Source organism: Luteibacter sp. SG786 (assembly GCF_011759605.1).
Lineage (GTDB): Bacteria > Pseudomonadota > Gammaproteobacteria > Xanthomonadales > Rhodanobacteraceae > Luteibacter.
Genome location: NZ_JAAOYX010000003.1, coordinates 743979 through 797051, shown reverse-complemented (window position 1 = coordinate 797051; position 53073 = coordinate 743979). Strand labels below are relative to the sequence as shown.

At 67.6% G+C, this 53073-nt stretch carries 45 protein-coding genes and 1 riboswitch (1 of these 46 cut by a window edge); of the genes, 22 read left to right on the top strand and 23 right to left on the bottom strand.

Features of this window, described 5'->3' with window-relative positions:
* Window positions 1-351: 351 nt before the first annotated feature.
* The 3 genes from FHS47_RS19500 to FHS47_RS19490 all read left to right on the top strand — a co-directional run bounded on the left by FHS47_RS19500 (window position 352) and on the right by FHS47_RS19490 (window position 3225).
* Entirely contained in the window at window positions 352-738 is a 387-nt protein-coding gene (locus FHS47_RS19500; RefSeq protein ID WP_167032243.1) for a BlaI/MecI/CopY family transcriptional regulator, read from the top strand.
* A gap of 1 nt (window position 739) precedes the next feature.
* Entirely contained in the window at window positions 740-2473 is a 1734-nt protein-coding gene (locus FHS47_RS19495; protein ID WP_167032240.1) for a M56 family metallopeptidase, read from the top strand.
* An 86-nt stretch (window positions 2474-2559) separates the two neighbouring features.
* A complete protein-coding gene (locus FHS47_RS19490) occupies window positions 2560-3225 on the top strand; it encodes an HAD-IA family hydrolase (protein WP_167032237.1) in 666 nt (221 codons plus the stop codon).
* Window positions 3226-3241: 16 nt separating this feature from the next.
* Here FHS47_RS19490 and FHS47_RS19485 read toward each other — a convergent pair whose 3' ends face one another.
* From FHS47_RS19485 to FHS47_RS19470, 5 genes are all read right to left on the bottom strand, one after another.
* Window positions 3242-4588, bottom strand: a complete 1347-nt coding sequence (locus FHS47_RS19485; protein ID WP_208382159.1) for a sulfite reductase subunit alpha — start codon at window positions 4586-4588, stop codon at window positions 3242-3244.
* Window positions 4585-5556, bottom strand: a complete 972-nt coding sequence (locus FHS47_RS19635) for an FAD:protein FMN transferase (RefSeq protein WP_208382158.1) — start codon at window positions 5554-5556, stop codon at window positions 4585-4587. Before FHS47_RS19635 ends, FHS47_RS19485 begins: the two co-directional genes overlap by 4 nt.
* A 170-nt stretch (window positions 5557-5726) precedes the next feature.
* Complete coding sequence (locus FHS47_RS19480) at window positions 5727-6536, bottom strand: DUF4198 domain-containing protein (RefSeq protein ID WP_167032234.1); 810 nt, start codon at window positions 6534-6536, stop codon at window positions 5727-5729.
* 14 nt (window positions 6537-6550) lie between these two features.
* On the bottom strand, window positions 6551-7063 hold the full coding sequence (locus tag FHS47_RS19475) for a DUF2271 domain-containing protein (RefSeq protein ID WP_167032231.1): 513 nt from the start codon (window positions 7061-7063) through the stop codon (window positions 6551-6553).
* 10 nt (window positions 7064-7073) lie between these two features.
* Entirely contained in the window at window positions 7074-7697 is a 624-nt protein-coding gene (locus FHS47_RS19470; protein ID WP_208382157.1) for a PepSY-associated TM helix domain-containing protein, read from the bottom strand.
* Between the two features lie 160 nt (window positions 7698-7857).
* On the opposite strand from FHS47_RS19470, the gene FHS47_RS19465 reads away from it, so the two are divergent.
* The 3 genes from FHS47_RS19465 to FHS47_RS19455 all read left to right on the top strand — a co-directional run bounded on the left by FHS47_RS19465 (window position 7858) and on the right by FHS47_RS19455 (window position 10916).
* Window positions 7858-8532, top strand: coding sequence for a response regulator transcription factor (locus tag FHS47_RS19465; RefSeq protein WP_167032395.1), 675 nt, complete (start codon window positions 7858-7860; stop codon window positions 8530-8532).
* On the top strand, window positions 8525-9949 hold the full coding sequence (locus FHS47_RS19460) for a sensor histidine kinase (protein WP_167032225.1): 1425 nt from the start codon (window positions 8525-8527) through the stop codon (window positions 9947-9949). Before FHS47_RS19465 ends, FHS47_RS19460 begins: the two co-directional genes overlap by 8 nt.
* Window positions 9950-10064: 115 nt before the next feature.
* Window positions 10065-10916: an alpha/beta fold hydrolase gene (locus tag FHS47_RS19455; protein WP_208382155.1), complete on the top strand. Its 852-nt coding sequence runs from the start codon at window positions 10065-10067 to the stop codon at window positions 10914-10916.
* Window positions 10917-10982: 66 nt separating this feature from the next.
* On the opposite strand, the gene tsaB is transcribed toward FHS47_RS19455, so the two are convergent.
* On the bottom strand, window positions 10983-11672 hold the full coding sequence (tsaB, locus tag FHS47_RS19450; protein ID WP_167032221.1) for a tRNA (adenosine(37)-N6)-threonylcarbamoyltransferase complex dimerization subunit type 1 TsaB: 690 nt from the start codon (window positions 11670-11672) through the stop codon (window positions 10983-10985).
* Complete coding sequence (gene creD / locus FHS47_RS19445) at window positions 11669-12991, bottom strand: cell envelope integrity protein CreD (RefSeq protein WP_208382154.1); 1323 nt, start codon at window positions 12989-12991, stop codon at window positions 11669-11671. The genes tsaB and creD overlap by 4 nt, the downstream gene beginning before the upstream one ends.
* 210 nt (window positions 12992-13201) lie before the next feature.
* On the opposite strand from creD, the gene FHS47_RS19440 reads away from it, so the two are divergent.
* Entirely contained in the window at window positions 13202-13426 is a 225-nt protein-coding gene (locus FHS47_RS19440) for a hypothetical protein (protein WP_167032215.1), read from the top strand.
* Here the strand turns inward: FHS47_RS19440 and FHS47_RS19435 are convergent.
* Entirely contained in the window at window positions 13412-15328 is a 1917-nt protein-coding gene (locus FHS47_RS19435; protein WP_167032212.1) for an ATP-dependent DNA helicase, read from the bottom strand. The two genes, FHS47_RS19440 and FHS47_RS19435, sit on opposite strands and share 15 nt — an antisense overlap.
* Window positions 15329-15375: 47 nt before the next feature.
* Here FHS47_RS19435 and FHS47_RS19430 point away from each other — a divergent pair, with 47 nt between their 5' ends.
* A complete protein-coding gene (locus FHS47_RS19430; protein ID WP_167032209.1) occupies window positions 15376-18186 on the top strand; it encodes a valine--tRNA ligase in 2811 nt (936 codons plus the stop codon).
* A 118-nt stretch (window positions 18187-18304) separates the two neighbouring features.
* Here FHS47_RS19430 and FHS47_RS19425 read toward each other — a convergent pair whose 3' ends face one another.
* On the bottom strand, window positions 18305-18727 hold the full coding sequence (locus FHS47_RS19425) for a DNA polymerase III subunit chi (protein ID WP_167032206.1): 423 nt from the start codon (window positions 18725-18727) through the stop codon (window positions 18305-18307).
* Between the two features lie 10 nt (window positions 18728-18737).
* Window positions 18738-20231 carry a leucyl aminopeptidase gene (locus FHS47_RS19420; RefSeq protein ID WP_167032203.1) on the bottom strand — a complete coding sequence of 498 codons (1494 nt, stop codon included), beginning with the start codon at window positions 20229-20231 and terminating at the stop codon, window positions 18738-18740.
* A 97-nt stretch (window positions 20232-20328) separates the two neighbouring features.
* On the opposite strand from FHS47_RS19420, the gene lptF reads away from it, so the two are divergent.
* Window positions 20329-21432: an LPS export ABC transporter permease LptF gene (gene lptF, locus FHS47_RS19415; RefSeq protein WP_167032200.1), complete on the top strand. Its 1104-nt coding sequence runs from the start codon at window positions 20329-20331 to the stop codon at window positions 21430-21432.
* Window positions 21432-22529 (top strand): LPS export ABC transporter permease LptG, encoded by a 1098-nt coding sequence (gene lptG / locus FHS47_RS19410; protein WP_167032197.1) that lies wholly within the window; start codon window positions 21432-21434, stop codon window positions 22527-22529. Before lptF ends, lptG begins: the two co-directional genes overlap by 1 nt.
* A 2-nt stretch (window positions 22530-22531) precedes the next feature.
* Here lptG and FHS47_RS19405 read toward each other — a convergent pair whose 3' ends face one another.
* Window positions 22532-26029, bottom strand: a complete 3498-nt coding sequence (locus FHS47_RS19405) for an ATP-binding protein (RefSeq protein ID WP_167032194.1) — start codon at window positions 26027-26029, stop codon at window positions 22532-22534.
* Between the two features lie 122 nt (window positions 26030-26151).
* Between FHS47_RS19405 and FHS47_RS19400 the strand changes: the two genes are divergently transcribed.
* The 5 genes from FHS47_RS19400 to FHS47_RS19380 all read left to right on the top strand — a co-directional run bounded on the left by FHS47_RS19400 (window position 26152) and on the right by FHS47_RS19380 (window position 30822).
* Window positions 26152-27603 (top strand): GTPase, encoded by a 1452-nt coding sequence (locus FHS47_RS19400; RefSeq protein ID WP_167032191.1) that lies wholly within the window; start codon window positions 26152-26154, stop codon window positions 27601-27603.
* Between the two features lie 104 nt (window positions 27604-27707).
* Window positions 27708-28334, top strand: a complete 627-nt coding sequence (locus tag FHS47_RS19395; protein WP_167032188.1) for a YceI family protein — start codon at window positions 27708-27710, stop codon at window positions 28332-28334.
* Window positions 28318-28902 carry a cytochrome b gene (locus FHS47_RS19390; RefSeq protein WP_167032185.1) on the top strand — a complete coding sequence of 195 codons (585 nt, stop codon included), beginning with the start codon at window positions 28318-28320 and terminating at the stop codon, window positions 28900-28902. The genes FHS47_RS19395 and FHS47_RS19390 overlap by 17 nt, the downstream gene beginning before the upstream one ends.
* On the top strand, window positions 28899-29459 hold the full coding sequence (locus tag FHS47_RS19385; RefSeq protein WP_208382153.1) for a YceI family protein: 561 nt from the start codon (window positions 28899-28901) through the stop codon (window positions 29457-29459). Before FHS47_RS19390 ends, FHS47_RS19385 begins: the two co-directional genes overlap by 4 nt.
* A gap of 70 nt (window positions 29460-29529) precedes the next feature.
* On the top strand, window positions 29530-30822 hold the full coding sequence (locus FHS47_RS19380) for a GTP-binding protein (RefSeq protein ID WP_343203535.1): 1293 nt from the start codon (window positions 29530-29532) through the stop codon (window positions 30820-30822).
* Between the two features lie 9 nt (window positions 30823-30831).
* Here the strand turns inward: FHS47_RS19380 and FHS47_RS19375 are convergent, their stop codons facing one another.
* Window positions 30832-31056, bottom strand: a complete 225-nt coding sequence (locus FHS47_RS19375) for a glutaredoxin family protein (protein ID WP_167032182.1) — start codon at window positions 31054-31056, stop codon at window positions 30832-30834.
* A 78-nt stretch (window positions 31057-31134) separates the two neighbouring features.
* Between FHS47_RS19375 and FHS47_RS19370 the strand changes: the two genes are divergently transcribed.
* Window positions 31135-32517: an L-serine ammonia-lyase gene (locus FHS47_RS19370; RefSeq protein WP_167032179.1), complete on the top strand. Its 1383-nt coding sequence runs from the start codon at window positions 31135-31137 to the stop codon at window positions 32515-32517.
* A 3-nt stretch (window positions 32518-32520) separates the two neighbouring features.
* Here FHS47_RS19370 and FHS47_RS19365 read toward each other — a convergent pair whose 3' ends face one another.
* On the bottom strand, window positions 32521-32901 hold the full coding sequence (locus FHS47_RS19365; protein WP_167032175.1) for a hypothetical protein: 381 nt from the start codon (window positions 32899-32901) through the stop codon (window positions 32521-32523).
* A 160-nt stretch (window positions 32902-33061) separates the two neighbouring features.
* Between FHS47_RS19365 and FHS47_RS19360 the strand changes: the two genes are divergently transcribed.
* Window positions 33062-34732 carry an APC family permease gene (locus tag FHS47_RS19360; RefSeq protein ID WP_167032172.1) on the top strand — a complete coding sequence of 557 codons (1671 nt, stop codon included), beginning with the start codon at window positions 33062-33064 and terminating at the stop codon, window positions 34730-34732.
* Window positions 34733-34882: 150 nt separating this feature from the next.
* Here the strand turns inward: FHS47_RS19360 and FHS47_RS19355 are convergent, their stop codons facing one another.
* The 3 genes from FHS47_RS19355 to FHS47_RS19345 are packed head-to-tail and all read right to left on the bottom strand — an operon-like array spanning window position 34883 to window position 38181.
* Entirely contained in the window at window positions 34883-35947 is a 1065-nt protein-coding gene (locus FHS47_RS19355) for a homoserine dehydrogenase (RefSeq protein ID WP_167032169.1), read from the bottom strand.
* Window positions 35944-37140, bottom strand: coding sequence for a cystathionine gamma-synthase (metB, locus tag FHS47_RS19350; RefSeq protein ID WP_167032166.1), 1197 nt, complete (start codon window positions 37138-37140; stop codon window positions 35944-35946). Before metB ends, FHS47_RS19355 begins: the two co-directional genes overlap by 4 nt.
* 3 nt (window positions 37141-37143) lie before the next feature.
* Window positions 37144-38181 carry a homoserine O-succinyltransferase gene (locus FHS47_RS19345; RefSeq protein WP_167032164.1) on the bottom strand — a complete coding sequence of 346 codons (1038 nt, stop codon included), beginning with the start codon at window positions 38179-38181 and terminating at the stop codon, window positions 37144-37146.
* A gap of 87 nt (window positions 38182-38268) precedes the next feature.
* Window positions 38269-38381, bottom strand: a riboswitch (SAM riboswitch).
* 277 nt (window positions 38382-38658) lie between these two features.
* Here FHS47_RS19345 and FHS47_RS19340 point away from each other — a divergent pair.
* Window positions 38659-40260: a peptide chain release factor 3 gene (locus FHS47_RS19340; protein WP_167032161.1), complete on the top strand. Its 1602-nt coding sequence runs from the start codon at window positions 38659-38661 to the stop codon at window positions 40258-40260.
* A gap of 13 nt (window positions 40261-40273) precedes the next feature.
* Here FHS47_RS19340 and FHS47_RS19335 read toward each other — a convergent pair whose 3' ends face one another.
* On the bottom strand, window positions 40274-41932 hold the full coding sequence (locus tag FHS47_RS19335; RefSeq protein ID WP_167032158.1) for an FAD-dependent oxidoreductase: 1659 nt from the start codon (window positions 41930-41932) through the stop codon (window positions 40274-40276).
* 126 nt (window positions 41933-42058) lie between these two features.
* Between FHS47_RS19335 and FHS47_RS19330 the strand changes: the two genes are divergently transcribed.
* From FHS47_RS19330 to FHS47_RS19320, 3 genes are all read left to right on the top strand, one after another.
* Entirely contained in the window at window positions 42059-42976 is a 918-nt protein-coding gene (locus FHS47_RS19330) for a CPBP family intramembrane glutamic endopeptidase (RefSeq protein WP_167032155.1), read from the top strand.
* Window positions 42977-43076: 100 nt separating this feature from the next.
* Complete coding sequence (locus FHS47_RS19325; RefSeq protein ID WP_167032152.1) at window positions 43077-46604, top strand: response regulator; 3528 nt, start codon at window positions 43077-43079, stop codon at window positions 46602-46604.
* 30 nt (window positions 46605-46634) lie between these two features.
* Window positions 46635-47621, top strand: coding sequence for a diguanylate cyclase (locus tag FHS47_RS19320; RefSeq protein ID WP_208382151.1), 987 nt, complete (start codon window positions 46635-46637; stop codon window positions 47619-47621).
* Between the two features lie 14 nt (window positions 47622-47635).
* Here the strand turns inward: FHS47_RS19320 and FHS47_RS19315 are convergent, their stop codons facing one another.
* Complete coding sequence (locus FHS47_RS19315) at window positions 47636-48511, bottom strand: LysR substrate-binding domain-containing protein (protein WP_167032149.1); 876 nt, start codon at window positions 48509-48511, stop codon at window positions 47636-47638.
* A gap of 47 nt (window positions 48512-48558) precedes the next feature.
* Between FHS47_RS19315 and FHS47_RS19310 the strand changes: the two genes are divergently transcribed.
* Complete coding sequence (locus FHS47_RS19310; RefSeq protein ID WP_167032146.1) at window positions 48559-49617, top strand: putative sulfate exporter family transporter; 1059 nt, start codon at window positions 48559-48561, stop codon at window positions 49615-49617.
* A 13-nt stretch (window positions 49618-49630) separates the two neighbouring features.
* Here FHS47_RS19310 and FHS47_RS19305 read toward each other — a convergent pair whose 3' ends face one another.
* From FHS47_RS19305 to sufD, 5 genes are all read right to left on the bottom strand, one after another.
* The gene (locus FHS47_RS19305) at window positions 49631-50410 is read right to left on the bottom strand and encodes a type II CAAX endopeptidase family protein (RefSeq protein ID WP_167032143.1); all 780 of its coding nucleotides are present in this window, start codon (window positions 50408-50410) and stop codon (window positions 49631-49633) included.
* Window positions 50411-50503: 93 nt separating this feature from the next.
* Complete coding sequence (locus FHS47_RS19300; RefSeq protein WP_167032140.1) at window positions 50504-50818, bottom strand: non-heme iron oxygenase ferredoxin subunit; 315 nt, start codon at window positions 50816-50818, stop codon at window positions 50504-50506.
* A complete protein-coding gene (locus tag FHS47_RS19295) occupies window positions 50815-51348 on the bottom strand; it encodes a GNAT family N-acetyltransferase (RefSeq protein WP_167032138.1) in 534 nt (177 codons plus the stop codon). Before FHS47_RS19295 ends, FHS47_RS19300 begins: the two co-directional genes overlap by 4 nt.
* Window positions 51349-51455: 107 nt before the next feature.
* Entirely contained in the window at window positions 51456-52703 is a 1248-nt protein-coding gene (locus tag FHS47_RS19290) for a cysteine desulfurase (protein WP_167032135.1), read from the bottom strand.
* A 19-nt stretch (window positions 52704-52722) separates the two neighbouring features.
* Window positions 52723-53073: the 3' end of a Fe-S cluster assembly protein SufD gene (sufD, locus tag FHS47_RS19285; protein ID WP_167032131.1), read on the bottom strand. It continues 969 nt past the right edge of the window; only the last 351 of its 1320 coding nucleotides appear in the window; its start codon lies off the right edge, out of view; the stop codon is at window positions 52723-52725.

Genomic DNA, 53073 nt, shown 5'->3' with positions numbered 1-53073 from the left:
GGCGGGCCAGGACGGCCCGCCGTCTTCGCCGAGGCAGGAAGCCGAGTCGAAGACCCCCGCCCGGACGCCCGGGTCCGCCGCGGCGAAGCCATAAGTCACGAGCCGCGCAGCGGCTCTCCTTTCGCAAGGAACGACGTAAGTCTTCGCGGCGAGGGAAACGGGTACTGGCTCTCAAGCCACGGCACAGGCGCCGCGAGCGAGGCCGTAAGGCGAGCCACACCTACGAAGCGAACCCCACACTGACTCCGCGCCAGCCATCCCAGAGTGCACGAAGAAATCTTTTGCGGGGCCACACTTGACTACACCTGTCGTCAGGCGCATGCTGCCTACACTTGTAGTCAGGAGGGTGGCATGAGCAAGAAGACGATCGGCGACCAGGAACTCGCGCTCCTGCAGTACATCGAGGAGGCGCCGAAGAGTTCGGTGGCGGAGGTATGCGCGGGCTATGGCGAAGCGCGCGGCCTCGCACGGTCCACAGTGCTCACCATGATGGAGCGGCTCCGCGCGAAGGGTTACCTCACCCGCCGCAGGATCGACGGCAGCTTCCGCTACAGCGCCACCAACGGCGCCGCCGAGGTCATGACCGGCGCGGTGGCCCGCTTCGTGGAAAAGACACTGCAAGGTTCGGTGTCGCCTTTCGTCGCCTGGATGTCCGAACGCGGACAGGTCAGCGACGCCGAGCTGGCCGAACTCGAGGCGCTGGTCGGCACGCTGCAATCGCGGCGCAAGGGGCGCTGACATGGACACCTTCGTCGATACCCTGCTTTCCCGCCTGGCCTACGCGTCGGTGCAGGCGGTCCTCCTGGCCGCGCTCGTCTATGCTGTATGTCGCCTGATGCCGTCGTTATCGGCCGCCGCGCGCACCGCGCTATGGTGGCTGCTCGGTGCACAGCTGGTGCTGGGGCTTGCCTGGCCCACACCGATCGCCCTTCCGTTGCTGCCGGCACCGGCCGTGCAGACGGGCGTTTCCACCGGCACATTCGACGCCACGCCGGTGCAGACGACAACGATCGCCCCGCAACCTGGGTTCACGATGTCCTGGACCACGGTGCTGCTCGCCGTCTGGGCGGTGGCGATCCTGATCCAGCTGGTCGTGGCAGGTGTGCGGGCATACCGCCTTTCCGGCGTGGTTCGCCGTGCGATGCCGCACGACGACGTACGAGTCGACACACTGTGCGCGCGCAGGGCGCGCGAACTCGGGCTGCGCCGGTCGCCACGCCTTGCGGTATCCGCCGAGGTGGATTCGCCGCAGGTGGTCGGTCTGTGGCGTCCGACCATCCTCCTGCCACGGGAAGACAGGCTCGACGATGAGGAACTGGACATGGCGCTGATGCACGAGCTCGCCCACGTGCGCCGCGGCGACCTCGTGTTCGGCTGGGTGCCGGTACTCGCGCGCACGCTGTTCTTCTTCCACCCCCTCGTCCACATGGCCATGCGCGAGTACGCGCTGTGCCGTGAGGCCGCCTGCGACGCCTTGGTGGTGTCGCGCGGGCGCCAGGCCCCACGGACGTATGGACGTCTGTTGCTGCGCCTCGGCGTGGCTCCCCACCCGCACCATGCGCTCCCCGGGGCATCGCCCACCTTCCGCACATTGAAAAGGAGAATCGACATGCTCGGTCAGGCTACCGACGCGCCGCCGCGCGTGCTCACGCTCTGCCTCGTTGCCGTGATCGCGGCCATCGGCGTCACACCCTGGCGCGTCGTCGCCGCCGATGGCGCGGAAGCGATGCCTGCGCAGGCCGTCGCTACCGCGCCGGCTACGACGCCAGTGACCCCCGTGACCCCGATAACGCCGACGACGCCCAGGACACCGACCACACCTACGACCGTTCCCCGGCTGTCGCCCCCGCCCGTGCCTGCCGCACCGCCCGCGCCCAGGGCGCCCCCCGCCCCGCCTTCGCCGGTCTCCGGCCCTTCGGATCAGACGTTCATCTTCTTAAGCGGCCAGATCACGCGCATATCGAACGGCACCGATGAAGACATCCAGCGTGCGCGGGCGGAACGGCAAGGCCCGGGCGACTACGCCTGGTATCGCAACGGTGCGCAGGCGTGGGTATTGCGCGATCCGGCGTACGTGAAACGTATCCGCGAGGCTTACGAGCGCGCCCGGGTTCCGGCCGAGGATGCCATGCGCAGCGCGGAGAAGCAGGCCGAGATCGACCGCAGGCAAGCCATGCTGAATGGACAGCTGGCACAGCTGTCGGCGAAACAGGCGGAACTGATGGCGAAGCAATCCGACCCGAGCGCACCGCGCGACCCGGCCGCCTATGCCGCGGGTAATGCCGCCATCGGACGCGAGCAGGCGGATATCGCGAAGGAAATCGCCGATCTAGACAAGCGCCGCGCCGCCATCGGCCAGGAACACGTGGCGCAATCCCGGCGTGAGGCCGACGCCGATCGCAGGGCGAACGACGAGGTGCGTGCGATCATGGACGAGGCCATGCATAACCACGTGGCGGAACGCTCGCGCTGACGGCAAAGCCATTACATATCGGCGGCAACCGGGTATCGTGGGGGGCTTCGCGCTTGCGCGGCGCTCTTCACGATACCGGAGGCATCATGCGACTCGAACCGGGCCAGGTCATCGAAGCCGGGGCTCTGCTTTTCGACATGGACGGCACGCTGGTCGATTCACGCGTGGTCGTGGAAAAGATCTGGAAACGCTGGTGCGACGAGCACGGCGTCGATTGGCACTACGTGCTTCCGCGCCTTCACGGCGTCCGCATGCTCGACTCGGTGAAGATGTTCGCCAAGCCGGGCATGGACATCCAGGCCGAATATGAGCGCCTGTATCGAGAGGAACTGGAAGACGTGGACGGCATCGTGCCGATCCCCGGCGCGGTCGAACTGCTGGACTCCCTGCCCGCCCACACGTGGACCATCGTGACATCCGCCGACACCGCGCTGGCCGAGGCACGGCTGCGCGCCGCGGGCATCGCACCGCCGCCACGCATGGTGGCCGGCGAGATGGTGCGAAACGGCAAGCCGGACCCGGAGGGCTATCTGTTGGGCGCGCAGCGCATGCATGCCGCGGCCGCCGAGTGCCTGGTGTTCGAAGATGCAAAGGCCGGTATCGAGGCCGGGCTCGCCGCGGGTGCGCGCGTGCTCGCCATTGCGGGCGACCATCCGGACGAGGTGCCGGCTCAGGTGGCGTGGGTGCAGGACCTGACGGCGCTGCGCTTCGACGGCCTCGACGACGGCAAGGTGCGCCTGGCCGTCGCGTGACGCGCGCGGAGAACGCTCAGTACACGTCGCGGCGATAACGTCCGGTAACGGCGAGATCGTTTACCGCAACATCCCCCAGCGCCTCGCGGAGGGCGGCGTCCACGCCGGGCGCCATGCCCGCCAGGCTGCCGCAGACGTACACGCCGGCACCCTGTTCCACGAATCGGCGTACCTCGTCGCGGGCAGCACGCAGCCTATCTTGCACGTAGCGTGCGCCGCGGCCCTCGCGCGACCAGACGAGATCCATCCGCTCAACGGCGCCTTCCGCGTGCCAGCGTTCCAGTTCGTCCACGTGGAGGCGGTCGATGGCCGCGTGCCGTTCGCCGAACACCAGCCAGTTCCGATGGTGGCCGCGCGCGATGCGCGCCTTCAGCAAGGCGCGCAGCCCGGCAATGCCCGTGCCGTTGCCCACCAGCAGCAGCGGCCGCGCGTCGTCGGGCACGTGGAATCCGGCGTTGCGACGCACGCGCAGATCCACGACGTCCCCCAGCGCTGCGCGCTCGGTCAGCCAACCGGAGCCGATGCCCACCTCGCCGTCCGCGCCGCGCATCTGCCGTACGACGAGGTGCAGCGCGCCATCGTCGGGCAGCGACGCGATGGAATATTCGCGATGGGGCAGCGTCGCGGCATCGCCCCTGCCGCGGCGCGGCCCGACCTCGGCGATGTCGCCGGCTTCCCAGGAAAGGTGCGCCGGATCGTCCGGCACCAGCGCGAGGTGATAGCAGGGCCCGCCGGCGCTGCCTGGGTTCAGCAGGCGCCGTTCGACGAGACGCCATGCCTGGTAGGCAGGCCGAGTCCAGTCGCTCATCCCTGGAAGGCCGGCGAGTTGCGCGACATGATGCTGCCAATGACGAAGACTGCCTTCGTCGCCGTTGTCTACGTCGACACGATCGAACAGGGGCGCCGCTCCACTTGCACGCAGCCAGCCGTCCAGACGGCGGCCGAAAGCGCAGAAGTCGTCGTAGTCGCGGTCGCCCAGGGCAAGCACGCCATAAGCGAGGCCATGCAGTGCCGCGGGTGCCTTCATGAGATTCCCGTCGAACGCCGTCGCGGTGTCGGGGGCGTCGCCCTCCCCGGTCGTGCTGGCGACAAACAACGCGCGCGGCGCGGCCCCCAGCACGTCGGGCGTGAGTTCGCCCATGCCGCGGACGTCCACGGGCACGCCACCCGCGCGCAACGCCTCCGCCGTCCGGTCGGCAAGCTCCGTGGCGAAACCCGTTTGCGATGCGTGCACGACGAGGATGCCTCCGGGCGCGGCGGCATCCTTGCGGCTGACGCGACGAGCGCAGGCGGCGGTGAAGGCCACCCAGGCCAGCACGAGGCCGCCCGCGAGCGCGAAGCGCGTCAGTTCGGCAGCGATCACGGCTTGACCAGAGCGGCGAATGCCGGCGACATGCGCTCCACGACGTGGCCGTCGCCATCGTGCAGGATGAACAGCGCCGCGATGCCGTGCCGTTTCGCAAAGGCCATGCCCTCGTCCGGACCCAGCACCGTCAGCGTGGTGCCCAGCGGATCGGCGTGCATGCAGTCATTCGCGATCACGCTGACCGATGCCACCCGGTATGCCACCGGATAACCCGTGCGCGGGTCGATGTGGTGCGAGAAAAACCGTCCGCCGCTCTCGAAGAAGTGACGGTAGTCGCCCGAGGTGGCGATGGCCTTGTCGTCGAGGGAAAGGACGCGCCCCACTTCGTCGGCATTGTCGACGGCACCGGCGGCCGCGCCGGGACGCTCGATGCCCACGCGCCAGGACGAGCCGTCGGGCTTGCGGCCGTGGCCGCGGAGTTCGCCGCCCACTTCCACAAGATACGCCTTGACGCCGGAACGCTCGAGGAAGCGCGCCACCTGGTCGACACCGAACCCCTTCGCGACCGCGGAGAGATCGACGTAGACCCCGCCCGGCTGGAAAGCGCGCCGGTGCGCTTCGTCCATGCGGATCTTCGCCCAGCCCACGCGTTGCCTCGCCACGGCGATCGCGGCAGCATCGGGCGGAGCATAGGGATGGACCGCGTCGTGCGAGGAAGGCTTGCCCGCCGAGGCCTTGCCGGGACCGAAGCCCCACAGGTTCACGAGCGGACCCACGGTCGGGTCGTAAGCGCCACCGGAGGCCTTCGCCAGTTGCAGCGCATAACGCAGCACCGTGAACAATTCCGGAGGCAACGCCTGCCACGTACCAGCCGGCGCGCGATTGAAGCGGCTGAGGTCGGACGTGTCGTCGTACGTGCTCATCTGCGCCACGACGCGATCGACCTCGGCCTGGATGCCCTGCTCGATGGCACGCTTGTTCGCGCCGTCGGGCAGCACGGCGTTCACCGACCACGTCGTGCCCATCGTCTCGCCTTCGAAGCGATGTATGTCGCTGGCGGAGGCGGGAGTGCAAACCAGGGCGAACAGGCAGGCGAGGCGCTTGCAGGCGCTTGCAAGGGCCCCTGGAGCATTTCGCGAAGAGCGGTCGCGCGCAGGGCGCGCTCCTACATCGGTATCGGCGCGCATAGCGGGCTTTATTGCGGCAGCACTTCGAGTGTTGCCGTATAGGCGAGCCGGCGGTTCTTCGCTTCCTTCACCGACGTGCGATTGTCCTCGGTCGATGCGTTGACCCAATACATGCCGGCCGCGGGCCAGGTGAAGCTGAACTTTCCGTCGCTGTCGGTGGTGGTGTCCATCTCGTCCTGCGCGTTCCGATAGCGCGTGGCGCCGTTGATGGCCACGACCTTGAGGTTCGCCGCGGGCTTGCCGTCGAGCAGGAGACGGAAGGTGGCTTTCTCGCCCGCCATGAGGTCGTTCGGCTGACTGACCGGCACCAGCTCCAGGCCCTTGCCGACGGGCTTCAGCGCGCCGTCGCTGGGCGAGCCTTGGGTGACGAAGGTTTCCACCCGCGACGCCATCTCGCTCACCGCCACGTTCTTCGCACCGGCGGGGATCGCACCCTTGAATTCCGCGGGGGTGCCGCGCCAGCGCTTCTTCTGGCCGTCCAGCTCGTAGCTGGCGAACATGCCCTGGTTCACCAGCGCGAGACGATACGTACCCTTCTGCGGTACCGGTACATCGAACGTGCTGCGGTACTTGCCGGTGGCGGCGTTCTCCGGTTTCACCGTCGAGCCGTCGGGCGCGGTGATGACCAATGTGTCGAGCTTGGCCGGGAAGTGATCGGGATAGTAAAGATCGTTGGAAACGGCGGCGTCGACGGTCACCCAGGCGTCGTCGCCGGAGATCACCGTGGCGCTGGGCACCATCCACATCTTGTGGGCCTGTGCCGCGAACGGCAGGACGAGGACGGCGCAGAATGCGGCGCGGGCAAGCGTGTGCTTCATCGGTACGGCTCCGTTCAAGGGTTGAGGTCGAGGTCGATCTGTCCGAGTTCTTCGCTGCCCTTCGCGGACAGGTGAACGGGTGCCTTGGCCGGCCAGTCGAAGGGAATGCGCTGCGCTTCGCGCCCGCCGACTTCGCGTGCCGCCTCCACCACCAGTTCGTAATGCCCCGGCGCGAGCGTGCCCAGCGGCGGCTTGCCGTCGGCGAAGCGCAGGCGATGCTGGCCGGCCGGGCGCGTGGCGCCGGACACGCCGTCGATCGGCATGGTCTGGTCGCGGCCGCTGCGGCGCCACCACTGGCGCATGTCTTTCAGCCACTTCGTGCCTTCGCCGTCGCCCTTCTTCATCTCGTACCAGACCGCGAGGTTGGCCGCGACGCTGTGGTCTTCGCGCTCGATCCACACCGCGACATAAGGCCGGTGGTACTCGGCCACCTTCAGCGACGGAATTTCCACGGTGATGTTCATGTCGGCCGCGATCGCGGGCGCGGCGCAACAGGCGCAGAGGGCGAGTGTCAGGATGCGACGCATGGCGATTCCTTCAATGGATGAACACGAGGGCGATGACGACGGGCAGCACGAAGCCCAGGGCGACCATGGGCCAGGTCATGCCGCGCTGGGCGGCATGCATCTTGAGCAGCACGAGACCCGTCACGGCGAAGACGAGGCAGGCCAGCGCGAATACGTCGATGAACGCGCTCCAGACAGGCCCGGTGTTGCGCCCCTTGTGCAGGTCGTTGAGCCAGGCCAGCCAGCCCCGGTCGGTGACTTCGTACTGCACGTCGCCCGTCTCCCGGTCGATGGCGACCCACGCATCGCCGCCCGGCCTGGGCAGCGAGACGTACACCTCGTCATCGCTCCAGTCGCCCGCGCGTCCTTCGATGCGTGCGCCAGTTTCGGTTCGCACGAACTCGGCGACCGCCGGCGGAACCGGCGCGGACTTCGCTCCCGGATCGGTCAGTCGGCGCAGCAACGGCGCCGGCAAGGTCGCGGCAAAGCGCGACACTGCAGGCGAGGCCTCGATGCGCGCGGCGTGGTTGAGCGTGAAGCCTGTGATGGAGAACAACAGGAGCGCGACCAGGGAGACCGCCGAACTGATCCAGTGCCAGCGGTGCAGGTGCTTGAGCCAGAAGGCACGGCGCTGCCGATCGACGGTGTCGTGCATGTTTCCAAAAGCCCCTGGGATGGCGGTCATCGCAACGGGCCATGTTAACCATAATGCGAATCGTTCGCAATTGTGATCGACACCCGTCTCCGGAAAGCGGCTTGAAAGCCTGTCGCGACAGGATGCGCGAACACCTACCCGGAGCGTATCCTTGGCCCTCATGCGCATCCTTCTGGCCGAAGACGACGCCGCTATCGGCGCGGCAGTACGAGCCTCGCTCGAACAAGGCGGGCATGCCGTCGACCATGTCACCGACGGCGCCAGCGCCGACAACGCCCTGCGCGACCACGACTACGACCTGCTCGTGCTCGACCTGGGTCTGCCCCTGCTCGACGGCAGCGACGTGCTGTCGCGGGCGCGCAAGCGCGGCTCCGTCTTGCCGGTGCTCGTGGTGACCGCGCGCGAAGGGCTGAAGGAACGCGTACGCGTGCTCGACCTGGGCGCCGACGACTACCTCGTGAAGCCCTTCGCCCTCGCCGAATTCGACGCCCGCGTACGCGCCCTGCTCCGCCGGCGAACGAGCCAGGGCACACCGGAATTCCGTATCGGGCGCCTCCGCCTGGATATCCCGGGACACCGCGCCTGGATCGGCGACACCGCGCTGGACCTCACCGCCCGCGAGTTCGGCCTGGTGGAAGCGCTTGCCCTCCGGGCAGACAAGGTCACCAGCCGCACCCAGCTCGTCGAGGCACTGTGCAACTGGGACGAAGACCTGACCGACAACGGCCTGGACATCGCCCTGCACCGCCTGCGCAAGAAGCTGCAGGGTTCGGGAACCAGCGTTCGCACCATCCGCGGCCTCGGTTATCTCCTCGAAGAAAGCGCGGATGCCTGATCGCCGCCACGCGGCGGTAAGGCGACCGCCACGCCCGAGCCTGCGGCGGCGGTTGCTCACCTTTCTGCTCGTGCCGGTGCTGGGAGTGCTCCTCCTGGACGCGGTGATCGGTTATTTCGTGGCCCTGGCGTATTCCAACCGGGTGCACGACGCCACGCTTTCGGACAACGCGCTCACGCTCTCGGAAATGATCGGCAGCGACGCGCTGCGCGGCGAACTGACCGAACAGGCGCGGTTCCTTCTGGAATACGATCCCAACGGTCGCAATTACTACACCGTGACCAGCGACCGTCACGGACGGGTGATCAGCAACGCGATCCTGCAGGCGCCCTCCGTCGCCGTGGACGCACCGCCGCGGCTCTACGACACCGAACTGGGCCATCGCCCGCTGCGGGCGGCGACCATGCGCGTGCCCAGCCGCCACGATCCGGACGACGTGCTCACGATCACCGTGGCGGAGAACCTGCGCGACCGGCATGCCCGTGCACGCGAGATCCTCTTGCTCACGCTGCCGATGCAGGCCCTGCTCATCGTGGCCGTGCTCTTCCTCGTGTGGCTGGGTGTGAGCCATGGTCTGCGCGTGCTGGAACCGTTGACGTCGCGCCTGGCCCGGCGCGAACACGACCTCAGCCCCATCGGCGAGGAAGACGTGCCGGTGGAGATCCTCCCGCTCACCCGCACCATCGACGACCTGTTCGCCCGCATGCGCAACATGCTGGGCTTGCAGGAGCGCTTCATCGCCGACGCCGCGCATCAGTTGCGCACGCCGCTTGCCGGCATCCGGTTGCACGTGGAAAGGCTGGCCGAGACAACCGACCCGGCCCAGCGCGCCGATGCCATGAACCACGTGCAGCGCCTTGCCGCGCGCGCTGCGCGTACGTCGGCGCAGTTGCTCGCGCTGACGCGCACCCAGTCGCCGGACCTGCCGGACCGCGACGGCATGACCGAGATCGATCTGGCCACCGTGGTTCCGGAAGCCGTGGCGATGCGCGTGCACCAGGCCCTCGCTGTCGGCGTGGACCTGGGCTACGAGGGCACAGACGATCCATGCGTCATTCGCGGCGATGCATTGCAGGTGCAGGAAGTGCTCGACAATCTCGTGGACAACGCCTTCCACTACGCGGGCCGCGGCCACGTAGTGACGGTGTCGCTGGCCCGCGGCGAGAACGACGTGCTGCTGGCCGTGGAGGACGACGGTCCGGGCGTCGACGACGCGTTCCTCGGACAACTTGGCGAACGTTTCTTTCGTGTACCCGGCGTCGACGAAGACGGCACCGGCCTGGGCCTCGCGATCGTCGAGAGCATCGCCGAGCGCCACGGCGCGCGTGTGGCCTTCCTGCACGCCGAGACCGGTGGCCTGCGCGTGGAACTTCACTTCCCTGCAGCCGCTCCGCCCAAGGACCACTCGCTGTCCTAGGGCTGGCAGCGCTACCTCTTCGCCAGAACTTGCGACACGTTTCGCAAGCTGACGCACCCTGCGGGAAAGCCAGCTGAAACGGCCGCCGGGCACCATGGCACGCATGGTGCGGACGATGACGAAGAGCCACGTGAGCATGCCGCCGGCATTCCGGTTCGAAGGTGGGGCCGAAGGGGTTCTGCTGGTGCACGGGCTCGGCCGTACTCCTGAGGAAATGCGTCTTCTCGGCAAAGGGCTGAACCGCGCCGGCTTCACCGTGCAGGGCGTGGCCCTGGCGGGACACGGAGGAAGCGAGGACGACCTGCTCGCCTCCGACTGGAGGGCGTGGTACGCGAGCGTGGAAGCCGCTGCGGACGACCTGCGCGGACACGTGGATCGGATGTTCGTGGCCGGTTCGTCGATGGGCGCGCTGCTCGCCTTGCGCCTCGCCGCGATGCATCCGGACTGGGTGGCGGGCGTGGGCGTGTTCGGCGCGACGTTCCGCTACGACGGATGGTCGACGGGTTGGGTGGCCCGCATGTCCTTCCTATTGCCGCTGTTCAAGCGGCTGGGCATCGGGCGCCACCGTCGTCTGCTGCAATGGCCGCCGCATGGATTTCACGAACAACGCCTGCGCGAACACTTCGGCAGGAACATGCCGGGCGGCCCCGACGGAGCGTCGCAGCGCGAGGGCGATCCATGGCATGCCCTGGCGGAAACGGTGGACCTTGCGCGCGACGTGCGACGCCGCCTTTCGTCCGTGCTGGCGCCCTGCTTCATCGCGCACGCGCTCGACGACGAAGTGGCCAGCCCCGCGAACGCGGACCTGGTGGCGCGACACGTGAGAGGCCCGGTGGAAATGCTGCTCCTCGCCGACAGCTACCACATGATCACCATCGACCGGGAACGTCGCATGCTGATCGAACGCAGCGCCGACTTCTTCGACCGCGTGGCGCGCGAGGCACGAGCAGCGCGTGTCGCTGCGTAGACCGCCACATATCATCGCCAGTCGCTCTCATGCGACTGACGGCGGACGCAGACTGGACGCTTTCTGCTACGCCTTGCCCTGCTCGACGAGCGTGAGCGCGACCTTGTCGCGCAAGTACACCGGCAGTGCCAGTTCGGGGGCCACGGCCTCGCCGTCGCGGAACCGACGCGCGGCCACTTCGGCGACGTGCCGGGCCTGCGGATAACGCGCCCCTTCCGCGGAACGGATCGGCGCGGAGATGCGTTCGCGCAGGATCGCCTCGTACGTGGCCCAGCCCGTGCCGACAACATGCCACGCTGCCGCCTCGGGCAGCACCAGTGCCGCCGCCGTGTCCACGCGCTCGCGGTCCAGCAGGGTCACGCCGCCGTCGGCATCGCGGCACCATGCCGCAACGTAGATCTCGCCCATGCGCGCGTCGATCACGGACAGGATGGCGGCATCGTCTTCCGGTGCCTCCAGCGCCAGCGCCTGCAACGACGACACGGTGACGACGGGAATGTCGAGTGCCATGGCCATGCCCTGTGCCAGCGAGACACCCAGGCGCACGCCGGTGAACGCGCCGGGGCCGCGGCCCACGGCGATGCCATCGAGCGCCTGGCGCTTCAGCCCCGCTTCCGCCAGCAGCTCATCGGCCATGGGAAGCACCAGTTCGGCGTGACGGCGCGGTGCCACCTCGCTGCGCTCGATCACTTCGTCGCCATGGACGAGGGCGACCGAGCAGGCTTCCGTGGAGGTTTCGATGGCGAGGAAGTTCATGGTGAATCCGGCATGGGGGATGGCGTGGTCTGCGCGTACCAGTCGATGCGGCGCGTCAGGTACATCAGCAGTGCGATCACCGCCACCAGCACCACCGATCCGATCAGCAGCGCGTACTCTTCGGCGCCTATCAGGCCGTACAGTATGGCGTAAACCAGGGCCAGCACGCCGCCCAGCGCCAGCCCTGCCCTGCGCGCACGCAGCGCCGCCATGGCGTAGCCCCCCACGATAAGCACCACGGTCGCGGCAGCCACGGCATAAGCGGGGCCGAATCCGATCTGCTCCGACAGCGCCAGCAGCAGCACGTAGAAGCTCGTCATGGCGGCGCCCACCAGCAGGTATTGCACGGGATGCAGGCGCAGGCCCTTCAGCACTTCGAACAGGAAGAACGCGACGAACGTGAGCGCGATAAACAACAACCCGTACTTCCCTGCCCGGTCGTTCTGCTGGTACACCCCGCCCGGCTGGTAGAGCTTCACGCCGAAGGCGGACGCCGCGAGCCGTCCCGCGACGTCCGAATCGGCCGAGTTCCAGTGCTGCCCGTACTCGCGATTGAGGTCGAGCACCTGCCACGACGCATCGAATCCACGCGCATCGATGCTGCGTGTCGCAGGGAGCAGTGCGCCGGTAAAACTCGGATCCGGCCAGGGCGCACGCACCCGCACACTGTTCGTGCGCGCCAGGGGCAGCACCGAGAAGGACTCGGTTCCCGCGATGCGAAGGGTGACCGAGAAATCCAGCGGCGTGCGCCGCTCCGGATCGATCGCCACCGGCGTGGCAAGTACCGTGTAGGGTCCCATGCGCGCGGCGGAGGAAGACAGCTTCGCCGTGTGCCCGTCCACCGTCAGCGAGGTGATCGCCTGCAGGCCGCGCGTGTCGGCGATGAGCAGCCGCAGTTCCGCCTTGCCCGGGAACCAGGTGGCGCCGCTGTCCGCGGCGAACCGGCGCAGGTCATCCGGCAGGAGGCGGCCACGCAGCGTCACCTCGCCGGTGTACACCGGCACGTCGTACATGCCCGCGTGACGGCGCTCCACCGACAGGTCGGCGACGGTCTCGATGTCGTCGGCCAGCACGATCTCCGTGCCGTCGCGCACACTCACCACCTTGTCGTCGCTGGTGCGCACTTCGTACCGAGTAGGCACGCCGAGTACGAAGCCGCCGATGGTCTGCGGTCCGCCCCACCCTTCCGCCACCCGCGTGGATGCGGCGTCGCGCATGACCTGGCGCTGGCGGACGAGGCCGTCCGCCTGGGAAAGGGGAATGAGCATGATCAAGGCAAGCATGCCGATGCCCAGCACTTTGGCGGTTATGGATTGCATCCAGCGAAACATGGTCGTTCCCGCGAATTCCTGTGGTCGGGCCATCGTCCTTCACGAAAAGGCGCCGCGCGTGGTTCGTTTCTGGCATCGCGCAGGCAAGGGCTGGCAGAAAGCGGCGCGTTCGCGCACATCAGGAATGAGAGTGTTCTCATGACGCGCCGATGCAATCCGTGGAGGATGGGCCGCATCATCCCACCCGAGGACAGCCCGATGCTTCCCGTCCAGCTAGCGATGCCCCTGGCCCTGATGGTCGGCGCGGCCATCGCCGCCACGACCGAGTCCCCTTGCGCCGAATCGGCGAGAAGCGAAACGCCGCAAGCTCGCGCCGATCGTGCGCGTGCCGCGTTTCTCGACCATGGGCAGCACGGCGTCCATGTGCGCCTGCATGAACGGCGGCACAGCCGCCATCCGCACCCCCTGCTAGGCGCCTTCTGAAAAGAAACGCACCACGTCGGCCAGATCGCGCGTGCGCGGCATGGGTGGCAGGCTGGCGAGGAACAGGCGGCCGTAGCCTTTGCTGCTGAGGCGCGGATCGCACAGCACGAGCACGCCGCGGTCGTGCACGTCGCGAATCAGGCGCCCGGCCCCTTGCTTCAGGGCGATCACGGCGGTGGGTACCTGCCACCCCATGAAAGGATTGATGCCTGCCTCTTCCAGCGCTTCCAGGCGGGCCTGCAGCACCGGATCGTCGGGCATCGCAAAGGGCAGCTTGTCGATGACCACCACGCTCAACGCGTCGCCCGATACGTCCACACCTTCCCAGAAGCTCGCCGCGCCCAGCAGCACACCCGTGCCGCTGGCGCGGAATGCCTCCAGCAGACGATGTCGCGGAGCCGTGCCCTGCACGAACAGCGGCCAGGGCACGCGGCCTTCCAGCAGCTCGGCAGCCCGCCGCAAGGCGCGATGCGATGTAAAGAGCAGGAAGGCACGGCCGCCAGATGCATCGAGTACCGGACGGATGGCGGCGATCACGCGGTCGGTGTAATCCCGCGCCGCCGGGTCCGGCAGATCCTTCGGCAAGTAGGCAAGCGCCTGACGCTCATAGTCGAACGGGCTTTCCACGTGCAGCGTCCGTGGCTCCTCGAGCCCGAGCTGACGCGAGAAGTGCCCGAAATCCCCGGCAATCGAAAGCGTGGCGGAGGTGTGTATCCACGCCGCGTCCGTGGACATGCGCATGGCGCGCAGCGGCGAGGCGAGATCCAGCGGCGTGGCGTGCAACGCGAAGCCGCGGGGCCAGGTTTCGTACCAGCGCACGTCGCTCGCGGAATGTTCCTCTGCAATGCGGTCGAGCCGCAGGCTGAGCATCTGCGCCCGCTCGTACACGTTGGCGAGTCCGCGCGATCGCTCGCCGAGGGCAGCAAGCAGATCGGCCAAGGCGGCCATCACGTCGCGCAATTCCTCCAGGAGTTCGCGCACGCCGGCCTCGCGGTCGAGAGCGCCGAAGGGCCCGCGCGCCGGCAGCGGGTCCATGGCGAGGCGCAGCCGCTTCACCAGGTCGTGGATGGCCTCCACTGGCTCGAGCAGCTGGCTCATGGCGCCCGTGACGCCCTGCGCCTCGGCCAGGGCATCCTGGCCGAGGTCGACGACCTGCCGCGAACTCACGCTCTGCGAGAAGAACTGCCCCGCCAGTTCCGGGATCTGGTGCGCCTCGTCGAGGATGAACGCGTCGGCGCCGGGCAGGATCTCGCCGAAGCCCTCCTGCTTGAGTGCGAGGTCGGCCATGAGGAGGTGGTGGTTCACCACGACGAGGTCGGCCTCCATGGCTTCGCGCCGCGCCTTCACCACGTGGCAGTCCTCGAAGAAGGGGCATTCCGAGCCGAGGCAGTTCTCCGGCGTGGAGGTGACCCGCGGCCACACCGGCGAATCTTCGGGGATATCCGCCATTTCCATCCGGTCGCCACGACGGGTGCGCGCCGACCATGCCCGGATCGCCGACAGCTGCGAGACGAGCTGGCGATCGGGGTTGCCTTCGCGCACCGCCTGGTCCAGGCGGTACAGGCAGAGGTAATTGGCGCGGCCCTTGAGCAGGCTCAGGCGGGCGCGACTGCCCAGAACCGAGTGCACGCGCGGCAGGTCACGGAAGAACAGCTGGTCCTGCAGGGCTTTCGTCCCGGTGGAAACGATGACCTTGCGCCCCGACAGGAGGGCCGGCACGAGGTAGGCGAAGGTCTTGCCGGTGCCCGTGCCCGCCTCCGCCACCAGGAGGTCGCGGTCCGCGATGGCGGACGCCACGGCCGAGGCCATGCGCTGCTGGGCCTCGCGCGGCGCGAAACCCGGCACTTCGCGGGCGAACGGACCTTCCGCGCCGAGGATCGCGGCCACTTCGTGTTCAGTCATCCGCCAAGTATCGCCTACAATGACGGTCTTTACCCCTGAGCCCACGCATGGACAAGAGTTTCGAGCCCAGCCAGATCGAGTCGAAGTGGTACGCCCACTGGGAGTCCAACGGCTATTTCAAGCCGTCCGGCAAGGGCACCCCCTACACGATCATGCTGCCGCCGCCGAATGTCACGGGCACGCTGCACATGGGGCACGGCTTCCAGCACACCATCATGGACACGCTGGTGCGGTACCACCGCATGCGCGGCTTCGACACCCTGTGGCAGCTCGGCACCGATCACGCCGGCATCGCCACCGAGATGGTGGTAACCCGCCAGCTCAACGCCGAGGGCAAACAGCGCGCCGACCTCGACCGCGACGCCTTCATCGCCCGCGTCTGGGAATGGAAGAAGGAATCGGGCGGCACCATCGGCCGCCAGATGCGCCGCCTGGGCGTGTCCGGCGACTGGAGCCGCGAAGTCTTCACCATGGACGAAGGCCCGTCGAAGGCCGTGGTCGAGACCTTCGTGCGCCTGCATGAGGAAGGCCTGATCTACCGCGGCCAGAAGCTGGTCAACTGGGACCCGGTGCTGAAGACGGCCATTTCCGACCTGGAAGTGGTCAGCGAGGAAGAAGACGGCTCCCTCTGGTCGATCCGCTACCCGCTCGCCGACGGCTCCGGCGAACTCGTGGTCGCCACCACACGCCCCGAGACCATGCTGGGCGACGTGGCCGTCGCCGTGCATCCGGAAGACGAGCGCTACGCGCACCTCGTCGGACGCATGCTGAAGCTGCCGCTGTCGCAGCGCGAGATCCCGATCATCGCCGACGAGTACGTCGAGAAGGAGTTCGGCACCGGTTGCGTGAAGATCACCCCGGCGCACGACTTCAACGACTACGCTATTGGCCAGCGGCACAACCTGCCGCTGATCAACATCCTCACCGACGACGCGAAGATCAACGACGCGGCGCCGGAGAAATACCGCGGCATGGACCGTTACGTCGCGCGCAAGGCGGTGCTCGCCGACCTGGAGGCCGAGGGCCTGCTGGTCGAGACGAAGAAGCACAAGCTGCAGGTGCCGCGCGGCGACCGCACCGGTCAGGTAATCGAGCCCTACCTCACCTGGCAGTGGTTCGTGAAGATGGACACCCTTGCCGCGCGCGGCATGGAACTGGTCGAACATGGCCACGTGAAGTTCGTGCCCGAGAACTGGATCAACACCTACCGTCACTGGCTCGGCAACATCCAGGACTGGTGCATCAGCCGCCAGCTTACCTGGGGCCACCAGATTCCGGCGTGGTACACCGACGGCGGCTCGGTGATCGTCGCGCGCGACGAGGCAGAGGCGAAGGCCAAGGCGGCCACCCAGGGGTATACGGGCACGCTGCGCCGCGACGCCGACGTGCTGGAGACCTGGTTCTCGTCATCTCTGTGGAGCCATTCCACACTGGGCTGGCCCGATCCGCAGGCACAGGCGGAGCGCGGTTTCGACCGCTACCTGCCGACGAACGTGCTGGTCACCGGCTTCGACATCATCTTCTTCTGGGTGGCCCGGATGATCATGATGACCGACCACTTCACGGGTGAAGTGCCTTTCAGGGACGTCTACGTCACCGGGCTCATCCGCGACAAGGACGGGCAGAAGATGTCCAAGTCCAAGGGCAACGTGCTCGACCCGCTGGATATCGTGGATGGCATCGGACTGGACGAACTGCTCGACAAGCGCACGCGCGGCCTCATGCAGCCGAAGATGGCCGAGAAGATCGAGAAGGCCACGCGGAAGGAATTCCCCGAAGGCATTCCGGCCTTCGGCGCGGACGCCTTGCGCTTCACCTTCGCCTCGCTTGCAACGCACGGCCGCGACATCAAGTTCGACCTTGAGCGCTGCGCGGGCTACAAGGCGTTCTGCAACAAGCTGTGGAACGCCACGCGATTCAAGCTCGACACCCTCGTCAGGTTCAAGGGCGACTTCGCCGACCCCACGTGGTTCGCCGACAGCTATTCCGACGCGGACAAATGGATCAGGACCCGCCTCGCCGCGACGGCCGAGGAAGTGAAGGCGCAGTTCGCCGTCTATCGCTTCGACCTGGCGGCGAAGGCCATGTACGAATTCGCATGGAACGATCTCTGCGACTGGTACCTGGAACTTTCGAAGCCCTCGTACCGCCTGGAGGATCCGACCTCCGACCAGGACGACGGCCAGTTCGCGGCGCCCAGTGAAGCCGCGGCCGCCGCATACACGCTTGCCACGACGTTGGAAGCGACTTTCCGCCTCCTGCATCCGGTGATCCCCTTCATCACCGAAGACCTCTGGAAGCGCGTCGCGCCGGCTCTCGGCATCGAAGGCGACACGATCATGCTGCGTCCGTATCCGGAGGCGTCCGACATTGCCACCGACGACACGGCCACCGCCGAGATCGAATGGGTGAAGGACGTACTCACGGGCGTCCGCCGCATTCGCGCCGAGATGAACATCGCGCCGGGCAAGGTCATTCCGCTGCTGTTCGCAGACGGCGACGCTGTGGATCGCGCGCGCGCGGAGAAGTTCGCCGTGCAGATCGCCTTCCTCGGCCGCGTGGAGTCGCCGGCATGGGTATCGGGCGAGGAGCCCGCCGCGGCGGTCGCCGTGGTCGGCGGCATGCGCGTGCTCATCCCGTTGGAAGGTCTGATTGACGTGGGCGCCGAGAAGGCACGCCTGGCGAAGGAGATCGCGCGGGTGGAAGGCGAGATCCGCAAGTGCGAGGCCAAGCTCGGCAACGCCAACTTCGTGGCCAACGCCCCCGCCGAAGTGGTGGAGCAGGAGCGCCAGCGCATCGCCGACTGGACCCGCCAGGCCGACGCGATGCGCGAGCAGGCGCGCAAGCTGGGCGGCTGACAGCCGCCCGCGGCAGGCCAGCTTTGTGTGGGAGCCGCTTCAGCGGCGATGGAGGCTCGCGGCAAGGTTGCCCGCTGCCGCGGGATCGCCGGCATAGCCGGCTCCCACACGGCACGATTTACATATCGTGTTTCGTGACTTCGAAGCCGGCCTGCTTGTACTGCGTCCAGCGGGCGCGCGAGCCTTCGCGCTCCGCCGGATCGGCGGCCACCACTTCCAGCACGCGATCGAACTGGCCAGGCGCGCAGGTATCGCGCAGGTTGATCACCAGCGGGCGGTCGCGCGTTTCCACGCCGGGCGGCACGATCAGCACCGCCGTATCGTCGTCCTGCTCGTCACCGGCAAGCTGGTGCGGGATGTAGGCGTCCTCATCGAACGCCCATAGGTACTCGTCGATCGCTTCGGCCTGCTCGAAATCGCGTGTGAGGATGAGCGTGGGCTGCTGCGCGCCGAACGCGCGCTTCGCGAGTTCGCACACCAGCAGCAGCGGATCCTCGCGAAAACGCGGCTTGTCGATCAGGTAGAAATCGGCGCGCGGCATCGGGTGGGTATCAGCCGGCCGAGGCGACGCGGTCGAGCAGCCACTGGGTCAGCAGCGGCACCGGACGGCCGGTGGCAAGGCCCTTGCGCCCTTCGTCCCACGCGGTGCCGGCAATGTCGAGATGCGCCCAGCGGCGGCCTTCCGTGAACCGGGCGAGGAAGCAGCCCGCGGTGATGGCACCGGCATACTTGCCGCCGATGTTCGCCACGTCGGCAAAGCCCGAGTCGAGCTGGCTCTGGTAGTCGTCCCACAGCGGCAGGCGCCACGCGCGGTCGAGGGTGGCCTCGCCGGCTGCCAGCAGTTCCGCGGACAACGTTTCGTCCTTGGTCATGAGGCCGCTGGCGTGCTTGCCGAGGGCCACCACGCAGGCGCCCGTGAGCGTCGCGGCGTCGATGATGGTGTGCGGGTCGAAACGCTTGCCCGTGTAGGTGAGCGCATCGCAGAGGATCAACCGGCCTTCCGCGTCGGTGTTGAGCACTTCGATGGTGATGCCGGACAGGCTGGTGAGCACGTCGCCGGGGCGGTAGGCCGCACCGTCCGGCATGTTCTCGACCGCGGGCACCACGCAGACCAGGTTCACCGGCAGGCGCAGCTTCACGGCCGCCACGAAGGCGCCGAGCACACCCGCCGCACCGCACATGTCGAACTTCATCTCTTCCATGCCCGGGCCGGGCTTGAGGCTGACGCCACCGGTGTCGAAGGTGATGCCCTTGCCCACGAAGGCATAGGGACGCTCGCCCTCCTTGCCGCCGTTCCATTGCAGGATCACCAGGCGCGGCGCGTTGGCCGAGCCGCGGGCGACGGCGAGCAGCGAACCGAAGCCCTCGCGCTCCATGTCGGCGCGGTCGAGGCTCTCGAACGTGACGCCCTCATGAGCCTCCGCGAAGGCGCGGGCCTGGTCGGCGATGTAGTCCGGGTTGCAGATGTTCGGCGGCAGGTTGCCGAGTTCCCGGGCGTAGCGGACGCCCTCGGCGATGGCCCGTGCCTCGGCGATGCCGGCCTCGCCATCGGCGGGACCCACCAGCGTGACGGATGCCAGTTCCGGCTGCGCCTTGTCGCGGGGCTTCACCGTGGCGGTATAGCGATAGGCCACGTGGTCGGTGACCAGGGCGGCCACCCGCAGGCGCCATGCGGCATCGCGGCCCGGCACGTCGACCTCGGGCAGCCAGCTGGTGGCCTCGGCGACCGGCAGGCGACCGATGGCGCGGGCGGCCTCGGTGGTGACGCGCTGGTAGCGCGCGGCGTCGAAGGTCTTCTGCGCGCCCAGGCCCACGACGAGGATGCGGGCGGCGGCCACGCCGGCCGGGTGCAGCAGGGTGACCACGCTGCCGACCTTGCCGGTGATGTCGCCCGCTTCAACGAGGCGCTTGATGAGGCCGTCCGCGGCGGTGTCTATACGCGCCGCGGCGCTGGTCAGGACGCCGTTCTCGTAGACGCCTACCACGGCCACCGGGGTGGCGGTCGATTCGGGAGCATGGGAACCGAGGCTGAACTGAACCGTCATAGCTAACTGTCCTGCGAAAGCCCGCCGGGGCCCGGACAGGCTAGACTTATGGTTTGCCGGCAGGGACTGACGCGGCACGAACCGCCAATTCTATCAAATGCTCAGCATCCTCGACCGTTATTTCCTGCGCGAGCTGGCCTACGGGGTCCTCGCGACGGCCATCGTGCTGCTGGTGATCTTCGCCGGCGGTGCCTTCGCGACCGTGTTGCAGAAGGTCGCCAACGGCAGCATCCAGCCCAGCGTCATGTTCGAGGTGCTGGGCCTGCAGATGGTGGACCTGCTCTCCACCCTCCTGCCCATGTCGGCCTTCCTCGGCACCCTCATCGCCCTGGGCCGCATGTACCGGGAAAGCGAGATGCACGTGCTGGCCTCCTCCGGCATGGGCCCCCGCGGCATGCTGCGGCCGGTCACCCTGCTGGCTGTGGCCGCCACCATCGTGGTGGGCCTGGTGTCCCTCTGGCTGGGCCCGCTCTCGGCCCGCACGGCCGACCAGGTGATCGCCGCCGCCAACAAATCCGTGATCGCCGCCGGCCTCGATGCCGGCCGCTTCACGGAACTACCGGGCAAGGGCGGCATCATCTTCGTCGACACGTTGAGCCGCGACGGCACCGTGCTGGGCAAGACCTTCCTCGCCACCGACCGCACCGACAGCGACGGCAAGCCGCAGGTTCGCGTGGTGAACGCGAAGAACGGCCGCATGTACCAGGAAAGCGACGGCCAGAACCGGTTCCTCGCCCTGTTCGACGGCTGGCAGTTCGAGATCCCGCTGGGCGCCGACAACTGGCGCCGCATGAAATACGAACGCAACGACATCTCGCTGTCCAACATCACGGACGACGACGAAGACAGCGATCCGGCGCACGAGGCATCCACCACCGAGCTGTTCAAGTCGCTGACACCCGACAACCTGGGTGAACTGGTGTCCCGCTTCGCGGCACCCGTGAGCACCCTCGTGCTGATGATGATGGTGCTGCCGATGTCGCGGCAGGCGCCGCGCGACGCCCGCTACGGCCGCCTGCTCATCGCCGTGCTGGCCTATTTCCTCTACGTGGTGTGGCAGCTGATAGCGCGCGCGCAGATCATCAAGGGCCACCTGCACACCTCCGCGCCCATCTGGCTGCTGCATGCCATCGTCTTCGGCGTGGCGGCCTGGTACTTCTGGCGGCAGAACGCCCCCCGGCGCGTGAAGGGAGCCCATTGATGGCCACGCTCACCGTCAAGCGTGCCGACCGTCTGATCGGCTTCAGCGTCCTCGGCACCTTGCTGCTCGTCTGGCTGGTGCTCACCGGCTTCGACGCCCTCACGCAGTTCGTGCGCCAGCTTGGCAACATCGGCAAGAACGGCTTCACTCTCTACGACGCCATCGCCTACATCATGCTCACGGTGCCGCGGCGCCTGTATCAGATGTTCAGCAACGCGGCCCTCATCGGCGGCCTGCTGGGCCTGGGCGGCCTGGCCGCCACCGGCGAACTCACCGCGCTGCGCGCCGCGGGCATGTCCAAGCTGCGCATCGCCGTCTCGGCGGCGGGTGTGGTCGCCGTGCTCACCCTGGCGGTGGTAGTCATGGGCGAAACGGTGGCGCCATATGGCGACCAGCACGCACAGGCCATCCAGGTGCGCATGCGCTCCAGCAACTTAGGTTCCACCAGCAGCGGCCTGTGGGCCCGCGACGGCGGCAAGATCATCAACGCCAAGTCCGCCATCGCCACGCAGGACGGCGACCGCCCTACGGTGAAGCTGGTGGACGTTCGCGTCTACGACTTCACCCCCGACGGCCAGGTAAAGACGTTCTCGCATGGCGATAGCGCCATCCACGACGGCAACCACTGGGTCATGAGCAATGTGCGCACCACGTCGCTCGACGCGGCCGGCACGCATTCGACGCACGAAGACACGCAAACCTGGGCCTCGAAGCTCAACCCGCACGTGCTCGAACAGTCGGTGATCCACCCGGAATACCTGTCGATGAGCGATCTGCGCCGCAACATGCGCTACCTCGAAGCCAACGGGCAGAACCCGGGCGCCTATGCGGTGGCCTTCTGGGGCCGCGCGCTGTTCGCGGTGAACACGCTGGTGCTGGTGCTTTGCGCCATGCCCTTCGCCTTCGGCTCGCTACGCTCCGGTGGCCTCGGCAAGCGCCTCTTCATCGGCATCATCCTCGCCATCGGCTGGTACTTCCTGCAGGGCGCGATGGTGAACTTCGGCACCGTTTACGGCCTGCCTCCGCTGCTGGCGAACCTGTTGCCCACGTCGTTGCTGATCGTGGGTGCGTTGGCGTATTTCAGGCGATTTGGTTAGGTTCAGTGCTCGAGCGCCGTGCAAACGCTCTCGAGCACGCTGTCCAGATCGCCCCCCGTCATCGGCTTTCGCACCAGCGCATCCATGCCGGCATCCTTGATGGCGGCGAGTTCGTCGCCTGCGGAGCGGGCCGTGACCGCGACGATGGGAATGTCGCCCATGCCGTCCATTCGCCGCACCATGCGCGCCACCTGGAAGCCGTCGACCATGGGCAGGTCGAGGTCGAGCAGCATCGCGTCGAAGGTCTGGCGCGACAGTTCCGTCATGGCGGCGAGGCCGTCGCCCACGGCCGTGACGGTGTGGCCGCGTTCCCGTAGCAGGCCGACGATCACTTCGCTGACCACCGCGTCGTCTTCCACGAGGAGCAGGCGCTTGCCCTTCATGCCGGGGGCCACCAGTGGCGCACGCAGCCCGCCTTCGCCGCAGCGGCAAGGCGCCAGGGGAAGGCTCACGACGAAGGCGGTGCCCTGCCCCAACTGGCTGCGCACGCGGATGTCGCCCCCCATGAGCGCGCACAGCTCATGGCAGATCGCGAGGCCCAACCCGGAACCCTGCGCACGTTGCGGCGAACCGCCCTGTTCGAAACGCGAGAACACCCTTGCGCAGAGTTCGGGCGACATGCCCGGTCCGGTGTCGGTCACCGTCATCACGAGCGACGAGCCCTCGTATCCCACATGCAGCGACACCCCGCCCGCCTCCGTGAACTTCACCGCGTTGTTCACGAGGTTCTGCAGGATCTGCCGCAAGCGGATGGCGTCGCCGCGGATGCACTCGGGAACGTTCGCATTCAATGACGACGACAGGTTGAGACCCTTCTCCCTCGCATTGCACGCGGCCAGCGCGATCACTTCGCCGGTAAGCGCGCGCAGCGGCACGCACTCGGATTCGAGCACGAGGCGCCTGGCCTCGATGCGGGTGAGATCGAGCGCATCGTTCACCAGCCGCAGCAAGGTGGTGCCCGATCGCCGCACGGCTTCCACATAAGCGCGCTGTGTTTCATCCAGCGGCGTGCTCGCCATCAGTTCCGCCATGCCGAGTACACCGGTCATCGGCGTACGGATCTCATGGCCCAGCGTGGCCATGAAGTCGGTTTTCGCGGCATTGGCTTCCTCCGCCAGGCGCCGCTGCTGCTCGGCTAGCTTGAGGCGCATGGCTTGGCGCACGCGCCGGCGCATGCTCAGCACGAGCGCGGCGACCGCCGCGATGAAGAGGAGCATGTAGCTCAGCCACGCCCACCAGCGAAGCCACGGTGGCGCATCGACGACGATCGTCAGAGGATGGGGCAACGTGCCACTGACCCCGTCGCGTCCCGCGCCGGAGATGCTGAGGGTGTAGGCGCCCGGAGCGAGGGGAGCGAAAGCCCGCTGGCCGTCCTTGCCCGTGCGCATCTTCGTGGTCTCGCCGTCGTGTTCCAGGGAGAACACCAGATGATTGCGGTCGGGATTCACGTACGAGAGCGCACGCGCGTTGACGATCAATTCGCGGTCGTTCCACGCAAGGCGCAGCGTGTCCTTGTCGATGGGCAGGGGCGTGCGCATTCCGCCGCGCAGCACGGATGCGCCGAGCACCACGATGGACGGCTTCCGCGTATGGTCGCGCTGGCGGTCGGGTCGGAAACCCACCAGGCCGCCGAGCGTGGCGCCGTACATCGTGCCGTCGTCGAGTTGCACCGTGGTGGCGTTGGTGAATTCGCCGTTCGCCAGTCCGTCGGCGAGGCCGAAGGGACGGAACTTGTCCGTGCCCGGGTCGAAGCGCCAGACCCCGGTTTCGCCATAAAGCCACAGGCGTCCGGCGACGTCGCGGCGCACGTTGAGGATGTCCGCCGAGGGAAAGCCGTGCACGCCCTTGACGCAGCGGTCGCGCTGGGCGTGCCGTCCGTCCCAGCGGTAATGCTCCAGGCCGTCCGGACGCACCACCCAGAATCCGTCCTCGTCCGGTTCGAATGCGTTGATGCGGCCGGGCGCCACGCCGGGAATGAAACGCATGTCGCCCGAGGCGCGGTCCAGGCGGGCGAGGCCTGCGAGGCTCGCCTGCCAGAGGTCGTCGCCGACCACTTCGATCTGCCGCGTGTCGGTCATGCCGCGGCGCGACGCCGCGAAGGGAATCGAACGCGCGCGGCTCAGGTTCGCGTCCAGCTTGAACAGTCCCTGCCCCAGCGCGGCGACGTACACTGCGTCGTCGGGACCGCGGACAAGCATGGTCACGGGGTGGTCGATGGTCGCTCGCAAGAGCGGCCGCGTCTTGCCGTCCTGCCCCAGCGAAAGACCGTCCACCGTACCGATGAGCAGGCCGCGCGGCGTCTCCAGGAGCGATTGCACGCGCATCGCCTCGATGTCGAAACCTTCCGATGTCTTGCCGGTGGCGGGATCGAATCCGCGGATCCAGCCATAGAGGCCACCCACCCATAGCTTCGTGCTGCCCTGTGCAGCGACTGCCTTCACCGTGCGTCCCGGGAAGCTGGAAGGGTCCGTGGCCACATCGGCGAAACGGGTGAAGTCGTCCCAGGCGGGGCCCAGATAGGCAAGCCCCCCGTCGCTCAACGCGAACCAGAGGCCGTGCTCGCGATCCTCCAGCATGCCGCGCACGTTGCGTCCCGGCAGCCCGCCCTGGGCGGTCCAGGCACTGCGCACGGCATGCAGGCGGCCGTAGCGATCGAGCATGCGAAGCCCGTCGGGGCCCGAAACCCACAGGATGCCGTGGCTATCGGCAAGCGAGGCATAAAAGGGAGACGCCGCCAGGCGCCGGTCGCGGTGCAGCAACCCGTCGGGGGCGAGGCGATACAGGCCGTGATCGGTCGCGAAGCGCAGCTCGGCCGCGTGCCCGTCGATGCGCAGCACGCGCGCGTGGCTGCCGTCCTCGAACGGCACCGAGGTCATCGCGCCCGCGGCATCCACCACCGCCACGCCCGCGTCGGTGCCGATCCACACACGGCCGTCGTCCGATGCATGAAGCGCGCGAATGGAGGTGGCCAAGGGGCCGTCGGGCCCGGCGACCCGCTCCTGGAGGCCGGTGCCATCGGGCTGCATGTGCATCAGTCCGGTGCCTGTGCCGATCCAGATGGAACCGTCGCGAGCTTGCGCGATGGCGCGCACGTCGTCGTCCACGAGTTCATCGCGCCATTGGGCGAACGTGCCACGGGCGGGATCGTACCTTCCGAGACCCAGGTCGGCGCCGCCGATCCAGATGCGATCGTCCCTGTCCACGAGCAGGGCCGACACCCCGCCCGCGGGCAGCGACACCCCTTTCTCGGGACCCGTGCCGGGGCTGACGAACTGCACGCCGTCGAAGCGGGACAAGCCCACCGATGTGCCCACCCAGATGAAGCCGTGACTGTCCTGGGCCACGGCGCGGACCTTGCTGCTGGGCAGGCCTTCATGCAGCCCGTAACTGCGGAACTGGGGGGTGGGCACCGGCGGCATGGTGACCGCGAAAACGGGAAACGCCACGATCCAGCCGATCGCGGCCGCGAGGATCCATCCCGGGATGAGCGTGTCATGCATACGCGAATTCCTGTTGCGCCCCGGATGATGCCATGCAGGCTGACGGGGGCAATCGGCAAATCGCCTAGCAGGCGTAGTCCGACACCCACATGGGACCTGGGTCGTGGCACTAGAATGTCGACATGTCCTCCCGGCTTCGCCTTCTCCTGGCCGCTGTCGGCCTGCTTGCCTTCGTGTGGCTGCTGCTGGCGGCGCTCGACCGCGCGCTGGCCCTGGCCCAGCGTTTCATGGGTCTGCCGGCCGGCATGCGCTGGCTGCTGGGTCTCGTCCTGCTCCTGCTTGTGCTCGCGGGCGTCGCTTTCGGGGTGTGGTGGTTACGCCCGCGCAAGCCTCGTGCGCCCATCACGGCACCGGACCGCGCATCGCTCGAAGCGCGAATCGAAAAGCTGCGCGAGGCCGAGACGGATGTTGAGGAACTTCGTAACGAACTGGGCGAACTGGACCGCCGCCGCGCGAGCGCGCGTATGTACATCGCGGTGTTCGGAGAGATCTCCACCGGCAAGTCCACCCTGATCGCCGCTCTGGTACCGGGCGCGGCGCCAGCACGCGACGTGCGCGGAGGCACGACACGCGAGGTCGCCACGTACGACACGACCGTCGACGGCCAGGACTGGACCGTGGCGGACGTGCCCGGCTCGTCCGAAGCCGATGGCGAGGCCCGCGAGCGTATGGCGCGTGAGGAAGCATTGCGCGCGCACGCCGTGGTGTACGTCTGCGCGGGCGATCTCACGCGCACGCAAGGCGAGGAACTGCGCTGGCTGGGCGACTTCGGCAAACCGCTGGTGCTGGTGGTGAACAAGGCCGATCAATGGCATGCCGAAGAGCTCGACCGTATTCTGGACCACGTGCGCGAACAGGCCGGCGGCATTCCCGATGCGGTGGTCGCGATCAGCGCGGGCGGCGAGGAACGCTTCACGCGGCACCTCGCGGACGGCAGCACGGAAGAGGTGACGCGGCGCAGGGCCGCGAACGTGCGGCCGCTTCGCGATGCATTAGACCGCTTGCTGGCGCCCGGCGCAGCCGCGCTGGAGGCACAGCGTGAAAACGCGGTGCTCGCCGGCCTGCACGAGCGGACCGGGGAACGCGAGCGGGCCTACCGCGACGAGGAAGCCCAGCGCATCGTGCGCCGTTACGCGCGCCGCGCGATCGTCGGCGCCATGGCGGCCGTGGCACCCGGCAGCGACCTCGTCATCCAGGGCGCGCTCGCCACGGGCATGGTGCGGGCCCTGGCGTCGCTCCACGACGTGCGCGTTACCGACGTGGAAATCGACAGCCTCTTGCGCCAGGTTCGCATGACCTTGCGCACCGGCACGTCCGTGGTGCTCGCGATCGCGGGCAATGCGTTGAAGGCGTTCCCGGGCCTGGGCACGCTCGGCGGCGGTGTCTTGCACGCTTTTGCCTATGCGTTGATCTTCGACAGCTTCGGCCGGGCGCTGGCGGCCACCCTGGCCGAGCGGCATGCACTCGATCAGGACGACGCCAGCGCCCGCATGCGCGAACTGCTGGGCGATGCGGGTACCGCGCGCCTTCGCCAGCTGGCCGAATTGACCGGCGAGGCCCTTCGGAATCGCTGAGAGAACGATGCGTTCACGGCCGGCGGGCTGACAAGGCGGCCTGACTCGCGCCACACTCCTCTCCATCGGCCGGATACCGGCCTTCGTGCGACAGGCCACCACGCATGCGTCACGCCCGCCAGCTCCTTCCTGTCCTCCTCGCGCTCGTACCGCTGGCAGCGCTGGCCACGCCGGTCACCTACACCGTCGATCCCGTGCACAGCCAGGTGGTGTTCAACGTCGACCACAACGGCTTCTCCCGGTCCTTCGGCCGCCTGCGCATCACGGAAGGCACCATCGTGTTCGACCGCGACGACTGGTCGAAGTCGTCGGTGCAGGCCACCATCGACCTCGCATCCGTCGACATGGGCGACGCCGGGTGGGACAAGGCGGTGCGCGGCTCGAACCTCCTCGACAGCGACCGGGCCCGCACGGCGCGCTACGTCAGCGAGTCGGTGGAGAAGCGCAGCGACGACGAAGGCGTGGTGCATGGCAAACTCACCTTGCGCGGCACGACGCTCCCGGTAGACCTGCCGTTTCGCGTGAACCGCGTAGGCAAGACCATCTACGGCCTGCACACCGTGGCGGGTTTTTCCTCGCACGTCACGCTCGATCGCACGGCCTACGGCATGACGGCCAACCGCGGCTCGATCGGCACCGACGTCTCGGTCTGGCTGGAGATCGAAGCCATCCGGGGCGGCGAAACCCAACATTCCAACGACAAGGAAACCTCCGATGCCCCTGCGCAGTGACCACACCCGCTGGAGCACCGTCGTCAAGACATTCCACTGGACGATGGCGCTGCTCATCCTGGGCAACGGTGCCTTCGCCTACTGGATGGACGGCCTCAAGCCATCGCTGCACAAGATCAACATGTTCGCGTTGCACAAGTCGATCGGCCTCACCGTGCTGGCGCTGTTCTTCCTGCGCCTGCTGTGGCGGGCGATCGATCGCCGTCCGCCGGATGAGCCGGCGCCGGGTTGGCAGCGGGTGGCCGCGCATGTCGTGCACGGCTTCCTTTACCTGCTGATCGTGGCCATTCCGCTCAGCGGCTGGGCCTTCAATTCGGCGCACGGCTACCCGCTGCAGTACTTCAAGCTGTTCAACCTGCCTGCGCTGGTCGAGAAGAACGAAGCCTGGTCGGAAATCCTGGAAAACGTGCACATCTACCTGTTCTGGTTCCTGCTCCTCGTGCTCGTCGCGCACATCGGCGGGGCCTTGAAACACCATGTCGTCGACCGCGACGACACCCTCCGCCGCATGCTGCCTTTCGGCCGCGCGAAGCGGAGCACATCCACCCCTCCCGGAGAAACCCCATGAGCCCGACGATCCGCCGCCTGTCCCTGCTTGGCCTCGCGCTGGCCCTGCCCCTCGCCGCCACCGCAGCGGACTACCAGGTGGGGCCCGGTAGCACGCTCGGTTTCAGCGGCAAGTTCCAGGGACAGCAGTTCGATGGCATCTTCGGCAAGTTCGACGCGGCCATCAGCTACGATCCCGCGAACCTCGCCACGGCGAAATTCGACGTGACGGTGGACCTCGCCACCGCGAAAACCGGCGATGGCGACCGTGACAAGGCCCTGCCCACGTCCGACTTCTTCGACACGTCGAAGTTTCCGAAGGCACACTATGTCACCACCGGTTTCAGCAAGGACGCAAAGGGGAACGTCGTCGCGAACGGCAACCTCACGCTGCACGGGGTCACAAAACCACTGGCGTTGAAAGTCGTATTCAATCCGAATGCCGGCGGCGCGCGCCTGTCGGTCACCGGCACCCTCAAGCGCCTCGATTACGGCGTGGGCAGCGGCGACTACAAGGACACCTCCACCATCGCCGACGAAGTCCTCGTCAACGGCACGCTGAACCTGCTGCCCAAGTAAGCGGCGCACGGTGGACTGGCGCGAACGCCTGCGTGGCATCGCCTCGCGCTTCCGGCGCGGTGGCGATGACGTGCCCGCGTCCGACGAGCGGGGCGGCGCGGTGGCAGCCAGCCTGCGCGATCTGCTTGCCGATCCCTCGATCCCTGCCGACGTGCGCGAAGCGATGGCGGCGGATTTCCAGCGTGTCGAACGCATGCTCGACCGGTTGGAGAACGAGGAATTGCACGTGGCCGTGTTCGGCCGCGTATCCGCCGGCAAATCCGCGCTGGGCAACGCCCTCCTCGGACGCGACGCATTCGCTGTCGGCGTGTTGCACGGCACTACCACCGACGCCGACGCGGCGCGACTGGACGAAGCCGCCGCCGCGGGGCTCACACTGATCGACACCCCCGGTATCAACGAACTCGGCGGCGAGGCGCGTGAAAAGCTGGCCTTCGAGGTCGCCGAAGTCTGCGATCTCATCGTGTTCGTCGCCGATGGCGACCTCACCCGCGAGGAACGCGACGCGCTGCGCGCGCTGTCGACGACGAAGCGACCGCTGCTGCTCGTGCTCAACAAGTCCGACCGTTACGGCGAAGACGAGCGGGAGGGCCTGCTGTCGCGCCTGCGCGAGCACGCCGCCGGGCTGGTCGCTCCCGAGGACGTGATGGCCGTGGCGGCGCGGCCAGCGGCGCGCGACGTCGTGGAAGTGGACGCCGAAGGACACGAACGGCGAAGCAGCATGCCGCGGCCTCCCGACGTTGCGGCCCTGAGGGACCGCCTGCTCGCCATCGCGAAACGCGAGGGCAAGGCGCTGTCCGCGATCAACGCCGGGCTTTTCGCGGGACGGCTCACGGATCAGGTGAGCGAACGCATCGCAGCCGCCCGGCGCGAGGTGGCCAGCCGAGTCATCCGCCAGTACTGCATCGCCAAGGCGATGGCCGTCGCCCTGAATCCCGTCCCCGTCGCGGATCTGCTCCTGGCGGGCGGGCTGGACGCCGCGATGGTGGTCCAGCTCGGGCGTGTCTACGGCCTGCCCCTCACGCGCAGCGAATCGGGCCGCCTCGTCGCCGTCATCACCACGCAGCTGGCTGCGCTGATGGGCGCGGTGTGGGGCGTGCAGCTGGTGGCATCGGCGCTGAAGGGTCTGAGCGGCGGCTTGTCCGTCGTGGTCACCGCCGCGGCCCAGGGGGCGTTGGGATGGTATGCCACCGTCCTGATTGGCCGTGCCGCGGAGCATTACCTGATATCGGGCAAGTCCTGGGGCGAACACGGTGCGAAGCGCGCCGTGGCCGGTGTCGTGGCGGCACTCGATCGCGATTCGATCCTGCGCGAGGCGCGCGAGGAAATCCTGCGGCGGCTGAAAACCCGCCGCGCCCCGTAGGAGCGCGCCCTACAGGGCGAAAGCCTGGACCGCCGCCACATCGAACGGCCAGTCCAGTTCCGCTCCGTCGTTTCGCCGCAGCACCGGCACGCGTGTGCCGTAACGCGCCTCCAGCGCCTCGTCGTCGTCGATCCAGGCCGAATCGAAATCCGGAAAACCGGCCTCCGCCAGCAGGGCCAGGGCCTGATCGCAAAGGTGGCAGTCGTCGCGCTGGAAAAGGACGAAACGGGACATTCGCGTGTGTATGGGGTCGCGGGACGCGGGGGCGTAGAATAACCGGTCACCTCCCATAGCCAACGTCTCCCCAAGCCCATGGCAGTCAGCGTTTTCGACCTCTTCAAGATCGGCATCGGCCCGTCCTCGTCCCATACCGTGGGCCCGATGCGCGCCGGCGCGCGCTTCGCCGAACACTGGCTGGAGGAAAAAGGCGTTCTCGAGCGCGTGGCGCGCGTGCGCTGCGAACTGTTCGGCTCGCTGGCCATGACCGGCCGCGGCCACGGCACCGACAAGGCCGTGCTGCTGGGTTTTGAGGGCGAATGGCCCGACCGCGTCGACCCTGACACGATTCCCGCCACGCTCGAACGCATTCGGTCGAACAAGCGCATCCGCATCCTGGGGCGCCACGAGATCCCGTTCGACGAGAAGGGCGACCTTGTCTTCAACAAGCGCCAGAAGCTTCCGTTCCACACGAACGGCATGCGCTTTTCCGCCTATGACGCGGACGGCAACGAGCTGGCTACCCGCGACTACTATTCGGTGGGCGGTGGTTTCGTGGTCAATCCCGACGAGGCGGCGGAAGACCGCATCGTGGCCGATACGAGCGAACAGCCCTACCCGTTCTCCACCGGCGACGAGCTCATGTCGCTGTGCAAGGAGCACGGTCTCACCATCGCGCAGCTGATGATGCGCAACGAAAGCATCTGGCGCCCGGAAGCCGACACCCGCGCCGGCCTCCTCAGGATATGGAAGGCCATGCAGGACTGCGTGGCACGCGGCCTGCGCTCCCCCGGCGTCCTGCCCGGCGGTCTGAAGGTGAACCGCCGTGCGCCCGCCATGGCCGCGGAGCTGCGCGCCCAGCCGGAAGCGGCGCTGCGCGATCCGCTCACCATCCTGGACTGGGTGAATCTCTACGCGCTCGCCGTGAACGAGGAAAACGCCGCCGGCGGCAGCGTCGTCACGGCGCCGACCAACGGCGCCGCCGGGATCGTGCCCGCGGTGCTCCACTACTACCGGCACTTCTGCCCGAGTGCCTCGGAAGAGGGCGTGGTCGAATTCCTGCTCACGGCCGGTGCCATCGGTATCCTCTACAAGGAAAACGCCTCGATTTCCGGCGCCGAGGTCGGCTGCCAGGGCGAGGTGGGCGTGGCGTGTTCGATGGCCGCGGGCGGTCTTGCGGCGGCCTTGGGCGGTTCCGTCACCCAGGTGGAGAACGCCGCCGAGATCGGCATGGAACACAACCTCGGCCTCACCTGCGACCCCATCGGCGGCCTGGTTCAGATTCCCTGTATCGAACGCAATGCCATGGGCGCGGTGAAGGCGATCAACGCAAGCCGCATGGCACTCAAGAGCGATGGCAAGCACCACGTCTCGCTCGACAAGGTCATCGCCACCATGCGCGACACCGGCCGCGACATGAAGGACAAGTACAAGGAAACCTCGCGCGGCGGCCTTGCCGTCAATGTCATCGAGTGCTGATTGCTAGCGCGCCGGGCAGAGCCTCGGCAGCCGATCCACGGTCTCCACCCGCACCGGTTCGTCCTCGCCCCACCAGTTGGCGACGGCCGTGTAGCACACCCGCAATTTCCCGCGGCGGGTCTCGAAACGCTGCTTGCTCGTATAGGCGAAGCACGATACCGACGCCAGATGGCCGAGTTCCCGCATGGCGATGGCGCACCGCCGCACGGCTTCGACGGGGTCCTCGCCGGGGTACAACGTGAAGTAGAAACCCTTGGCGGTACGGTCGTATGACTCCGAATCGACCAGACGGCCTTTGTCGCTCCATTGCTCCGCGGCTGCGGCGGCGCCGCATGCCGACGAGGCAACGAGCAACATGCCAATGGCCACCCACCTCGAATGCATCCGAACCCCTTCGTCCCTACCGCGTCGGTCAGTGTATATCGACGCGACGACGGTTGGGGACGGCAGCCGCCGGCTGACATGACGGGCCAGGGCTGTCATCATCCGGCCCTTGTGCCGCCCTGGGCCGGGCTTCCGCCCTGTCCGTTCGACCGGAGTCACCATGTCTCATAGCGCTATCCGCCGCGACGTCGGCGCCTTTGCCCTCATGCTCACCGGCCTGGGCTCGATCATCGGCTCAGGCTGGCTGTTCGGTGCCTGGCACGCCGCCCAGCTCGCCGGCCCCGGCGCCATCTATGCCTGGATCATCGGCGCCGTCATCATCCTCTTCATCGCCCTCACCTACGCGGAATTGGGCGCGATGTTCCCCGAGTCGGGCGGCATGGTGCGCTATGGACACTATTCCCATGGCTCCCTCGTCGGCTTTATCGCCGGCTGGGCGAACTGGATCGCCATCGTCTCGGTGATCCCCGTCGAGGCAGAAGCCTCAGTCCAGTACATGGCGTCCTGGCCGTGGGAATGGGCGGCCTGGACGAAAGACCTGTACGTGGTGACCAACGGCCACGGCGAACTCACGCCTCCCGGCCTGGCCATCGCAGTGGTGCTGGTGCTGGTGTACTTCTTCCTGAACTTCTGGAGCGTGAAGCTGTTCGCCAAGAGCAACACGGCGATCACCGTCTTCAAGCTCGTCGTCCCCGCCGCCACCGGCATCGCGCTCATCGCCACCAGCTACAACCCGGGCAACTTCGACATCGGAGCGCACGGGGGCACGCACGCGATCGACATCTCGTCGATCCTCACCGCCGTCGCCATCTCGGGCATCGTCTTCAGCTTCAACGGCTTCCAGAGCCCGGTGAACCTCGCGGGCGAAGCGCGCAACCCGGGCCGCAGCGTGCCGCTCGCGGTCATCGGCTCGATCCTCCTGGCCACGGTGGTCTACGTGCTGCTGCAGATCGCGTTCATCGGCGCTGTGCCGCCGGATCAGCTCGGCAACGGCTGGGCCGGCCTCGAATACGCGTCGCCCTTCGCGCAGCTCGCCACGGCGCTGATGATCAACTGGATGGCCATCCTGCTCTATGCGGATGCGTTCGTGAGCCCGAGCGGAACCGGCGCCACTTACACGGCCACCACCGCACGCATGATCTACGCGATGGAACGCAACGGCCACCTGCCGAAGATCTTCGGCCATATCCATCCGCGTTTCGGTATCCCGCGCCCGGCGATGTGGCTCAACCTCGTCGTCAGCTTCATCTTCCTGTTCTTCTTCCGCGGCTGGGGCACGCTGGCGGCGGTGATCTCGGTGTCGACCATCATCTCGTACCTCACCGGCCCCGTGAGCGTCATGACGCTTCGCCGCACCGCGCCGGAACTGAAGCGCCCGCTGCGCATTCCCGGGCTTCCGGTGCTCGCCGCGCTGGCCTTCATATTCGCCACGGAACTGCTCTATTGGGCGAAGTGGCCGCTGACCGGCGAGATCATCCTCCTGATGGTCGTGGCGCTGCCGCTGTACTTCTATTACACCGCCAAGAGCGGCTGGGAAGAGTTCGGCAAGCACATGAAGGGCGCCTGGTGGCTCATCGTCTACCTGCCCGTCATCGCGTTCGTATCGTGGGCCGGCAGCAAGACGTTCGGCGGCCGCGATTACATTCCCTATGGTTACGACCTCGCCCTGGTCGCCGTGATCGGCGCCATCTTCTACTTCTGGGGCATCGCCACGGGCTGGCGCACGCCGATGGTGGAGGCCGCACGCTTCCACCACGACGACCTGGAGCCCGGCGAACCGGACCTCCCGCCCAGTGCGGACGAAGCCGAGAAGATCACCGGCCACCGTTAAGAAGAAACCGCCCCTCGGGGCGGTTTTTTTGTGGGAGCCGGCTATGCCGGCGATCCCGCGGCAGCGGGCCGGCTTGCCGCGAGCACCCATCGCCGCTGAAGCGGCTCCCACACAAAGCCGGCAGTCAGATAGCCAGACACCCTAGACGGATCAAAGGGCGAGCACGTCGCCCAGCAGGGCCTGCGCCGTGATTTCCGGACCCGCGCCCGGTCCCTGGATGACCAGCGGCGTGGCGTGGTAGCGCGTGGTGGTGAGGGCGAACTGGTTGTCGGTGCCGCTGAGCCGTGCCGCCGGGTGATCGGGGGCGACTTCCACCAGTCCCACGCGTGCGCGACCGCGCTGGTTGAGACGCGCGAGGTAGCGCAGCACCTTGCCGTTGGCCCTGGCTTCCGCATGTCGACTGCGCAGAGGCTCGTCCAGTTCGTTAAGCCGGTCGAGGAATTCGCCGGTGCCCACGTCGCGCAGCGCGGCAGGCACCAGGCTTTCCACTTCCACTTCGTCGCTTCCCAGCGCGAAGCCCGCGTTGCGCGCGATGATCAACAATTTCCGCGCCACGTCTTCCCCGGAAAGATCCGAGCGAGGATCGGGCTCGGTGAAACCGAGGCGCCGCGCATCGCGCAGGAGCTCGGAGAATGGACGGCTGCCGTCGTATTGGTTGAACAGCCATGACAAGGAACCGGAGAAAACGCCCTCGAGGGTGAGCAGGCTGTCACCGCAGCTCCGCAGGCGACGCAGCGTGGAGAGAACCGGCAGGCCCGCCCCCACGGTGGCGGCATCGCCGTAGACCATGCCGTCGGCGGCCGCCTTTTGCAGCGCACGCCAGCCGGGCAACGGGCCACCGGCCAGCGCCTTGTTCGCCGTGACGACGTGGTAACCGGCCGCCAGCCATTCGGGATGCCGGCTGGCCTCGACGGCGCAGGCGGTGGCGTCGATGACCACCTTGCGAGCGGCGCCGGTGGCGTCCAGGGCCGCCAGCAACGGTGCATCGTCGCGCTCTTCCCGACCGCGCGCCAGCCGCTCCGAAACCTCCGAGGGCGAGACGCCCTCGGCGAGCACATGCTGGCGTTTCGAGTTGGCCGCCCCTACCAGGCGCAAGGAGCGTGCGGCCGGGGTGCCCAGCAACGTGAGCAACGCGCGGCCCACGACGCCGGTGCCGAGCAGTACCACGGCCGTACAGGGAGCCTCCGTTGCGGGAGCGATGGCGACCGCGCTCATGCGCCGACCTTGCGTTTCGAGACCGCCGAGGCGACCGCGGCCGCGCGTGCGAGCCCTGCCTCGATGTCTTCGATGAGGTCGTCACCGTCCTCGATGCCGACCGACAGGCGCAACAGGTTGTCGGCGATGCCGGCCACCCGGCGCGCCTCCGGCGCCATGGCCGCGTGCGTCATCGTGGCCGGGTGCGCCACGAGGCTTTCCACCCCACCCAGCGATTCCGCGAGCGAGAAGTAGCGCAGGCCGTCGACGAAGGCTTCGATGGCATCGGTGCCGCCGGCAACCTCGAAGCTCAGCATGGCACCGAACCCATACTGTTGGCGCTGGGCCAGCGTATGGCCGGGATGCGAGGCAAGACCGGGGTAGTAGACCTGCTCGACGGCGTCGTGGCCGTCCAGCACGCTGGCGATGCGGCGCGCGTTCTCTTCGTGCGCCCGCAGGCGCACGGACAACGTGCGCACGCCGCGCAGCGTGAGGTAGCTGTCGAACGGCGAGCCGGTTACGCCATTGCAGTTGCCCCACCACTTGAGCTGTTCGACCACCGCCGGATCGGCGGCGACGACCGCGCCGCCCACCACGTCGCTGTGGCCGTTGATGTACTTCGTGGTGGAATGCACGACGATGTCGGCACCGAGCTTCAACGGCTGCTGCAACGCCGGGGAAAGGAAGGTGTTGTCCACCACGGTCAGCGCGCCGGCGGCACGCGCAGCCTGCGCCACATGGCGCACGTCGGTAATGCGCAGCAGCGGATTCGAGGGCGTCTCTATCCAGACCAGCGCGGGTCGCGCGGCCAGGCCGTCGGCAAGCGCCGCCGGATCGGTGAAGTCGACGAAGCGCACCTGGAAGCGCCCCTTGCGCGCCCACGCGTCGAGCAGGCGCCAGGTGCCGCCGTAACAATCATGGGCGGCGAGCACGAGCGCGCCGGCCGGCACGAGTTCCAGCGCCAGCGCCACCGCCGACATGCCGGTGCCCGTGACGACCGCGCCCGCGCCCTCTTCGAGTTCGGCAAGCGCTTCGGCGAGAAGGTCGCGCGTGGGGTTGCCGCTGCGCGAGTAGTCGTAAGCGCGCTTACGGCCGAAGCCTTCGAACGTGTAATTCGTGGACAGGTGCAGCGGCGGCACTACCGCGCCATGCTGCGTATCGCATTCGATGCCGGCGCGCACGGCGCGGGTCGAGGGACGACGGGAATCGGTCATGGCTCAGTGGTCTCCGCAACAGTCGTTGAGTGCCTGACGCAGCACGGGCGCGAGCTGCACGGTTTCTTTGAGGAAGGCGTCGTGTCCGAAGGGCGAATCCAGCACTTCGAGCGTGGCGGTGCCACCGAGACGGCGCTGCAGTTCGCACAGATCGGCCAGCGGCACGAGCCGGTCGGACGGGAACCCGACCAGCGTGGCGGGCGCCGTGACCTGCTCCGGGACGACGTCGTGCAGGTCGATCGATTCGGACAGCGCAAGGAAGCGCTCGGGGTCGAACCTCTCGACGAAGCGGCGTCCGGCGTGTTCGAGATAGTCCTCCACGGGAAAGTGGAAACGACCGTCGCGAAGCTCGGGGCCGGCGGCGAAACGGCGCGAGAATTCCTCGCTGCCGCGGTAGGTGGTCATGGCGAGCTGGCGCGCGAGCGCGAGGGCCTCGCCGGTGCGGCCCGACGCGAGTCCGAGCCGTACGATGCCGCGCTGCACCGAGCGCTGCGCCGTGGCGAGCGGGTGCGGGCGATGCGCTCCTGCCAGGAGAACCAGGGACTTGACCTTGCCGGGGTACAGGGCGCCGAAGGCGAGGCCCACCATGGCGCCGTAGGACGATCCGACGAAGGCCTGTACGCGGCCCACGCCCAGCTCGTCCACCAGCGCGGCGAGCGCGGCCGCCTGGTCTTCGCTCGACACCGACGCCACGCCGTCGATGTCGGCGGGCACCAGCCAGTCGATGGAAAGGACACGGCAGGCGGCCAGGTCGATGGCGGCGCCTTCCGCCACCAGAGCGTCCCACCAGCCCGTGCTGCGCTCGCGGCCGGCGCATACGTCGCGATCGGCGGAGATGCCGCCCTGCACGATGACGGTGGGGGCGTCCGGCGCACCGCACCACAGGTAGCGCACATCCACCCCGACGGGATCGCTGCCGTACTTAGGGGAAATGACGACGCGTCGGGTCCCGCGCTGCTCGGTAAGGTCGGAGGCACGACGAGACGCGGCGGGTGTGGCCACGGGGGAGAGGGAGATCACGGTGGCGGGCTCTGCTGGCATGTCCGGTTCCTGTCGGGATCGAGCCCCTGCGGAAACCGGTAGGTCTGCCTGCGCCACGGGTACGCGAACGCGTGCCCCTAACGGACATTCCCATCTATCGGCTGGCGTGACACACGCCCCGCAGGAGTTGGCACCGTCGCGGAAATCCGCAGGTTGCCCCGGCTTCAAAGGGCCTGTCCCTCAGCCGGTCTCGATGAGTGGAACCGACGATACGCACGGATGCCCGCCATGTCAACAGACGTTTAGACGTCCAGATGTCCAATCTCGATCCACAAGGGCCATCTCCTGTGGGAGCCGGCTGTGCCGGCGATCCCGCGGCAGCGGGCAGGCTTGCCGCGAGCACCCATCGCCGCTGAAGCGGCTCCCACACGGAGCGTTCGCATCCTGGCGGTCTGCGATCCTCGCTCTGCGCGATCCGTCCTGCCCGCAAATTCCTGCTAGAATAGGGGGTTAGCCCGAATCAGCGACCCCAGACCGATGTCCGCACACCTCACCGAAACCCGCCGCCGGCGCAGCTTCGCCATCGTCAGCCACCCCGATGCGGGCAAGACCACCCTGACCGAGAAGCTCCTTCTGTTCGGAGGCGCCATCCAGATGGCCGGATCGGTGAAGAGCCGCAAGGCCGCACGGCATGCCACCTCGGACTGGATGGCCCTGGAAAAGGAGCGCGGCATCTCGGTCACGTCGTCGGTCATGCAGTTCCCGTACAACCAGGCGATCGTGAACCTGCTCGACACCCCGGGCCACGCGGACTTCTCGGAAGACACCTATCGCGTGCTCACGGCGGTCGATTCGGCGCTCATGGTCATCGACTGCGCCAAGGGCGTGGAGGAACGCACCATCAAGCTCATGGAGGTCTGCCGCCTGCGCGACACGCCGATCATGACCTTCATCAACAAGCTCGACCGTGAAGGCCGCTCGCCGATCGATCTGCTCGACGAGGTTGAATCGGTGCTCGGCATCGCCTGTGCCCCGGTGACATGGCCCATCGGCATGGGTTCGCGCCTGAAGGGCGTGTACCACGTGCTGTTGGACGAGGTGCACGTGTTCGAGCCCGGCAAGAACTTCACCCGCCAGGACTCCACGATCTTCAAGGGCCTGGACCATCCCGAACTTGCCGCGAAGATCGGCCAGGCGGCGCTCGACGAACTGCGCGAGGAACTGGAACTCGTGCTCGGCGCATCGAATCCGTTCGACGTGGAGGCGTATCTGGCCGGCAAGCAGACACCGGTGTTCTTCGGCTCCGCCGTGAACAACTTCGGCGTGCAGCTGCTTCTCGATTTCTTCGTGGAGCACGCGCCTTCCCCGCGTCCGCGCAGCACCCTCACGCGGGAAGTGAAGCCGGAAGAGGAGAAACTGACCGGCTTTGTGTTCAAGATCCAGGCAAACATGGACCCCGCCCACCGCGACCGCGTGGCGTTCATGCGCGTGTGCTCGGGCACGTACACCGCCGGCATGAAGATGCAGCAGACGCGCACCGGGAAGGAAGTGCGCATCGCCAACGCGCTCACCTTCATGGCCTCCGACCGCGAGATCGTGGAGCGCGCCTATCCCGGCGACGTCATCGGCCTGCACAACCATGGCACCATCACCATCGGCGACACGTTCACCGAGGGCGAACCGCTTTCCTTCACCGGCATTCCCAACTTCGCACCCGAGCTCTTCCGGCGTGCGCGCCTGCGCGACCCCATGAAGATGAAGGCCCTGCAGAAGGGCTTGGCACAGTTGTCGGAGGAAGGCGCCACGCAGTTCTTCCGGCCGCTGATGTCGAACGACCTGATCCTCGGTGCGGTCGGCGTGCTGCAGTTCGACGTGGTGGCCTACCGCCTCAAGGACGAATACAACGTGGACGCCACGTTCGAACAGGTGGGCGTGGCCACGGCACGCTGGATCCACTGCGACGACACAAAGAAGCTGGAAGAGTTCCGGGAGAAGAACGCCGGCAACCTCGCCATCGATGCCGCGGGCGAGCTGGTCTACCTGGCGCCCACCCGCGTTAACCTGCAACTCGCGCAGGAACGCTGGCCAACGGTGCGCTTCTCGGCCACGCGCGAACACGCGGCCTCGGTCGAGGTCTAGCCCCGAAGCGGGCCTACATCGGCGATGGATTGAGGAAGCGGTGGATGGCCTGCACCACCACCGATCCTTCGCCCACGCTGGACGCCACGCGCTTGATGGAACCCGAGCGCACGTCGCCCACGGCGAACACGCCACGGAGCGTGGTGGCAAAGGGTGAGGGCGTGGCGTAGCCGTCCGCGTCCCGCCCGGTCAGCACGAACCCTTTCCGGTCGAGGTCGAGGCAGCCGTCCAGCCAGGCGGTGTTGGGCTCCGCGCCAATCATGACGAACAGACTGCCCGCCTTGATCCGCTTCTGCGCGCCGTCCGCGCATCGCCAACCCACCTCGCGCAAGTAAGCATCGCCGTCCAGGTGATCCACCTGGCAGCGGGTATGCAGCGTGATCCGCGGCGACTGTGCGATACGCTGCACCAGGTAATCGGACATCGTCGCGGCCAGCCCGTCGCTGCGCACCAGGATGTGCACGTGTGCGGCGGTGCGGGCGAGGAACACCGCCGCCTGCCCGGCGCTGTTGCCGCCGCCGACCACGACCACTTCCTCGCCGGCGCAGAGCGTGGCTTCCATCGCGGTGGCGGCGTAGTGGATACCCTGGCCTTCGAAACGCTCGTAGTCGAGGTGGTCCAGCTTGCGGTAGCGTGCGCCGGTGGCCACCACCACCGCGCGGGCGCTGACCGATGTGCCGTCGTCGAGCAGCAGGCGATAGGGGTGCCTGGCGCAATCCATGCCCTGCACCGACCGCGCGATGGCCATGTGCGCACCGAATTTCATCGCCTGCACCTGCGCACGCCCCGCGAGGGCCTGGCCCGAGATGCCAGTGGGAAAGCCGAGGTAGTTCTCGATCTTGGAACTCGTGCCGGCCTGGCCACCCGGCGCCAGGGCTTCGAGCACCAGCGTGTCCAGCCCTTCGGACGCGGCATATACGGCAGCCGCCAACCCGGCCGGGCCCGCACCGATCACGGCCACATCGTGCACGTGATCGCCGTCGAGCAGGATGGTGATGCCGAGTTCGTCCGCCAGTTGGGAGGTGGTGGGACAACGCAGCACGCGGCGATCCGGCATGACCACCACGGGGCATTCCGACGGGCGGACACCCAGGCAGTCCAGCAGGTGCACGGCGTCCTCGTCGACGTCGGTGTCGAGCAACCGGTACGGGTAGCCGTTACGGATGAGGAAGCTGCGCAGGCGTATCGTATCGGCGGCGTGCGAGGAACCGACGAGAATCACGCCGCCCTGCCCGCTCTGGATCAGGCCCACGCGACGCAGGATGAACGCGCGCATGATGATCTCGCCGATGTCCGGCTCCCCGGAAACGAGCTTCCGGAAGGCCGTGGGGTCCACGCGCACGAGTCGCGAGTCAGCCCCTGTGCGGCCATTCACCAGGGCCTGCCTTTCGCTGAACAGATCGACCTCACCGGTGAACTGGCTGGGACCGTGCACCACGAACACGTTTGGCTGGCCGTCCTTGTCGAGGTCGTAGATCTCGATGCAGCCTTCGATCACGAAAAAGTAGTCGATACGCCGATCGCCCCGGCGGAAGAGCACGGTGCCCGCGGGCACCATTTCCTCGACACCGTATTTCACCAGACGCGCCGCCATCTCGTCGTTGAGCTGCGGGAACGTCTGCTCGCGCCGGTTCTGCGGGCTGGACGGGTCGTTGTCGGGCGGAATGGCCATCGGTGTCGATCCAGGAACGCGGATAGGTAACCAGGGACCTTAACGGAACCGGAGCGGGGCGGCTTGTATCGGAACACCATGATGCCTGCGTAGACTGCGGCTGCAAGCCCATCGACCGAGAGCCCCATGTCCGCCCAACCCACCGAAGCGACGACACCGACACCATCACTGCCCCTGCCCCTTCGGCTCCTGCGTTCGCCCCTGGGCCGCATCGTTGCCTTCTTCATCACGATGATCGCGCTTCGCTTCATCGCCGGACGTGTCTACGACGGCCTGGGCCTGCCCCGCACCAACCTTTCCTTCGATCAGGTCACCCCGTTGATCGAGGCGCTGCGTCTGGCCCCGGTCGTCCTCGCTTACTGGTTGCTCGTGCGCACCATCGAGCATCGCCGGGTGGACGAGCTGGCGGCGCGAAAAGCCGTTCCGCATCTCCTGCTCGGCATCGCCGGCGGTGCCGTCGTGTTCTCGCTGGTGGTCGGCACCCTGTGGGCGCTGGGTGCCTACGTGGTCGACGGCGTGAACCGCGACGTGCACTGGCTCGGCCCCATCCTGGTCATGGGCGTGGGGGCCGGAGTCGGCGAGGAAATCGTCAGCCGCGGCGTCATTTTCCGCATCGTCGAGGAAGGGCTGGGCACATGGGCGGCGCTGCTGCTCTCGGCTGCGGTGTTCGGCGGCCTGCACATCTGGAATCCGAACGCCACGGCCTGGAGCGCGCTAGCCATCGCGCTCGAAGCGGGGCTGCTGTTCGGCCTGCTTTACCACGTGACCCGCTCCTTGTGGGTCTGCATGGGGGCGCACGCCGCATGGAACGTGGCCCAGGGCCCCTTCTACGGCGTGCCGGTCTCGGGTTTCGAGCAACGCGGCCTTCTGGGTTCGCACATGCAGGGCCCCGACTGGCTGACCGGCGGCGCCTTCGGGGCCGAGGCTTCGGTGGTCGCGCTGGGCCTGTGCTCGGTGGCGACTGCCGCCTGCCTGGCGATCGCCGTGCGCCGTGGCAGCCTGCTGGCCCCGTCGTGGCGACGGAAGCGCGCCGCCATCGCGTGACCGGCGTCACATTATGAGCCGCGTCCCACGGACGAGCGCGTCCGTTGGGTGTACCAACGGAGACGAAGACTCGTCGTCTGCCGGAACCAGCGATCCACGCATGCCCAATCCCACCACGCGGAACACCTGGCTGGCCGACCAGCCGTTGCAACGCAAGATCCTCCTCGCCATCGGCGCGCTGCTGGCCCTGTTCGTCGCCACCAACCTCGCGAACCTGGCTTCGATCGGCCGTGAGGCCGAAAGCCGCGACTGGTCGTCGCACACCTATGTGGTGCTGCTCACGCTGGCGGACGTGAGCGATGCGGCGCGAGCACGGCAGGCCGCGGTGCGCGGTTACCTGCTGAACCGCGACGAGGGGGAATACGCCGACTTCGAAGCCGCGGACGCCGCGCTTTCGAGCCACCTGGCAACGCTTCGCCAGTTGACGGCCGACAACCCGCTGCAGCAGTCGCGCCTCGACCGGCTCCAGGACCTCCTTGACCGCTGGCGCGAGGACACCGTCGCCCACGCGCTGCGTCCGATGCGTGACGCCAGCGGCGACCCCACGCCGGAAGCCGCAGCGGCGCGCGAGGCGATCCGCGCGCGCTATTTCGCGGACCGCAGCGTGACGACGGGCAACATGCGCAAGCTCATCGACACGATGTCTTCCGCCGAACGCGCCCTGCTCGACGTGCGCAATGCCAAGGTGGAGCGTCAACTGCGCCTCACCCGCTGGATCGACCTGGGCTCCCTGCTCGCCTGTCTCGCCTTCGGACTGTTCGTGATCCGCATGACCGCCCGTCTGGTCACCCGCCCGATCGTGAAGATGACCGGCCTCATGACGCGGCTCGCCGGCCACGACCATACGGTCGAGGTACGCCAGCTGACGCGTGGCGACGAGATCGGCGAGATGGCCCGCGCGTTGCAGGTCTTCAAGGAGATGGCCATCGAATCCGACAACCAGACCTGGTTGAAGTCGTCGGTGGCCTCCATCTCCAACAGGCTGCAGCAGGCCACCACCTTCGGCACCTTCGCCGGCACGCTCATGTCCGAACTGGCGCCTCGCCTGGGCGCCGGCCTCTGCGCCTTCTACGCAAGGCGGCCCGAGACGAGGAAGTTCGAGCTGCTGGGCAGCTACGGATACAAGACACAGCAGCAGGCGCCACGCATGGTCGAGCCCGGCGAGGGGCTGGTGGGACAGGCGGCGCTCGAACGCCACGCGATCGTGTTGAACGACGTGCCCGACAATTACGCAAGCATCCACTCCGCCACCGGTGGTGCACCGCCACGAAGTGTCGTGCTGCTGCCGGTGATTTCGCGGGAGGACGTGCTCGGCGTGATCGAAGTCGCCAGCTTCGCGCCCCTGACCGACGTGCAGCGGGAATTGCTCGACGAACTGATGCCGATTGTCGCCCTTTCGCTGGAGAACCTGCGCCGCACGGCCGAACTGCAGGAGCAGTCGCAGCGCCTGATGGCCTCGGAAGAAGAACTTCGCGTGCAGGCGGAGGAACTGCACGCCTCCAACGAGGAACTTCGCGACAAAGGGAACGCGCTCAACCGGCAAAACGACGCACTGGAGGCGCTGCAGCGGGAAACGCAGGAGAAGGCCGAGGAACTGGCACGGGCGAGCCGGTACAAGTCCGAGTTCCTCGCCAACATGTCGCACGAATTGCGCACGCCGCTGAACAGCCTGTTGATCCTCTCGCGCAGCCTGGCCGATAACGACGAGAACAACCTCACCGGGGAGCAGGTCGAATCCGCCCGAATCATCCACGATGCGGGCTCCAGCCTGCTCCGCCTCATCAACGACATCCTCGACCTCTCGAAAGTCGAGGCGGGCAAGATGGAACTTGCCATCGACACCGTTTCCCTCGCCGACCTGGTGCGCACGCTAGGCCGCACCTTCAACCATGTGGCACGCGAAAAGAAGCTCAGCTTCGAGATCCGGCTGTCGCCGGAACTCCCCGCCACCATCCGCACCGACGGCGGCAAGCTGGAACAGGTCGTCAACAATCTCCTGAGCAATGCATTCAAGTTCACCTCGCGGGGCGGTGTCGACGTCGACATCGCACGGCCCGCCAGGAATGCGCAGCTGCCGGCGGGACTGGATCCCGCGCGGAGCATCGCCATCGCCGTCAAGGATTCGGGCATCGGTATTCCCGCCGACAAGTTCCAGAAGGTGTTCCATGCGTTCGAGCAAGTGGATGCGAGCACCAGCCGCCAATTCGGAGGTACGGGGCTGGGCCTGGCCATCTCGCGGCGCATCGCCGCGCTGCTCGGCGGCGACATCGGCTTGCGCAGCGAACCCGGCGACGGCAGCACCTTCACGGTCTACCTTCCCGAGGACACTCCCGATCCGGACGGCCGCCCGGAGGCGATCCCGGCGCAGCGCGCCGCCGCGGAGGCTACCCTTCCCGTGTCGCCGGCGCTGCTTCCGGAGGGCATCGATGACGACCGGGCGGGCATCGAGCCGGGCGACACGGTGATCCTCGTCGTCGAGGACGATCCCGCCTTTGCCCGTATCCTGGCCGACATGATCCGGCGCAAGGGTTACCGCGTGCTGGCGGCGACAGACGGCGAGTCGGGCCTTGCCCTCGCACGCCGCCATCGCCCCACAGGCATCCTGCTCGATGTGATGCTTCCAGGCATGGACGGCTGGACGGTGATCGAGCGTCTCAAGGCGGACGCGGTCACCCGGCACATACCGGTGCACTTCATTTCAGCCACCGACGACGCGACGCGCGGGCTGGAACTCGGCGCGGTCGGCTTCCTCACCAAACCGGTAAGCCGGGAATCCATCATTGCAGCCTTCGACCGCCTCGTGCATTTTTCGGAAGGTCGCGCACGACAGGTCCTGGTGGTGGACGACGACGCGGGCGCCCGCGCCGCCGTACGCACGCTGCTGAAAGACGACGAAGTCACTGTCGACGAGGCCGGCACCGGAGAAGACGCGCTGGCGATGACGGCCGGCAAGACCTACGACTGCATCGTGCTCGATCTCGGGTTGCCGGGCATGTCGGGATTCGACTTCCTGGAACAGCTGTCGCAGCGGGGAAACGCGCCGCCAGTGGTGGTCTATTCCGGCCGCGACCTCTCGCGCGAGGAGAGCATGCGCATTCGCCGGCACACCGACAGCATCGTGCTGAAGGGCGCACGTTCCCCGGACCGCCTGCTCGACGAAGTGAGCCTGTTCCTTCACTCGATCCGTCAGGGCGCTTCTTCCACTGCCGGGGCGACGCACGCTGCGTCTGCCGACAGAGAGGCCGCCCTGCAGGGGCGCCGCGTGCTCCTCGTGGACGACGACATGCGCAACCTTTTCGCGTTGTCGAAAGTACTCCGCGGCAAAGGTATCGACGTGGCCATGGCCCAGGACGGTCGGAAGGCGCTGGACCTGCTGGACAAGCGCCCCGACCTGGAACTGGTGCTGATGGATGTGATGATGCCTGGCATGGACGGCTACGAAACCATGCGCGAGATCCGCGCACGACCGACCGTGGCGCACGTTCCCGTCATTGCGCTCACGGCAAAGGCCATGCGAGGCGATCGCGAACGATGCCTTGAAGCCGGCGCCAACGATTACCTGGCCAAGCCCATCGACGTGAATCGCCTGCTCTCGATGATCCGCGCATGGCTTCCGCCTCTCGACTGACATGGACGTCAAAGACACCGAAACCCGGCCATGAATCCGATCCGCCCCAAGATCCTCGTCGTCGACGACACGCCCGGCAACCTCGTCGCGATGCGCCGGCTTCTCGCGCGCGCCGATGCCGACATCTTCGAAGCGTCCAGCGGCAACGAGGCGCTGGCGCTCTGCCTGGACCACCAGTTCGCCCTGGTGCTGCTGGACGTGAACATGCCGGAGATGGATGGCTTCGAGGTGGCGCAACTCATCTCGGAAGCGGACCACCTGCGCGAGACGCCGATCATCTTCGTCACCGCTGCCTACGCGGACGACATCAACCGGATCAAGGGATACCGTTCCGGCGCGGTCGATTACATCGCCAAGCCGATCGACGACGTGATCCTCCAGTCCAAGGTCAGGATATTCCTGGAGCTCTACCGCGCCCGAGCGCTGCTGCAACAGGCGCTGGACGAGCTGTCGTTGCGGAACGCCCAGCTCACGAGCGAGGTGGCCGAGCGCATCCGCATGGAACAACTCGTGCGATACCAGGCCACGCACGACGCGCTCACGGGGCTGCCCAACCGCATGCTGTTCCGCGAACGCATGGAGGAAGCGATCGCGACCGGTGCCGACGACACCCGCTACGCCCTCGCCTACGTGGACATCGACGGGTTCAAGGCCGTGAACGATGAACAGGGACATGCCGCCGGCGACGAACTGCTGAAGGCCATCGCGGGGCGCATCGACGCACGTACCCGTGCCACCGACACCGTGGCGCGCCTGGGCGGCGACGAGTTCGCCGTGCTGCTGCACGATACGCCGGACGGGGCCACCGCCCTCGCCCGTTGTCAGGTGCTGTGCGAAGCCATCGGCGAACCCTATACGCTCGATGTCGGCGAACAGCGGCTCCCGGTCCGGATCGGAGCCAGCATCGGCGTCACACTGTTCGAGCGAGGCGCGGACTACGACGACGTGGTCATCGCCGCGGACGTGGCGATGTATGTTGCCAAGCGCGGCGGAAAGAACCGCTGCGTGCTGGGCTGACCGGCCGCCTTCCGTCAGAGCGAAGCTAGAAACGTTTCCAGCAGGGCGCCGCGGTAGCGCTGCCGGTGCAGCAGCACCGACAGGGTCCGCCTCAGGTCGAGGAACGGCGTGGAAAGCACGACGAGGCGCCCTGCCTGCACCGCGTCGCCGACGGCCACTTCCGGCAGGCAGGCAATGCCGAGGCCGGCGATAACCGCTTGCTTGATGGCCTCGGACTGGTCCAGTTCCAGCACCGTGGTGCCTTCGGGCAGTTCGGCCAGGGCGCGCTCGCTCAAGGCACGGGTGGCCGACCCGCGCTCGCGAAGCACCCAGCGCTGCCCGGCGAAATCCTCGCGGCGCAGCCGTTTCTTCGCCGCCAGCCCATGATCGGGCCTGGCGCAAACCACCAGACGGTCCTCCCGCCAGGGACGCACTTCCAGCGCCGGGTGCGTCACGGGCCCTTCGACGCAACCGACGTCGAAGTCGTGATCGAGTACGCCCTGCGCGATGCGCGCGGTGTTGGCCACGCCCAGCCGCAACGACACACCCGGATGCGCGGTGGCATAGGGGCCCAGCAGGTCGCCCACGAGGTAGTTGCCGATCGTGTTGCTCGCGCCCACGCCGATCTCGCCGGCCAGCCCGGTCACCGAGCCCTGGGCCATGCGTGCGAATTCGGCATGGCGCTCGATCAGTTCGCGCGCCAGCGGAAGCAGCTGGCGGCCGCGATCGTTGAGCCGCAGACGACCGCGTTCGCGCGAAAACACCGGGGAGCCGATCTGCCGTTCCAGTTCGGCCAACGCCATGCTGGCCGCAGGCTGGCTCATGAAAAGCCGCTCGCTGGCCGCACGCACGCTGCCGGACGTGGCAACGGCCACAAAGACCTCGATCTGGCGGGGACTGAACGACTGCATAAGTATTTTTTATACCTACCATAAAGCATTTTCAATATGCTTATGATATGTCGGCACGGACAATAGGCGCAGCTTCCAAAGGGAATCCGCCCGTGTCCTCGATTGCCGCCACTCCGTCCGCACCGTCGCGCCTTCCCGGCGTGCTCCTGGCCTTCGCCATCGCCGCCGTGGCCTATGGGCTGGGCCGTCTCATGCCTCTGGTGGGCGGCGCTGTCTGGGGCATCGTGCTCGGTATCGTGGTGCGCCAGTTCGCACCGCCGGGGGCACGCTTCCTTCCGGGCATCCGCTTCGCCTCGAAGCAGGTGCTGCAGTGGTCCATCGTGGCGCTCGGTTTCGGCCTCAGCATCACCCAGGTGGCGCACACGGGGCTGGAATCGCTTTCCGTCACGCTCGCCACGGTGGCAGCGGCCGGATTGGCGGCATGGGGGCTCGGCAAGCTGCTCCGTGTAGACGACGCGCTCAAGCTCCTGATCGGCGTGGGCACCGCGATCTGCGGAGGCTCAGCCATTGCCGCCATCGTGCCCATCGTGAAGCCGGACGAGCACGACACGGCTTTCGCGATCTCCACGATTTTCCTCTTCAACCTGGTTGCCGTGCTGCTGTTCCCGCCCCTCGGACACTGGCTGGGCCTGTCGGATCTCGGCTTCGGACTCTGGGCAGGCACGGCAATCAACGACACGTCCTCGGTGGTCGCTGCCGGTTACACCTACAGCCACGCCGCCGGCGACTACGCCACCATCGTGAAGCTGACCCGCGCGACGCTCATCATTCCCATCAGCCTCGCCATCGCGTTCGTCGTGGCGTGGCGGCACAAGCGCGGCGGCGCCTCCGACTTCAGCCTCGCGAAGATCTTCCCCTGGTTCATCCTGTGGTTCCTCGTCGCCTCCGTCATCCGCACGACCGGCATCGTTCCGGCGCCGGCGCTGCCGGCGATCCACTTCATCGCGGAGTGTCTGATCATCGTGGCGCTCACCGCCATCGGCCTGTCCGCGGACCTGCGCCGCATGGCCTCCACCGGGCACCGTCCGATCCTGCTTGGCCTGGGCGTGTGGGCGGCGGTAGCGCTGACCAGTCTGCTGGTGCAGCACCTCATCGGGCGCTGGTAAGAGCCCGCCCGGCTCAGACCGGATCGGGATGAAGGCTTTCGCGCTCGTGCTGCGGGGGCAAGGCGAAAAGAAGCGCAAGCACCATCAGGTGCGCCGCAGCCGAGAGCAGCGCCGACCAGGTGGCCGACACGACCTGGTAAGGCAGGATGTCGTCGATCAGCACATTGGCGAGGTTCCATCCCCAGTGCAGACCGACCGCCAGCCACAGCGAGCCGGTGCGGACCACGGCGGCGGCATAGGCGAGGCCGAAGCAGAACAGCATGGCCCACTCCGCCGGGCCGGCGCCGAGACGGTAGACGTGGTTGAGCAGGTACACCACGCTGCTTGCGAGCACGAAGGTCCACGGCAGCCAGCGCACGCGGATGGCACGATAGAGGAAGCCGCGCGTGAGGATGTCCTCGGCCAGGGAAGGCACGAAGGTCGCAACCAATGCCCATGGAATGGACGAAAGGAAGGACACGGCGGCGACCGGTGGCGCAACCGGTGCGCGCGCCAGGTACACGTTGAACGCCATGCCGATGCAGACGGCGACATATTTCACCAGCAGGGCCAGCGCCAGTCCGCCGGCCAACAGCAGCGGCGCGGCCCGCTGCCACCCCAAGGCGTAAGCGTCGTAACCGCGGAAGCCCAGCCAACGGCCCAGGGGCCACGCGACAGCGACCATGGCCACCATGAAGGCGGCCTGCACTGCGAAGTTGTCCAGCAGGCGTGCACCCACGCCCTCCGCGGCCTGGTACAGGATGAACAGGAGAGCGAAGGCGAGAGCGGCACGCCGACGGTGGTCCTGAAGCATGGAGGTCTCGGCAGGTAGGATGGCGCCCGGCAAGCTTAGGGCTGGGGCCCCGCGCGCGCCATAGCATTTTCGCCTATGTTCGCGCTTACGCTTTCAGCGGTCGTCTCGCGTCCAGATGAAGCCGTCCTCTTCGCGCACGGGGAAGACGGTGACCGGCTCATAGGCGGGCGGACAGGTGACCTCGCCCGTGCGCAGGTCGAAACGCGCACCGTGACGCACGCACTCCACCTCGAAGCCGGTGACGGGGCCCCCGGCCAACTCGCCGCCATCGTGGGTGCACACGTCTTCGATGGCGTAGAGGTCGCCGTCGATGTTGTAGACGGCGATGGCGGTGTCGCCGTCCCATACCACCTTGTATTCCCCCGGCAACAGCTGGCTGCGCGTACCGACGTTTATCCACCCGTTCATGCGCGCAGGTCCTTGGTCAGGTATTCGAAGCGGAGATCGTCGCGCTGGGGGATGCCGAACCGCTCGTCGCCATAAGGAAACGGTTTGGTACGCCCTGTGCGCGCATAGCCCCGGCGTTCGTACCAGGCGATCAGTTCGTCGCGGATGTCGATCACCGTCATCTCGACGCGCTCGCAGGCCCATTCCTCCCTGGCGATGCGCTCCACCTCGCCGATCATCAGGCGCCCGATGCCGGTGCCCTGGAAAGGCGGATGCACCGAGAACATGCCGAAGTAGCACACGGGGCCCTGCCGCTCGATGTAGCACGAGGCGGCCACCGTACCGTCGCGCTCGAACAGCACGAATCGCCCGCCCTCACCGGCAAGCAGTTCCTCGATCTCGGCGACGTCGGTACGGCGGCCGTGCAGGAAGTCGGCCTCGGTGGTCCACCCCGCCCGGCTAGCGTCGCCACGGTAGGCGGATTCGACCAGGGCCGCGATGACGGCGGCGTCGGCGTGGGTGGCGGTACGGAAGGTGTGTTCAAGGCTCATGCGGCGAATCTTACTGTGGGAGCCGCTTCGCGGCGACGGGGTCGCTGCAAGCCGGCCCGCTGCCGCGGGATCGTCGCTGAAGCGGCTCCCACACAAACCAATGAGCCTCAGAGGAGGAGCTTGCGGACCTTCGCGATGGCCTCGATGAAACCGTCCACCTCGGCCTTCGTGTTGTAGAAGGCCAGCGAGGCGCGAAGCGTGGCCGGGACGCCGAAGAAGTGCATCAGCGGATGGGCGCAGTGGTGACCGGAACGCACGGCGACGCCCTGCAGGTCCAGCAGCGTAGCCATATCGTTGGCATGGGCACCTTCGATGAGGAACGACACCACCGGTTCGCGCTCCTTCGCGCGCCCGAAGATGCGTATCCCGGGCACGCGTTCCAACGCGTCCATGGCGTAGGCGAGCAGTTCTTGCTCGTAAGCGTGGAGCCGCTCGAAACCGATGCCTTCGATGTACTCGATGGCCGACGTGAGCCCTGCGAAGCCAGCGATGTTCGGCGTACCGGCCTCGAAACGGTGCGGCGGATCGGCAAACACGGTGCCGTCGAAGCGCACCTCGCGGATCATCTCGCCGCCACCGAAGAACGGAGGCATGGCCATCAGGTGCTCGCGCTTCGCCCAGAGCGCGCCGGTGCCGGTGGGCCCCAGCATCTTGTGCCCCGTGACGGCATAGAAGTCGCATCCCAGCGCCTGGACGTCGATCGCGCGATGTGGGGCCGCCTGGGAACCGTCGACGAGCAACGGAATGCCGCGCTTGTGGCATTCGCGCGCGATCTCGCGCACGGGGTTCACGGTGCCGAGCACGTTCGATACGTGGGCGACACAGGCGAGTTTCACGTCGGGCGTGAGCATCTCGACGTATTTCTCGAGGATCAGTTCGCCACTGTCGTCAATCGGCGCGGCCTTCACCGTCGCGCCAGTGCGTTCGGCCACGAGTTGCCACGGCACGATATTGGCGTGGTGCTCCATCACCGTGGTGAGGATGGCGTCGCCTTGCCTGAGCTTCGGCAAGGCATAACTGTAGGCAACGAGGTTGATCGACTGCGTGGTGCCGGACGTGAGGATCACCTCGTCGCGTGACGGCGCATGGATGAAACGGGCCATCGCGTCGCGGGCGCCTTCATAAGCCGACGTGGCCTCCTCGCCCAACTGGTGCACCGCACGCGCCACGTTCGCGTTGTGCAGACGGTAGTGCCGGTCGACCGTCTCGATGACCGACACCGGCTTCTGCCCGGTATTGGCGTTGTCGAAATAGATGAGCGGCTTGCCGTGAACCGTGCGCGACAGCAGGGGGAAGTCGGCGCGAATGCGCTCGACATCCAGCGGCGGCAGGGCTGACGCGGGCTTGGCGTTCATGGCATAACTCCGAAATCGTTTATTCGGCGGGGCCGGTCGGCAGGTGGGCGACCAGCCGTTCCCCGAGGTATTCGCGCAGGGTGTCGTTCTGCAGGGACTCGAGCGCCGCGCGGCAGAAAGCGAGCGTGAGCAGGCTGCGTGCCTCGGCCAGCGGAATGCCGCGCGAGCGCAGGTAGAACAGCGAGCGCTCGTCGAGCTGGCCGATGGTCGCGCCGTGCGCAGCCTTCACCTCGTCGGCGTAGATTTCCAGTTCCGGCTTGGTGTCGATCTCGGCCATGCCGGACAGCAGAAGGTTCTTGTTGCTGAGCGCGGCGTCGGCACCGTCGGCACCTTCGGCGACCAGGATCGCACCGCGGAACACGCCGCGCGA

What these genes read in the sequence shown, in the direction of transcription:
- FHS47_RS19315 (WP_167032149.1), bottom strand. Translation starts at nt 48,511, where the DNA reads ATGCAGTCGTTCAGTCCCCGCCAGATCGAGGTCTTTGTGGCCGTTGCC.
- lptG (WP_167032197.1), top strand. Translation starts at nt 21,432, where the DNA reads ATGGCCACGCTCACCGTCAAGCGTGCCGACCGTCTGATCGGCTTCAGC.
- FHS47_RS19360 (WP_167032172.1), top strand. Translation starts at nt 33,062, where the DNA reads ATGTCTCATAGCGCTATCCGCCGCGACGTCGGCGCCTTTGCCCTCATG.
- FHS47_RS19475 (WP_167032231.1), bottom strand. Translation starts at nt 7,063, where the DNA reads ATGCGTCGCATCCTGACACTCGCCCTCTGCGCCTGTTGCGCCGCGCCC.
- FHS47_RS19470 (WP_208382157.1), bottom strand. Translation starts at nt 7,697, where the DNA reads ATGCACGACACCGTCGATCGGCAGCGCCGTGCCTTCTGGCTCAAGCAC.
- FHS47_RS19385 (WP_208382153.1), top strand. Translation starts at nt 28,899, where the DNA reads ATGAGCCCGACGATCCGCCGCCTGTCCCTGCTTGGCCTCGCGCTGGCC.
- FHS47_RS19340 (WP_167032161.1), top strand. Translation starts at nt 38,659, where the DNA reads ATGTCCGCACACCTCACCGAAACCCGCCGCCGGCGCAGCTTCGCCATC.
- tsaB (WP_167032221.1), bottom strand. Translation starts at nt 11,672, where the DNA reads ATGAACTTCCTCGCCATCGAAACCTCCACGGAAGCCTGCTCGGTCGCC.
- FHS47_RS19455 (WP_208382155.1), top strand. Translation starts at nt 10,065, where the DNA reads ATGACGAAGAGCCACGTGAGCATGCCGCCGGCATTCCGGTTCGAAGGT.
- FHS47_RS19310 (WP_167032146.1), top strand. Translation starts at nt 48,559, where the DNA reads ATGTCGGCACGGACAATAGGCGCAGCTTCCAAAGGGAATCCGCCCGTG.
- FHS47_RS19355 (WP_167032169.1), bottom strand. Translation starts at nt 35,947, where the DNA reads ATGAGCGCGGTCGCCATCGCTCCCGCAACGGAGGCTCCCTGTACGGCC.
- FHS47_RS19490 (WP_167032237.1), top strand. Translation starts at nt 2,560, where the DNA reads ATGCGACTCGAACCGGGCCAGGTCATCGAAGCCGGGGCTCTGCTTTTC.
- FHS47_RS19420 (WP_167032203.1), bottom strand. Translation starts at nt 20,231, where the DNA reads ATGACGGTTCAGTTCAGCCTCGGTTCCCATGCTCCCGAATCGACCGCC.
- FHS47_RS19400 (WP_167032191.1), top strand. Translation starts at nt 26,152, where the DNA reads ATGTCCTCCCGGCTTCGCCTTCTCCTGGCCGCTGTCGGCCTGCTTGCC.
- FHS47_RS19635 (WP_208382158.1), bottom strand. Translation starts at nt 5,556, where the DNA reads ATGGGCACGACGTGGTCGGTGAACGCCGTGCTGCCCGACGGCGCGAAC.
- FHS47_RS19430 (WP_167032209.1), top strand. Translation starts at nt 15,376, where the DNA reads ATGGACAAGAGTTTCGAGCCCAGCCAGATCGAGTCGAAGTGGTACGCC.
- FHS47_RS19500 (WP_167032243.1), top strand. Translation starts at nt 352, where the DNA reads ATGAGCAAGAAGACGATCGGCGACCAGGAACTCGCGCTCCTGCAGTAC.
- FHS47_RS19480 (WP_167032234.1), bottom strand. Translation starts at nt 6,536, where the DNA reads ATGAAGCACACGCTTGCCCGCGCCGCATTCTGCGCCGTCCTCGTCCTG.
- FHS47_RS19305 (WP_167032143.1), bottom strand. Translation starts at nt 50,410, where the DNA reads ATGCTTCAGGACCACCGTCGGCGTGCCGCTCTCGCCTTCGCTCTCCTG.
- FHS47_RS19300 (WP_167032140.1), bottom strand. Translation starts at nt 50,818, where the DNA reads ATGAACGGGTGGATAAACGTCGGTACGCGCAGCCAGCTGTTGCCGGGG.
- creD (WP_208382154.1), bottom strand. Translation starts at nt 12,991, where the DNA reads ATGCAATCCATAACCGCCAAAGTGCTGGGCATCGGCATGCTTGCCTTG.
- FHS47_RS19465 (WP_167032395.1), top strand. Translation starts at nt 7,858, where the DNA reads ATGCGCATCCTTCTGGCCGAAGACGACGCCGCTATCGGCGCGGCAGTA.
- FHS47_RS19345 (WP_167032164.1), bottom strand. Translation starts at nt 38,181, where the DNA reads ATGCCAGCAGAGCCCGCCACCGTGATCTCCCTCTCCCCCGTGGCCACA.
- FHS47_RS19405 (WP_167032194.1), bottom strand. Translation starts at nt 26,029, where the DNA reads ATGCATGACACGCTCATCCCGGGATGGATCCTCGCGGCCGCGATCGGC.
- FHS47_RS19395 (WP_167032188.1), top strand. Translation starts at nt 27,708, where the DNA reads ATGCGTCACGCCCGCCAGCTCCTTCCTGTCCTCCTCGCGCTCGTACCG.
- FHS47_RS19295 (WP_167032138.1), bottom strand. Translation starts at nt 51,348, where the DNA reads ATGAGCCTTGAACACACCTTCCGTACCGCCACCCACGCCGACGCCGCC.
- FHS47_RS19440 (WP_167032215.1), top strand. Translation starts at nt 13,202, where the DNA reads ATGCTTCCCGTCCAGCTAGCGATGCCCCTGGCCCTGATGGTCGGCGCG.
- FHS47_RS19335 (WP_167032158.1), bottom strand. Translation starts at nt 41,932, where the DNA reads ATGGCCATTCCGCCCGACAACGACCCGTCCAGCCCGCAGAACCGGCGC.
- FHS47_RS19390 (WP_167032185.1), top strand. Translation starts at nt 28,318, where the DNA reads ATGCCCCTGCGCAGTGACCACACCCGCTGGAGCACCGTCGTCAAGACA.
- FHS47_RS19425 (WP_167032206.1), bottom strand. Translation starts at nt 18,727, where the DNA reads ATGCCGCGCGCCGATTTCTACCTGATCGACAAGCCGCGTTTTCGCGAG.
- FHS47_RS19365 (WP_167032175.1), bottom strand. Translation starts at nt 32,901, where the DNA reads ATGCATTCGAGGTGGGTGGCCATTGGCATGTTGCTCGTTGCCTCGTCG.
- FHS47_RS19495 (WP_167032240.1), top strand. Translation starts at nt 740, where the DNA reads ATGGACACCTTCGTCGATACCCTGCTTTCCCGCCTGGCCTACGCGTCG.
- FHS47_RS19320 (WP_208382151.1), top strand. Translation starts at nt 46,635, where the DNA reads ATGAATCCGATCCGCCCCAAGATCCTCGTCGTCGACGACACGCCCGGC.
- FHS47_RS19325 (WP_167032152.1), top strand. Translation starts at nt 43,077, where the DNA reads ATGCCCAATCCCACCACGCGGAACACCTGGCTGGCCGACCAGCCGTTG.
- FHS47_RS19460 (WP_167032225.1), top strand. Translation starts at nt 8,525, where the DNA reads ATGCCTGATCGCCGCCACGCGGCGGTAAGGCGACCGCCACGCCCGAGC.
- FHS47_RS19435 (WP_167032212.1), bottom strand. Translation starts at nt 15,328, where the DNA reads ATGACTGAACACGAAGTGGCCGCGATCCTCGGCGCGGAAGGTCCGTTC.
- FHS47_RS19330 (WP_167032155.1), top strand. Translation starts at nt 42,059, where the DNA reads ATGTCCGCCCAACCCACCGAAGCGACGACACCGACACCATCACTGCCC.
- FHS47_RS19375 (WP_167032182.1), bottom strand. Translation starts at nt 31,056, where the DNA reads ATGTCCCGTTTCGTCCTTTTCCAGCGCGACGACTGCCACCTTTGCGAT.
- FHS47_RS19370 (WP_167032179.1), top strand. Translation starts at nt 31,135, where the DNA reads ATGGCAGTCAGCGTTTTCGACCTCTTCAAGATCGGCATCGGCCCGTCC.
- lptF (WP_167032200.1), top strand. Translation starts at nt 20,329, where the DNA reads ATGCTCAGCATCCTCGACCGTTATTTCCTGCGCGAGCTGGCCTACGGG.
- metB (WP_167032166.1), bottom strand. Translation starts at nt 37,140, where the DNA reads ATGACCGATTCCCGTCGTCCCTCGACCCGCGCCGTGCGCGCCGGCATC.
- FHS47_RS19290 (WP_167032135.1), bottom strand. Translation starts at nt 52,703, where the DNA reads ATGAACGCCAAGCCCGCGTCAGCCCTGCCGCCGCTGGATGTCGAGCGC.